52 protein-coding genes, 1 pseudogene and 1 riboswitch are annotated in these 54,759 nt (G+C 71.9%); of the genes and pseudogenes, 25 read left to right on the top strand and 28 right to left on the bottom strand.

Annotated elements, in window-relative coordinates; all coding sequences use genetic code 11:
* Window positions 1-191 precede the first annotated feature (191 nt).
* A complete protein-coding gene (locus tag ABFX81_RS35215) occupies window positions 192-398 on the top strand; it encodes a hypothetical protein (RefSeq protein ID WP_086850264.1) in 207 nt (68 codons plus the stop codon).
* 62 nt (window positions 399-460) lie between these two features.
* Here ABFX81_RS35215 and ABFX81_RS35210 read toward each other — a convergent pair whose 3' ends face one another.
* From ABFX81_RS35210 to ABFX81_RS35185, 6 genes are all read right to left on the bottom strand, one after another.
* Entirely contained in the window at window positions 461-952 is a 492-nt protein-coding gene (locus ABFX81_RS35210; RefSeq protein ID WP_086850267.1) for a DUF5709 domain-containing protein, read from the bottom strand.
* A 91-nt stretch (window positions 953-1,043) separates the two neighbouring features.
* A complete protein-coding gene (nicT, locus tag ABFX81_RS35205) occupies window positions 1,044-2,186 on the bottom strand; it encodes a Nickel transporter NicT (protein WP_346139202.1) in 1,143 nt (380 codons plus the stop codon).
* Between the two features lie 199 nt (window positions 2,187-2,385).
* On the bottom strand, window positions 2,386-3,234 hold the full coding sequence (gene prcB, locus ABFX81_RS35200) for a proteasome subunit beta (RefSeq protein ID WP_346139201.1): 849 nt from the start codon (window positions 3,232-3,234) through the stop codon (window positions 2,386-2,388).
* A 91-nt stretch (window positions 3,235-3,325) separates the two neighbouring features.
* Complete coding sequence (locus ABFX81_RS35195) at window positions 3,326-4,819, bottom strand: hypothetical protein (RefSeq protein ID WP_346139200.1); 1,494 nt, start codon at window positions 4,817-4,819, stop codon at window positions 3,326-3,328.
* 157 nt (window positions 4,820-4,976) lie between these two features.
* Window positions 4,977-7,331 carry a glycoside hydrolase family 65 protein gene (locus ABFX81_RS35190; RefSeq protein WP_346139199.1) on the bottom strand — a complete coding sequence of 785 codons (2,355 nt, stop codon included), beginning with the start codon at window positions 7,329-7,331 and terminating at the stop codon, window positions 4,977-4,979.
* Window positions 7,328-8,065, bottom strand: a complete 738-nt coding sequence (locus ABFX81_RS35185) for a beta-phosphoglucomutase family hydrolase (RefSeq protein WP_086855464.1) — start codon at window positions 8,063-8,065, stop codon at window positions 7,328-7,330. The genes ABFX81_RS35190 and ABFX81_RS35185 overlap by 4 nt, the downstream gene beginning before the upstream one ends.
* A 119-nt stretch (window positions 8,066-8,184) precedes the next feature.
* On the opposite strand from ABFX81_RS35185, the gene ABFX81_RS35180 reads away from it, so the two are divergent.
* From ABFX81_RS35180 to ABFX81_RS35165, 4 genes are all read left to right on the top strand, one after another.
* Entirely contained in the window at window positions 8,185-8,844 is a 660-nt protein-coding gene (locus ABFX81_RS35180) for a nucleoside/nucleotide kinase family protein (RefSeq protein WP_086855463.1), read from the top strand.
* 45 nt (window positions 8,845-8,889) lie between these two features.
* Window positions 8,890-9,498 (top strand): hypothetical protein, encoded by a 609-nt coding sequence (locus ABFX81_RS35175; protein ID WP_086855462.1) that lies wholly within the window; start codon window positions 8,890-8,892, stop codon window positions 9,496-9,498.
* A gap of 73 nt (window positions 9,499-9,571) precedes the next feature.
* A complete protein-coding gene (locus tag ABFX81_RS35170) occupies window positions 9,572-10,108 on the top strand; it encodes a GNAT family N-acetyltransferase (RefSeq protein WP_086855467.1) in 537 nt (178 codons plus the stop codon).
* Window positions 10,093-10,794, top strand: a complete 702-nt coding sequence (locus tag ABFX81_RS35165) for a maleylpyruvate isomerase family mycothiol-dependent enzyme (RefSeq protein WP_086855461.1) — start codon at window positions 10,093-10,095, stop codon at window positions 10,792-10,794. The genes ABFX81_RS35170 and ABFX81_RS35165 overlap by 16 nt, the downstream gene beginning before the upstream one ends.
* Window positions 10,795-10,854: 60 nt before the next feature.
* Here ABFX81_RS35165 and ABFX81_RS35160 read toward each other — a convergent pair whose 3' ends face one another.
* The 5 genes from ABFX81_RS35160 to ABFX81_RS35140 all read right to left on the bottom strand — a co-directional run bounded on the left by ABFX81_RS35160 (window position 10,855) and on the right by ABFX81_RS35140 (window position 17,222).
* The gene (locus tag ABFX81_RS35160; protein ID WP_086855460.1) at window positions 10,855-12,573 is read right to left on the bottom strand and encodes a hypothetical protein; all 1,719 of its coding nucleotides are present in this window, start codon (window positions 12,571-12,573) and stop codon (window positions 10,855-10,857) included.
* Window positions 12,574-12,575: 2 nt separating this feature from the next.
* Complete coding sequence (locus ABFX81_RS35155; protein WP_086855459.1) at window positions 12,576-13,478, bottom strand: ABC transporter permease subunit; 903 nt, start codon at window positions 13,476-13,478, stop codon at window positions 12,576-12,578.
* Complete coding sequence (locus tag ABFX81_RS35150) at window positions 13,475-14,386, bottom strand: ABC transporter permease subunit (protein ID WP_086855458.1); 912 nt, start codon at window positions 14,384-14,386, stop codon at window positions 13,475-13,477. Before ABFX81_RS35150 ends, ABFX81_RS35155 begins: the two co-directional genes overlap by 4 nt.
* Window positions 14,387-14,503: 117 nt before the next feature.
* Entirely contained in the window at window positions 14,504-15,832 is a 1,329-nt protein-coding gene (locus ABFX81_RS35145) for an extracellular solute-binding protein (protein WP_346139198.1), read from the bottom strand.
* 274 nt (window positions 15,833-16,106) lie between these two features.
* On the bottom strand, window positions 16,107-17,222 hold the full coding sequence (locus ABFX81_RS35140; RefSeq protein ID WP_086852440.1) for an ROK family protein: 1,116 nt from the start codon (window positions 17,220-17,222) through the stop codon (window positions 16,107-16,109).
* Window positions 17,223-17,462: 240 nt separating this feature from the next.
* On the opposite strand from ABFX81_RS35140, the gene ABFX81_RS35135 reads away from it, so the two are divergent.
* The 3 genes from ABFX81_RS35135 to ABFX81_RS35125 all read left to right on the top strand — a co-directional run bounded on the left by ABFX81_RS35135 (window position 17,463) and on the right by ABFX81_RS35125 (window position 22,197).
* Window positions 17,463-18,362, top strand: coding sequence for a BadF/BadG/BcrA/BcrD ATPase family protein (locus ABFX81_RS35135; protein ID WP_086852438.1), 900 nt, complete (start codon window positions 17,463-17,465; stop codon window positions 18,360-18,362).
* A gap of 205 nt (window positions 18,363-18,567) precedes the next feature.
* Window positions 18,568-20,484: a phosphatase PAP2 family protein gene (locus tag ABFX81_RS35130; RefSeq protein ID WP_346139197.1), complete on the top strand. Its 1,917-nt coding sequence runs from the start codon at window positions 18,568-18,570 to the stop codon at window positions 20,482-20,484.
* Window positions 20,485-20,652: 168 nt separating this feature from the next.
* Window positions 20,653-22,197 carry a phospholipid carrier-dependent glycosyltransferase gene (locus ABFX81_RS35125; RefSeq protein ID WP_086852249.1) on the top strand — a complete coding sequence of 515 codons (1,545 nt, stop codon included), beginning with the start codon at window positions 20,653-20,655 and terminating at the stop codon, window positions 22,195-22,197.
* A 15-nt stretch (window positions 22,198-22,212) separates the two neighbouring features.
* Here ABFX81_RS35125 and ABFX81_RS35120 read toward each other — a convergent pair whose 3' ends face one another.
* Both ABFX81_RS35120 and ABFX81_RS35115 read right to left on the bottom strand, forming a co-directional pair.
* A complete protein-coding gene (locus tag ABFX81_RS35120; protein ID WP_086852243.1) occupies window positions 22,213-22,614 on the bottom strand; it encodes an FhaA domain-containing protein in 402 nt (133 codons plus the stop codon).
* Between the two features lie 54 nt (window positions 22,615-22,668).
* Complete coding sequence (locus ABFX81_RS35115; RefSeq protein ID WP_346139196.1) at window positions 22,669-22,830, bottom strand: hypothetical protein; 162 nt, start codon at window positions 22,828-22,830, stop codon at window positions 22,669-22,671.
* 167 nt (window positions 22,831-22,997) lie between these two features.
* Here ABFX81_RS35115 and ABFX81_RS35110 point away from each other — a divergent pair, with 167 nt between their 5' ends.
* The 4 genes from ABFX81_RS35110 (at window position 22,998) to ABFX81_RS35095 (ending at window position 27,675) form a co-directional block, all read left to right on the top strand.
* Entirely contained in the window at window positions 22,998-23,918 is a 921-nt protein-coding gene (locus ABFX81_RS35110; RefSeq protein ID WP_086852245.1) for an SIS domain-containing protein, read from the top strand.
* A gap of 272 nt (window positions 23,919-24,190) precedes the next feature.
* Entirely contained in the window at window positions 24,191-24,571 is a 381-nt protein-coding gene (locus ABFX81_RS35105) for a hypothetical protein (protein ID WP_190147024.1), read from the top strand.
* 43 nt (window positions 24,572-24,614) lie between these two features.
* Complete coding sequence (locus tag ABFX81_RS35100; protein ID WP_086852247.1) at window positions 24,615-25,178, top strand: antibiotic biosynthesis monooxygenase; 564 nt, start codon at window positions 24,615-24,617, stop codon at window positions 25,176-25,178.
* 100 nt (window positions 25,179-25,278) lie between these two features.
* Window positions 25,279-27,675: a SpoIIE family protein phosphatase gene (locus ABFX81_RS35095; RefSeq protein ID WP_086852251.1), complete on the top strand. Its 2,397-nt coding sequence runs from the start codon at window positions 25,279-25,281 to the stop codon at window positions 27,673-27,675.
* A 266-nt stretch (window positions 27,676-27,941) separates the two neighbouring features.
* Here ABFX81_RS35095 and ABFX81_RS35090 read toward each other — a convergent pair whose 3' ends face one another.
* Both ABFX81_RS35090 and ABFX81_RS35085 read right to left on the bottom strand, forming a co-directional pair.
* Window positions 27,942-28,430: a flavin reductase family protein gene (locus tag ABFX81_RS35090; protein WP_346139195.1), complete on the bottom strand. Its 489-nt coding sequence runs from the start codon at window positions 28,428-28,430 to the stop codon at window positions 27,942-27,944.
* Between the two features lie 925 nt (window positions 28,431-29,355).
* The gene (locus tag ABFX81_RS35085; RefSeq protein WP_346139194.1) at window positions 29,356-30,048 is read right to left on the bottom strand and encodes a peptidoglycan-binding domain-containing protein; all 693 of its coding nucleotides are present in this window, start codon (window positions 30,046-30,048) and stop codon (window positions 29,356-29,358) included.
* Between the two features lie 159 nt (window positions 30,049-30,207).
* On the opposite strand from ABFX81_RS35085, the gene ABFX81_RS35080 reads away from it, so the two are divergent.
* Window positions 30,208-30,918, top strand: a complete 711-nt coding sequence (locus tag ABFX81_RS35080) for a TetR family transcriptional regulator (protein WP_086855530.1) — start codon at window positions 30,208-30,210, stop codon at window positions 30,916-30,918.
* Window positions 30,919-31,067: 149 nt separating this feature from the next.
* Complete coding sequence (locus tag ABFX81_RS35075; protein WP_086855529.1) at window positions 31,068-31,481, top strand: Zn-ribbon domain-containing OB-fold protein; 414 nt, start codon at window positions 31,068-31,070, stop codon at window positions 31,479-31,481.
* Between the two features lie 12 nt (window positions 31,482-31,493).
* On the opposite strand, the gene ABFX81_RS35070 is transcribed toward ABFX81_RS35075, so the two are convergent.
* The 3 genes from ABFX81_RS35070 to ABFX81_RS35060 form a co-directional block, all read right to left on the bottom strand.
* Complete coding sequence (locus ABFX81_RS35070; RefSeq protein WP_086855528.1) at window positions 31,494-32,837, bottom strand: Gfo/Idh/MocA family oxidoreductase; 1,344 nt, start codon at window positions 32,835-32,837, stop codon at window positions 31,494-31,496.
* 229 nt (window positions 32,838-33,066) lie between these two features.
* Window positions 33,067-33,453, bottom strand: coding sequence for a PPOX class F420-dependent oxidoreductase (locus ABFX81_RS35065; RefSeq protein WP_086855527.1), 387 nt, complete (start codon window positions 33,451-33,453; stop codon window positions 33,067-33,069).
* 46 nt (window positions 33,454-33,499) lie between these two features.
* A complete protein-coding gene (locus tag ABFX81_RS35060) occupies window positions 33,500-34,678 on the bottom strand; it encodes an aminotransferase class I/II-fold pyridoxal phosphate-dependent enzyme (protein WP_086855526.1) in 1,179 nt (392 codons plus the stop codon).
* Window positions 34,679-34,702: 24 nt separating this feature from the next.
* Here ABFX81_RS35060 and ABFX81_RS35055 point away from each other — a divergent pair, with 24 nt between their 5' ends.
* From ABFX81_RS35055 to ABFX81_RS35045, 3 genes are all read left to right on the top strand, one after another.
* On the top strand, window positions 34,703-35,731 hold the full coding sequence (locus ABFX81_RS35055) for a hypothetical protein (RefSeq protein ID WP_086855525.1): 1,029 nt from the start codon (window positions 34,703-34,705) through the stop codon (window positions 35,729-35,731).
* A 116-nt stretch (window positions 35,732-35,847) separates the two neighbouring features.
* Window positions 35,848-37,197, top strand: a complete 1,350-nt coding sequence (locus tag ABFX81_RS35050) for an alpha-lytic protease prodomain-containing protein (RefSeq protein WP_086855524.1) — start codon at window positions 35,848-35,850, stop codon at window positions 37,195-37,197.
* A 28-nt stretch (window positions 37,198-37,225) separates the two neighbouring features.
* Window positions 37,226-38,206 (top strand): ornithine cyclodeaminase family protein, encoded by a 981-nt coding sequence (locus ABFX81_RS35045; protein WP_346139193.1) that lies wholly within the window; start codon window positions 37,226-37,228, stop codon window positions 38,204-38,206.
* 27 nt (window positions 38,207-38,233) lie between these two features.
* Here the strand turns inward: ABFX81_RS35045 and ABFX81_RS35040 are convergent, their stop codons facing one another.
* The 3 genes from ABFX81_RS35040 to ABFX81_RS35030 all read right to left on the bottom strand — a co-directional run bounded on the left by ABFX81_RS35040 (window position 38,234) and on the right by ABFX81_RS35030 (window position 40,559).
* Window positions 38,234-39,058 carry an EamA family transporter gene (locus ABFX81_RS35040; protein ID WP_086852304.1) on the bottom strand — a complete coding sequence of 275 codons (825 nt, stop codon included), beginning with the start codon at window positions 39,056-39,058 and terminating at the stop codon, window positions 38,234-38,236.
* A 54-nt stretch (window positions 39,059-39,112) separates the two neighbouring features.
* Entirely contained in the window at window positions 39,113-39,298 is a 186-nt protein-coding gene (locus ABFX81_RS35035; RefSeq protein ID WP_086852302.1) for a hypothetical protein, read from the bottom strand.
* Window positions 39,299-39,398: 100 nt separating this feature from the next.
* Window positions 39,399-40,559 carry an ROK family protein gene (locus tag ABFX81_RS35030; RefSeq protein ID WP_086852300.1) on the bottom strand — a complete coding sequence of 387 codons (1,161 nt, stop codon included), beginning with the start codon at window positions 40,557-40,559 and terminating at the stop codon, window positions 39,399-39,401.
* 169 nt (window positions 40,560-40,728) lie between these two features.
* Between ABFX81_RS35030 and ABFX81_RS35025 the strand changes: the two genes are divergently transcribed.
* The 4 genes from ABFX81_RS35025 to ABFX81_RS35010 are packed head-to-tail and all read left to right on the top strand — an operon-like array spanning window position 40,729 to window position 45,225.
* A complete protein-coding gene (locus tag ABFX81_RS35025) occupies window positions 40,729-41,694 on the top strand; it encodes an ABC transporter permease subunit (RefSeq protein WP_086852299.1) in 966 nt (321 codons plus the stop codon).
* Between the two features lie 18 nt (window positions 41,695-41,712).
* Entirely contained in the window at window positions 41,713-42,636 is a 924-nt protein-coding gene (locus ABFX81_RS35020) for an ABC transporter permease subunit (protein ID WP_086852297.1), read from the top strand.
* A gap of 10 nt (window positions 42,637-42,646) precedes the next feature.
* A complete protein-coding gene (locus ABFX81_RS35015) occupies window positions 42,647-43,996 on the top strand; it encodes an extracellular solute-binding protein (RefSeq protein ID WP_086852295.1) in 1,350 nt (449 codons plus the stop codon).
* Between the two features lie 29 nt (window positions 43,997-44,025).
* On the top strand, window positions 44,026-45,225 hold the full coding sequence (locus ABFX81_RS35010) for a Gfo/Idh/MocA family oxidoreductase (protein WP_086852292.1): 1,200 nt from the start codon (window positions 44,026-44,028) through the stop codon (window positions 45,223-45,225).
* Between the two features lie 193 nt (window positions 45,226-45,418).
* On the opposite strand, the gene ABFX81_RS35005 is transcribed toward ABFX81_RS35010, so the two are convergent.
* The 4 genes from ABFX81_RS35005 to ABFX81_RS34990 all read right to left on the bottom strand — a co-directional run bounded on the left by ABFX81_RS35005 (window position 45,419) and on the right by ABFX81_RS34990 (window position 49,009).
* Entirely contained in the window at window positions 45,419-46,114 is a 696-nt protein-coding gene (locus ABFX81_RS35005; RefSeq protein ID WP_086852290.1) for a L,D-transpeptidase family protein, read from the bottom strand.
* Between the two features lie 172 nt (window positions 46,115-46,286).
* A complete protein-coding gene (locus ABFX81_RS35000) occupies window positions 46,287-47,201 on the bottom strand; it encodes an SDR family oxidoreductase (RefSeq protein WP_086852288.1) in 915 nt (304 codons plus the stop codon).
* A 90-nt stretch (window positions 47,202-47,291) separates the two neighbouring features.
* Window positions 47,292-47,921, bottom strand: coding sequence for an MBL fold metallo-hydrolase (locus tag ABFX81_RS34995; RefSeq protein ID WP_346139192.1), 630 nt, complete (start codon window positions 47,919-47,921; stop codon window positions 47,292-47,294).
* A complete protein-coding gene (locus tag ABFX81_RS34990; protein ID WP_086853187.1) occupies window positions 47,921-49,009 on the bottom strand; it encodes an S-(hydroxymethyl)mycothiol dehydrogenase in 1,089 nt (362 codons plus the stop codon). The genes ABFX81_RS34995 and ABFX81_RS34990 overlap by 1 nt, the downstream gene beginning before the upstream one ends.
* Window positions 49,010-49,197: 188 nt before the next feature.
* Between ABFX81_RS34990 and ABFX81_RS34985 the strand changes: the two genes are divergently transcribed.
* The 3 genes from ABFX81_RS34985 (at window position 49,198) to ABFX81_RS34975 (ending at window position 52,565) form a co-directional block, all read left to right on the top strand.
* Entirely contained in the window at window positions 49,198-50,952 is a 1,755-nt protein-coding gene (locus tag ABFX81_RS34985; protein WP_086853189.1) for an ABC transporter transmembrane domain-containing protein, read from the top strand.
* A 235-nt stretch (window positions 50,953-51,187) separates the two neighbouring features.
* Window positions 51,188-51,556: a nuclear transport factor 2 family protein gene (locus ABFX81_RS34980; RefSeq protein WP_346139191.1), complete on the top strand. Its 369-nt coding sequence runs from the start codon at window positions 51,188-51,190 to the stop codon at window positions 51,554-51,556.
* Between the two features lie 44 nt (window positions 51,557-51,600).
* Window positions 51,601-51,685, top strand: a riboswitch (ZMP/ZTP riboswitch).
* Window positions 51,686-51,707: 22 nt separating this feature from the next.
* Window positions 51,708-52,565 carry a bifunctional 5,10-methylenetetrahydrofolate dehydrogenase/5,10-methenyltetrahydrofolate cyclohydrolase gene (locus ABFX81_RS34975; protein WP_346139190.1) on the top strand — a complete coding sequence of 286 codons (858 nt, stop codon included), beginning with the start codon at window positions 51,708-51,710 and terminating at the stop codon, window positions 52,563-52,565.
* On the opposite strand, the gene ABFX81_RS34970 is transcribed toward ABFX81_RS34975, so the two are convergent.
* Genes ABFX81_RS34970 through ABFX81_RS34960 form a run of 3 tightly spaced genes read right to left on the bottom strand, consistent with a single transcriptional unit; the run spans window position 52,566 to window position 54,500 of the window.
* A complete protein-coding gene (locus tag ABFX81_RS34970; RefSeq protein WP_346139189.1) occupies window positions 52,566-53,564 on the bottom strand; it encodes a CU044_5270 family protein in 999 nt (332 codons plus the stop codon). It lies immediately after the preceding gene.
* Window positions 53,557-53,952, bottom strand: coding sequence for a hypothetical protein (locus ABFX81_RS34965; protein WP_346139188.1), 396 nt, complete (start codon window positions 53,950-53,952; stop codon window positions 53,557-53,559). Before ABFX81_RS34965 ends, ABFX81_RS34970 begins: the two co-directional genes overlap by 8 nt.
* Complete coding sequence (locus ABFX81_RS34960; protein ID WP_346139187.1) at window positions 53,949-54,500, bottom strand: RNA polymerase sigma factor; 552 nt, start codon at window positions 54,498-54,500, stop codon at window positions 53,949-53,951. The genes ABFX81_RS34965 and ABFX81_RS34960 overlap by 4 nt, the downstream gene beginning before the upstream one ends.
* A gap of 48 nt (window positions 54,501-54,548) precedes the next feature.
* On the opposite strand from ABFX81_RS34960, the pseudogene ABFX81_RS34955 reads away from it, so the two are divergent.
* A pseudogene (locus tag ABFX81_RS34955) lies at window positions 54,549-54,759 on the top strand (aa3-type cytochrome oxidase subunit I); the annotation flags it as partial.

Genomic DNA, 54,759 nt, shown 5'->3' with positions numbered 1-54,759 from the left:
CCGCACCCGGTGGGATTTGGGTCGCCTTCCGCCCGGGTTCCGGTGAAACTTTCGGGAGGGCGTCGGTGCCGGTTCACGAACGGTGGCCGGGCCTCTCCGGATGCACGTTGGGCTCGCGCGTTGAATGGTGATAGCGGACCCGTTTTTCAGCACCGGGGCCGCCCCAGCGATCCGGACCCTAGGAGCAGAGAATGTCGACCTCACAGCCCCACGCGTTCCGGCCGCCCGAGGACAGCACCACCCCGGACCGCCTGCTCCACGCCCGCACCGGCACCGATGTGTCGCCGGAGGACCTCGTCCTCGCGTCCGGCAAGGACCTCACCCCACGCAACCTGGAATGGGCCAAGCGCAAGCTCGCGGCGGAGGGCCCGGCCGCGCTGGAGAAGCTGCTGCCCTAGAGGGTGCCTTCCCCGCGCGGCGTCACGCGTCACGGAGTCCGTGACGCGTGACGCCGCGCGGGTCACACCCTGTCGTCGCCCTCCGGCAGGTCGCCGTCGTCCTCGACCACGTGTACCGCCGCCTCCTCCGCACCGGCCGCGCCCCCGTCGATGCCGACGTCCGTCGCGACGGTCTCCTTCGTCGTGTCGGGATGGGCGCCCTCGTCCGGGGCGACCAGGCGGCCCGCACGGGCCGTGCCCGCCTCCGGGTCGACCGGTTCGCCGTCGCTGTCGGGGCTGTCGCCCACGCCGTCCCCGGCGGGCTCGGGGGACACCTCGGGGACCTCCTGGGAGAGGCGCTCGTCGAGGGTCTCGCCCTCGTGCTGCTCGGCGGCGGTGGTGCCGCGCTTGGTGACGCCGAGCGGCTTCTCCGGCGGGGAGTAGCCCTCGTCGAGGGTGTCGTCGTAGGTCCGTTCGTCGACTGCGTCCTGGAGGTCCAGCGGCGCGGCGTCCTCCTGCTCCTCGTTGCTCCCGGTGGGCTGGTACGCGTCGTCCGCCATCGGTTCGGGGCGCATCGGTTCCGTGCCCATCACTTCTGCCTCCCTGTCGCGCTGCGTCGACTCGTTCGTCTCACGTGCCCGTTCCGCGTTTCCCGTTACGCGGGCTCTAACCCCGGGCCAGGTCACCCGTCCACTTCTCCTCGATACGCCCGAACCTCCACACCAGCAGCGCCACCACCCAGGTCGCGACGGACAGCGCCACGACGACGTAGCCGAGGACGTTGAGGTCGAGTCCGGAGATCCAGTCCCAGAAGGGGCCGTGCAGGCCGAGCCTGTCCACGAGCAGGCCGAGGAGTTCGACGGTCCCGATGAGCAGGGCCACGGCGACGGAGAGGCCGGTGATCGTGAGGTTGTAGTAGACCTTGCGGACCGGCTCGGAGAAGGCCCAGCCGTAGGCGAAGTTCATGAACGAGCCGTCGATGGTGTCGAGGAGGCACATCCCGGCGGCGAACAGGACGGGCAGGCACAGGATCGCGTACCAGGGCAGGCCGGAGGCGGCACCCGAGCCGGCCAGGACGAGCAGGGCGATCTCGGTGGCGGTGTCGAAGCCGAGGCCGAAGAGGAGGCCGAGCGGGTACATCTGCCCGGGCCTGGAGACCGACTTCATGACGCGGCCCAGGAGGCGGTTCATGAAGCCGCGGTTGTTCAGCTGCTCCTCCAGGGCGGCCTCGTCGTAGCGGCCCGAGCGCATGCCGCGGAAGACCTTCCAGATGCCGGCCAGGATGACGAGGTTGACGGCCGCGATGAGGTAGAGGAACGCCCCGGAGACGGTCGTGCCGATCAGTCCCGTGACGTCGTGCAGCGCGGAGCCGTCGTCGCGGACCGGCTGGGCCAGGGTCTTCACGCCGAGGGTGAGCAGGAAGGCCAGGACGAAGACGACGCTGGAGTGGCCGAGGGAGAACCAGAAGCCGACCGACAGCGGCCGCTGGCCCTCGCCCATCAGCTTGCGGGTGGTGTTGTCGATGGCGGCGATGTGGTCGGCGTCGAAGGCGTGCCGCATGCCGAGCGTGTACGCGGTGACGCCGATGCCGACGCCGAAGGTCTGGGTGCCGATGGCGCGGTGCTCGGGGGCGACGACCGCCACGAGGGTGAACCAGCCGATCACGTGCAGGGCCACGATGACCGCGGCCATCCCCCCGGCCCTGGTCCACTCCTGCCGCGTCATGGAGGTACGGGCGCGGTGCCGGGCCGTGCGCTGGGCGGCAGCCGGGGCGGGGAGGGGCGGAGTGGACTCAGGGGCGGCCGTCATCGGGGGGAAGGTCTTTCTGTCGGACGGACGGCTGCGGGCAACAGCCTCGTGCCATCCTCCGGTACCTGCAACCCGTGTGCAGTAAAGCCCGCGACAGGTCTTGTCCATGGGACCGAAAACTCCGCGGGACCGGAGACTCCGCGGGACGGAAACTCCCGCGGGACCGGAGACTCCGTCGAGCCGGGCGCCCCCCGGGGGCTCACACCGCGGCGTTCGGTCCGTCCGGCCGGCTGCGGCGCTGCTCGACCATCTCGCGGCTGAGCCCCTCCGTCTCCGGCTCGGGAAGCCGCTCGAAGCCGTCCTCGGTGATGACGGACACGACGGGGTAGATGCGGCGGCTGATGTCCGGGCCGCCGGTCGCCGAGTCGTCGTCGGCCGCGTCGTAGAGCGCCTGGAGCGCGGCCAGGGCGGCCTCGCGCCGGGACATGCCGGGGCGGAACAGCTTCTTCAACGCGCCCCGGGCGTACGGCGAGCCGGAGCCCTCGGCGTGGAAGCCGAACTTCTCGTAGCGGCCGCCGGCGACGTCGAAGCCGAAGATCCGGCCCTGCCGGCCCTCGGGAGCCGCGGGGTCGTAGCCGGCGAGCAGCGGGACGACGGCGAGGCCCTGCATGGCCTGGCCCAGGTTGCCCCGGATCATCGTGGCCAGCCGGGTCGCCTTCGCGGCGAGGGTCATGGGGACGCCCTCGAGCTTCTCGAAGTGCGTCAGCTCGACCTGGTAGAGCTTCACCAGGTCCAGCGCGAGCCCGACGGAACCGGCGAAGGCCACCGCGGTGTGGTCGTCGGCGGGGTGCACCTTCTCCAGGTCCCGCTGGGCGATCACGTTGCCCATCGTCGCCCGCCGGTCGCCCGCGATCAGCACGCCGTCGCCGTAGGTGAGGGCCAGCACGGTCGTGCCGTGCGGGGCGCCCTCGGCGCGGACGCCGTCCGGGAGGATCCGGCGGGTGCTCAGCAGTTCGGGGCGGTGGGCCGCCAGGAACTCGGTGAAGGACGAGGAGCCAGGTCTGAAGAACTCCTCCCCCAGCCGGCCGTCGTGGTCGCTCCCCGCCATGGCGTTCCCCCCTCGTCCGTGACCGTCAACCGACTCCTACCTGAACGGGCCGGGCTGGAAACGCGAGTCGGGGCGGGAGTGCCGTGCGGCGTCAGGGGCCGGACCGCTGCGCGGGCGGTGCGACGCGGACGTCCAGGTCCGAGATCCGGTGGACGGGCCAGGTGCGGGCGTAGCGGGGCGGGGTGCCGCCGGACGGTGCGATGTGGGCGACCGGGAGACGGTCCGCGGTGCGCAGGATGTCCGCCACCGTGGTGTTCTCGTTGTGGCCGGCGGTCGCGCCCGAGGAGCAGCCGGTGTAGTAGCCGATCGGGATGGCCTCGTGGCCGGTGAGCAGGCAGGGCGGGCGGACGCCGAGGCGGTGCAGCGCTCCGGCGGTGCGGTCCCAGTCGCGTCGGCTCTCGGTGTTGCGGGACACGGCGCCTTCCAGGACGGCGACCTGCACCGCCAGATGGCCGGCCAGGCCGAGCGCGACCAGCATGGCGGCCACCGGCCGCCACTTCCGGCCCGGGGTTCTGACCAGGTGCCACAGGGCGTCGGCGACCGGGATCGCGAGCAGCGCGTAGGCCGGCTGGAGGAAGCGGGGCGCCGCGTAGCCGATCATGAACAGGTACGGCAGTGCGGCCGTGGCGGCGCAGGCCAGCGGGATCAGGGTCCGTCCCAGGCGCCGGGCCCGGGCCGCGACGACCAGGCCGAGTCCGGCCAGGACGGGCAGGACGAACCACCAGACGGTGACCAGGGGGTTGGGCATCGGCACGGTGCACGGCCGGCACAGGGCCCGTCCGCCCAGGCTGCGCAGCTGGTCGTCGACGGCGATCTGCCAGCCCAGTCCGCCCTGGATGCGGGAGGCGTCCGACAGCCGCTGTCCGAGGCCGCCGTGGCCGAGGTAGGCCTCGATCACCCACTCGACGGCGCCGGCCGCGAGGCCTGCCGCGAGCGCGAGGAGGAGTCGCCAGTGGCGGCGGACCAGGGTGAGGACTAGCAGCGGCACGGTCACCCAGACCGCGTCGGTGGGCCGCATCCACGCCATGAGGGCGGCGCCCGCCGCGATGCCCCACAGCGCCGCCCGGGCGGAACGGTCCGCCCGGGCCCGCAGGAAGCAGCCCACGCTGATCAGGGCGCCGATCGCGACCCAGTAGTTGGGCATGGCCTGCGGACCGTAGAAGAGGGTCACCCACAGGGAGGCGAACAGGGCGCCGCCGAGGACCAGGACCCGGGTCGGGAACAGGCCCCGCCAGGCGCGCAGGGCCAGGAAGAGGGCGATGCCGGACAGCAGGGCGAGGTAGACGCGCAGCAGCGGGACGGACGACGACCAGGACGCGACGGGTGCCACGAGCAGGGAGACGCCCCGGGAGCGCGGTGCGCTGAAGAAGGCCGCCGGGGTGTCGGAGGTGACCTGGCTGACGTAGACGATCTCGTCCCAGCCGAGGCCGAGGACGGGCCGGACGAGGACGAGTTGCGCGAGGACGAAGACGGCGGCGAGCGCGGCGAGAGGTCTGTCGACGCCTTTCCTGCGGGGGGTCCTCGATGCGGCCGCCTGTTCGCGTCTTCGCATACGAACGAGAATGGCGTTCGCGCCGTCGGACATCGTCCACCCCTTACCCCTACGCGCGTAGGGTGCTGTGACCCCCACGGCCCGCGGGCCGGGCATGGGAGTCCGATAATCGGAGAACACCGCCAAGCTAACCCGCGGGGTGGGGACGTGCAGGGCGGAATACGGCCAAGTGCGTGACGCGATCGGGCGGTCAGCGGGCGTTCGGGGTGCGGTGCGGGGGCTGGCTCGGGGCCGGACGGCGGGTCAGCGGGGGAACGGGACGGGTGGCGGGGGCGTCCTCACTCACCGTCACCTCGCTGCCGTGGTGGCGGATCGTCAGGGGCGGACCCGAGCGCAGGGTGTACGTGGCCTGCCCGGCGGTCAGCTCCACCCGCAGGCACCGGCCGAGGAATCCCACCGAGAAGGCCAGCCGGCTGTACCTCTCGGGCAGGCGGGGCGCGAACCGCAGGGCGCCGTCGGCACACCGCATCCCGCCGAACCCGGCGACCAGCGCCATCCAGGTTCCGGCCAGCGAGGCGATGTGCAGTCCGTCGCGGGTGTTGTGCTCCAGGTCCCCGAGATCCATCAGGGCGGCCTCGGTCGTGTAGGCGCAGGCCAGGTCCAGATGGCCGGTCCGGGCGGCCATGACGGCCTGGACGCAGGCCGACAGGGAGGAGTCCCGTACGGTCAGCGGCTCGTAGTAGGCGAAGTTGCGGGCGATCTGCTCCTCGTCGAAGTACTCCTCGAAGAAACTGCCGCAGGTGTACATCGCCAGGACGAGGTCCGCCTGCTTGACGACCTGCTTGCGGTACAGGTCGAAGTAGGGGAAGTGGAGCATCAGCGGGTACTGGTCCGGGCCGGTGCGGTCGAAGTCCCAGCGCTGGTAGCGGGTGAAGCCGGCGTGCTGTTCGTGCACGCCGAGCTCCTCGTTGTAGGGGACGTTCACGGCCTCGGCGGCGTCCCGCCAGGCGGCCCGCTCCTCCTCGTCGGCGCCGAGCCGGGCCGCCTCGTCGGGGTGGCGTTTGCAGGCGTCGGCGGCGGCCAGCAGGTTCGCCCGGGCCATGAGGTTGGTGTACGTGTTGTCGTCGGCGATCGCGCTGTACTCGTCAGGTCCGGTGACGCCGTCGATGTGGAAGACGCCCCGGTCGTCGTGGTGGCCGAGGGAGCGCCACAGGCGGGCGGTCTCCACCAGCAGCTCCACGCCGGCCTCGCGCTCGAACTCCTCGTCGCCGGTGGCCGCCACGTACCGCACCACGGCGTCCGCGATGTCGGCGCCGACGTGGAAGGCGGCCGTGCCGGCAGGCCAGTACGCGGAGCCTTCCGAGCCCTCGATGGTGCGCCAGGGGAACGCGGCGCCGCGCAGGCCGAGCTGGGCCGCGCGCTCCCGGGCGGCGGGCAGGGTGTCGCGGCGCCAGCGCAGGGCCTCGGCGGCGGCGGCCGGCGCGGTGTAGGTCAGCACCGGCAGCACGAACGCCTCGGTGTCCCAGAAGGCGTGGCCGTCGTAGCCGGAGCCGGTGAGGCCCTTGGCGGGGATGGCGCGCTGTTCGGCGCGGGAACCGGCCTGGAGGACGTGGAAGAGGGCGAAGCGGACGGCCTGCTGGATCTCCTCGTCGCCGTCGATCTCGACGTCGGCGCGTGCCCAGAAGTCGTCGAGGTAGGCCCGCTGGTCCTTCAGGAGCCCCCACCAGCCACTGTGCGCGGCAGCCGCCAGCGCCGCCTCGACCTGGTCGCTCATCGCGGGCCGGGAGCGGGCGCTGGACCAGCCGTGCGCGACGAGCTTCTCCACCCGCAGCCGCTCCCCGGGCTCCAGGACGGAGGTGATGGTCAGCCGGGCCACGTCCACGTTGCTCTCGCTGCTGGTCGTGGTCCGTTCCGGGCCGGTGACGAGGTGGTCGGCGGCCACGGCGACCCTGAGGCCGCTGCGCCGGGTGCGGTGGACCAGGCGCAGCCGGCTGCCCGAGGCGAGGTCCTCCTCCGGTTCCAGCGGCGACTTCAGCGCCCGTGCGGCGCGAGGGTCGGCGTCCGGGCCGGGCAGGCTCTCGTTGGCGACCAGTTCCGACTGGACGACCACGCGGGTACGGCTGTCGACGGGCTCCACCTCGTACGCCACGGCGGCGATCGCCCGCTGGGTCAGGGACACCAGCCGCGTGGAGCGCACCCGGACCGTCGAGCCGGCCGGGGAGGTCCACTCGCAGACCCGTTCCAGCACGCCGCGCCGCAGGTCGAGGGTCCGCTCGTGGGTCACGAGCCGCCCGTAGCGCAGGTCGAACGGTTCGTCGTCGACGAGCAGGCGCAGCACCTTGCCGTTGGTGACGTTGATGGACGTCTGGCCGGACTCGGGATAGCCGTAGCCGGCCTCGGCGTACGGCAGCGGGTGCAGTTCGTGGACGCCGTTGAGGTAGGAGCCGGGCAGGCCGTGCGGTTCGCCCTCGTCGAGGTTGCCGCGCCAGCCGACGTGGCCGTTGGACAGGGCGAACACGGACTCGCTCTGTGCCAGGAGGTCGAGGTCGAGCTCCGTCTCGCGCACCGTCCAGGGTTCGACGTCGTACGCCCGCTGTGTGATCACTCCGTGTCCCCCAGTTCGGCGAGGTCCTTCACCACGACGTCGGCGCCGTGCGCGTACAGCGCGTCGGTCTGTCCCACGCGGTCGACGCCGACGACGTATCCGAAACGGCCCGCGCGGCCCGCGTCCATGCCGGCCAAGGCATCCTCGAAGACGGCTGCTTCGGCCGGCTGGACGCCGAGGTCCTCCGCGGCGGCCAGGAACGTGTCCGGGTGCGGTTTGCCGGGCAGCTTGCGCTCGGCGGCGACCACGCCGTCGATCCGTACGTCGAAGAAGTGCTCGGCGCCGATCGAGCGCAGCACGTCCCGGCAGTTGGCGCTGGAGGAGACGATCGCGGTGCTCAGGCCGTGCGCGCGGACCGCCTCCAGATAGCGCAGGGTGCCGTCGTAGGCCTCGACGCCTTCGGTGCGGATCTTCTCGAGGACCAGCTCGTTCTTGCGGTTGCCGAGCCCGTGCACGGTCTGCGCGCCGGGTGGGTCGTCCGGGTCGCCGTCGGGCAGGTCGATGCCGCGGGACGCCAGGAAGGTGCGCACGCCGTCGGCGCGTGGCCGGCCGTCGACGTACTCGTCGTAGTCGGACGCCTCGAACGGCCGGAAGTCCGCGCCGTCGCGTTCCCGCAGGAAGGCGTCGAACATCTCCTTCCAGGCGGCCGCGTGCACGACGGCCGTCCTGGTGACGACGCCGTCGAGGTCGAAGAGGCAGGCGTGGATGTCTTCGGGGAGTCCGAGCTGCGTCATACAGGACCGGTTTCCCTCCCGGTGGTGTTCCAGTGAGTGGCGCACGCCACACCCAGGGGGCGCGAGGGGCGCGGGGCTCTCGGCGCCCGAGCCCGGACGCGGGTGACAGACTCTCTTCCGTGCCGCTCACCTTCGACGACCTCGTCCGCCGCGCCCGCGCCCTGCCCCGGGGCGGCCGGCGCGCGATCCTCGGCATCACCGGCAGCCCCGGCGCGGGCAAGTCGACGCTCGCCGAGCACCTGGTCCGGGACCTGAACGGATCGGGCGTCCCCTGGGTCGCGCACGTCCCCATGGACGGCTTCCACCTGGCCGACGCCGAACTGGAGCGCCTCGGCCTGCGCGACCGCAAGGGAGCTCCCGACACCTTCGACGCGGCCGGTTACGCGGCCCTGCTGGCGCGCCTGCGCGAGGAGACACACGCCGACGACATCGTCTACGCCCCCGGCTTCGAACGGGTCCTGGAACAGCCGCTCGCCGGCGCGATCCCGGTCCCGCCGACGGCCCGACTGGTCGTCACCGAGGGCAACTACCTCCTCCTGGACACCGGAGCCTGGTCCCGCGTCCGCCCCCTCCTCGACGAGGTGTGGTTCTGCGAACTCCCCGAGCCGGAGCGGATCCGCCGACTGGTCACCCGGCACGAGCAGTTCGGCAAGACGCGCGAGGAGGCTCGGGCCTGGGTGTCCCGCTCGGACCAGCCCAACGCCGCACTGGTCGCGACGACCCGGGGGCGGGCCGACCTGGTGGTGCCGGGGTCGGCGCTGCCGCGCGTGCGGACGTGAACAATGCGCACGACCAGCCATCGGTCACGTGCCTAAGGTGCCCGCATGGGCCTGGACATCACGGTGCTGGCAGTCGACTGGGAGCGGCTCGAGAGGACGCCGTTCGAGGAGCGGTACGCGTTGCTCGAGGACGCCGCGCTGCCCGAGGACGAATGCGACTGGGACGCGGAGCCCGAGCGGGGCTGGGTGTGGCCCGCCGCGTCGGGCGTGCCGTGGTGCGGCCGGTACGAGTTCCACAGCACCACCGGCTCCTACAAGCCGCACTTCTGGGCGGGGCAGGCCTGGGAGGACGTGCGGAAGCATGCCGGGCCTGAACAGCGCGCGCACCTGGACACGTTCCTGCAAAGCCTGGTCTGGGACGACGGCACCGACGCCGACGACACCGTCTCCGGCCTGTTCCCCGCGGACCCCGATCCCTGGCATCGTCGGCTGCTGCTCGCCTGCCCGCCCGCTGCCGTGTCAGTGCTGGCCGGCCACTGGGCACGAGCCGAGCCCCTGCTGGAGAGCCTGCGCGAGCCGTACGGCGTGCATGCCGCGTGTCCCGGGCGGTGGATCGCGGACTTCGACGAGTTCTCGGTGCTGTTGCGGGAGTGGGGCGTGGTGGTGACGGAGGCCGGCCGGCGCGGATGGGGGCTGATCGGTCTGCCGTTGTGACGCGGACTCGCGCAGTCACCCGTGCCCGCAATCCGTTTCCCGGCCGCGCCCGCAGTGAGGCATGATCGGTCGCATGATCAGGTCCGCCACAGTGAACGACGTCCCCGAGATCCGGGCGATGATCCGTGAACTCGCCGCGTACGAACGGGCCGTCGAGCAGGCCCGGGCCACCGAGGAGCAGCTGCGTGAGGCGCTGTTCGGTGAGCACCCGGCCGCCTACGCGCTGATCGCCGAGGACGACGGCACGGGTGAGGCCGTGGGCTACGCCCTGTGGTTCCCGCGCTTCTCGACCTGGACGGGCACGCGCGGCATGCACCTGGAAGACCTCTACGTACGGCCGCGGGCGCGCGGCGCGGGGCACGGAAAGGCCCTCCTCGCCGCCCTCGCCGCGACCTGCCGGAGCAACGGCTACGACCGCTTCGAGTGGTGGGTCCTGGCCTGGAACACCCCGACGATCGACTTCTACAAGTCGCTCGGGGTGGAACTCCTGGAGGAGTGGAAGGTGTGCCGGCTCAGTGGTGCGCCCCTCAGCGAACTCGCCGCTCAGGCACCGGACGTCGTGAACCCCGCCCCCGACGTGCAGGAGGGACACCCGTGCGAGCCCCTGTGACCGAGGTGATCGAGGCCCACCGTGTGCTGGCACGCCTGGTCGGCCCGCTCGACGACGACCAGGTCCGTGCGGCGTCCGCCCTGCCCGGCTGGTCGCGCGGGCATGTCCTGGCCCATCTCGCCGACAACGCCCGGATGTTCGCCCGTCTCGCGGAACACGCCCTGCGGGGAGAGCTCGTGCCCGCTTACGACGGTGGCGTGGACGAGCGCAACGCGATCATCGAGGCAGGCGCGGGCCGCAGTGCCGCCGGTCACCGTGCCGAACTCACTGCCCGGATCGCCGAGTTGGAAGCGGTCTGGGCGCGTCTCGGCGACGCCGACTGGGGCCGTCCGGTGACGTTCCGCAACGCGGACGTCGCCGCGACGGTCTACGCCCGCTGGCGTGAGGCCTGGATTCACATGACCGATCTGGACCTGGGCGTCCGGCCGGCGGAGTGGCCCGCGGAACTGGCCTGTCACGCCATCGACTTCCTGCTGTGCCGGCTGCCGGCGGGCACGGGTGTGCGCGCCGAGGACGTGTCGCGGGAATGGTCCGTCGGTGACGGGACCGGCACGATGGTCACCGGGCGGGTGCGCGACCTGGCCGCCTGGCTGGCCGGCCGGACACCCGCCATGTCGCCGGTGGCGGAGGAGGGGCTGCCCGCGCTCGGGCCGTGGCCGCCGCATCCGCCGCAGGGCCGTGGGTGATCCGCACTCAGGCGTCCGTTCCGCAGGATCCTGAGGTGGCCATGATGTAAATCGTCGGGGTCACACGACAGGTGCGGGCCGGCGTGCGCGCAGTGCGACGGTCAGTGTGTGCGGGCCGAGTCCCCCGATGTAGACGCGGTTCCCGGTCGTGGCATCGGTGCCGCCCACCACGGTGTAGTCCTGCCCCGGGTCGTACCGCAGGACGTCGCTGCGGTCCGGTCCGGCCAGCGGTTCGCCCGCCTCCAAGCCGGCCTCGATCCGGATCTCGTCGTCACCGACCCGGTAGGTCATCGGACCGGCCGTCAGGCACCAGCGCCCGTCGCCGATCGGTACGGCACCCTCCGGCACGCCACCCGGCCGGAAGGTCAGTTCGAGGGCCCAGGGCACCCGTGGTCCGCTGATGTCGATCCGCAGGTCGGCACCGTCCTCCCTCAGGTCCACCTCGACGCGGGTCGTGTGGGAGACCTCGTCCCGAGGCCGGTCCAGGAAGGCCATCGCGGCCGAGAAGCGTCCCTCGTCCGCCATCCGGTAGGCGCCGTCCTCCCGTCGCCCATCCGGCGGGAGCGGCTGGTAGTAGGCGGCCGAGAGGGTTTCGGTGAGCCGGTAGCGGCTGTCGGCGAGCTGCCGCATGTCGGCGGCGCGGAACGGGCCCAGGTCGAAGAATCCCCGTGAGAGGCGGACCGCGTCCAGGACCGCGTCGCCGGCGAACAGGCGCAGGAAGGTGGGGTTGCAGGCGAGGCCCGAGCGGATGCGCCGGTGCTCGGGCACGTCTGAGCCGCCGTACACCACCGTGTGCGCGGTGGCCGAGGCGCGTGCGGCGAGGCCCGCGGTGGTGATGTACCGGTCGCGTGGAAGCGCCTGTGCGGCCGGTGCCGGCAGGACGCGGCACAGGTCCGGGGTGAGGAGGGTCTCGGCGAGCAGGCCGGGGTCGTCGATGCCGCCGGCGGCCGCCTGCCCCGCCGCCCGGCTGAAGTCGCCCCGGCCGGTGCGGACCGCGAGCAGCCGGTAGTGCGGCAGGTAGGGGGCGAGCGGGAACGGGTGGTGCTGGTCCTGCCGTCGCGAGTGGACGGTCTCCACCGTGCCGTCCGGCCTGATGAGGTCCAGGGTGGTGGCGAGATTGCGTTCGACGGCGTCCAGCAGGTCGGCGCGGCCGAGCACGTCGGCCAGCAGCAGCAGCGACGGGTTGGTCACGTGGGCCGCGTAGTTGGCGCTGCGTTCCGAGTACAGGCCCTCCGCGTCGATGTCGACGCCCTCGGCGAGCCACTCCTCGACGCGGTCGAGCAGCCGGTCGTCGGGGAACGACCGGTGCAGGCGGGCCAGCGCCGCGCAGAGCTCCCAGCGGTGGTTCGGGGTGTGCACCCCACCGGTCAGGAGACTTTCGCAGGCGGCGCCGGCGATCTCGGCGAGCGCGGCCGTGACGTCACGCAGTTCCGGCCCCGCGCCCGCGGCGAGGACGTGCGCGTCGCACACGTCGTTGACGGTGAACGCGGAGTCCGGCGGTGACTGCACGTTGTCGCCGCCGGCGAAGAGACCGGTGGTGGTCTGCGCGGTCCGGAGGGCGCCGAGGTGGGTCATCGCGGCGGCGACGGCCTGCCCGCTGCCGTGCAGTGCCGAATCCGGGGAACGGTACGCCGCGACCAGAGTCCTCACCCGGCGCGCCAGGGCGCGGTGGGTCACACCGGCGGGTTCCTCGTCGGGGCGGGCCGCGAGCGGGGCGGCCTGCCGGTCGGCGGCGCGGGCCACCGCGCGGACGAACTCGTGGTCGAGCGGGTTGGGCACGGTCAGTCCTTCAGTCCGGCGTTGATGTCGGCGTTCATGACGTAACGCTGGAACACCAGGAAGACGGCGATCAGCGGGATCATGGAGATGACCGACGCCCCGAGCAGGACCGACCAGTTGATGTTCTGCGCGCCGACGATGCTCTGGATGCCGATCTGCACGGTGAACTTGTTGGGGTCGTTGAGCATCAGCAGCGGCCAGATGTAGTCGTTCCACCGCCACTGGAAGGACAGGATGGCGAGGGTCAGCATGATGGGCCGGGAGAGCGGCACCATGATCCGCACGAAGATCGACAGTTCGCGGGCGCCGTCGATGCGCGCGGCTTCCACGAGTTCGTCGGGAACCGTCAGGAAGAACTGGCGGAACATGAAGCATCCGGTCGCGGTGAGCACGGCCGGGAGGATGATGCCGCCGAAAGAGTTGTAGAGGCCGAGGTCGCGAACCACCAGGAACGACGGGGCGAGCATGACCTCGCCCGGCAGCATCGTGGTGGCCAGGATGCAGAGGAAGAAGGCCTTGAGCCATCTGTTGTCGTACTTGGCCAGCGCGTACCCGGTGCAGCAGCTGACACCCACCGTGAGGATCGTCGTGATCACGCACACGATGGCCGTGTTGATGAAATATTGGGAGAAGTTGGCACTGTCCCACGCTGCCTTGAAACCCGACAGGGTGGGGTCGTGCGGAACCAGGGTCAGCGGATAGGAGAACAGGTCACTGGCCGGCTTGAGGGAGCTGAGGATGAACCACAGCACCGGCAGCCCGTACAGGCACGCCAGGATCCACAGCAGTGTCGTCGGGGGCACCGCCCGCCGGAACCCACCGCCCGCCGCCTTGCGGGGACGCTGCCTGGGAACGGGCTGCTTGGCGTCGGCGTCGAGCGGGCGTGGCATGTCTGTGGTTGTCATCGGTTCTCCACCCGCCGGTTGACGATCAGCTGGATGATCGCGACGGCCATCAGGATGAGCATGAGCACGAACGACGCGGCGCTCGCGTAGCCGATCTGGCCCCGTTTGAAGCCGGTCTCATAGATGTACTGGACAAGCAGGTTGTTCGAGGTTCCGGGTCCGCCGTTGTTGAGGGCGACGAACACCGGGTATTCCTTCATCGCGTTGATCGTATTGAGCAGGATGACGATGAACGAGGTGGGCGCGATGCTCGGTAGCGTGATGCTGATGAACCTGCGCCACGGACCGGCGCCGTCGAGCTCGGCCGCCTCGTAGTACGACACCGGGACGTTCTTGATCGCCGCGATGAACAGCAGCATCGTGAAACCTGTCCACGCCCAGGCCGCCGCCATCACCACCACCAACAGCGACAGGTCCGCGTTCGACTGCCACGGAACGGCGTCTGCGCCGAGCTTCTCGATGACGTAGTTGACCAGTCCGAAGTTCTCACCGAACAGCCACCGCCACAGGACGCCCACGACGATGGGCGACAGCAGCCACGGGATGAAGAAGATGACACGGGCGACCGACGAGCCCTTGGCGTGCTTGTTCACCACCAGGTTGGCGGCGAGCAGCGAGAGCGCGAAGTTCAGCGGGACGAAGAGGACGGTGTAGAGCAGCGTCCGGCTCAGCGCGTCGTAGAACGTGGAGTCCCCGACCAGTTTGGAGTAGTTGTCCAGTCCGACGAACTGGAAGACTCCCACGCCGGTGTAGTTCGTGAAGGAGTAGAGGAGCCCGATCACCGCAGGCCAGACGAAGAACAGCGCGAAGAGCACGACATTGGCCGCGATGAGGACGAGCGGCGCAAGGGTGTACTTGCTGCGTCTCCTGGGCGGGCTCGCGGACACGTCCGGGGCGCGTTTGGTCATCTTCCTGACTCCGTGCTGGTGGAAGGGATTGCAGAGGGGCTCACGCCATGAGCCCGGCGACAAGGGGCGCGTCCGGGCCGGGCGGCGGCCTCTCGCCCGCCGCCCGGCCCTAGCGGCCTACGAACCGCCGCCGACCTGCTGGTTGTAGCCGGCCACGATGTTCTCCAGGGCTTTCTCGGGCGACTGCTGGCCGTTGATCGCCTTGCCGAGTTCCGTCTTGGTCGGGTCCTCGGTGATGCTCTTGCCCTTCAGCACCCACTGCGTCTGAGCGTTGTTGAAGTAGCCGGAGATCGGGGCGTAGAGCGGGATCGACTCGTTGTACAGCTTGAACGCCGCCTGCGCCGCCTCGGAGGTGAAGGGGTACTTCGGGTTCAGACCGTTCTCGACGGGCAGGAATCCGGAGGCCTCGCACAGCGTGCGGTAGTTGTCCGGCTCGTAGACCCAGGACAGGAACTTCTGCGCGGCGGTGGCCGCTGCCTCGTTGTTGTTGAAGCCGACCATCAAGCCGCCGGCGTTGACGTCGCTGGCCTGCACCGGCTGGGCGGGGGTCGGGACGCTCGCCCAGTCGAACTTCTTGATGCTGTCCGCGAAGGCGGCGACCTGCCACACGCCGGACCAGTAGGCGACCACGTCACCGCTCTGGAACATGGCGGCCGGGTCGGCACCGCTGGTCCACACCGACTTCGGCATGGTCTTGTTGTCGTTCCATCCGACGAAGGTGTTGACGGCCTTCTTGGTCGCCGCGTCCGCCGAGAACTTGCCGGAGGAGTCCGCGTGGACGTACTTCCCGCCCATCTCGTACACCATGGCGCGCAGCCGGGAGGGTGACTGGTCGAAGGTCAGGGAGTACTTGGCACCGGTCTTCTCGCGGACCTTGTTCGCCGCCTTGATGAATTCTGTCCAGGTCCAGGTCTTCTCCGGCGAGGTCGGGAAGGAGACGCCGGCCTTCTTGAACAGCGACTTGTTGATGAACATGCCGGACGCGGTGACGTCCGAGGGGATGGCCAGCACCTTCCCGGACGAGTCCTTGGCGAGGAAGTTGGCGTTGATGTTGTAGTTCTTGTTGTCGGCGATGGACTTGAGGTCGATCAGCTTGCTCGACCAGATGGGGTCCAGCGCCGGCACGGCCGCCACGTCGGGCAGGGAGTTCGCCTGGGCGGCGTTGTGCAGCTTCGTCGTGTAGCCCTCGTAGGGGATGTTGACGAGCTTGACGGAGACGCCCTTTTCCTTCTTGTACTGGGCCACCAGCTTCTTCCAGCCCGCGTCCTGCCCCGGAACCGTGGAGATCCAGAACGTCAGCGACTTGGAGGTCCCACCCGAGTCGGACCCCGACCCGCAGGCGGAGAGCAGAAGGGCACCTGCCGTGGCCACGGCAGCGAGGGGAACCACGCGGCGTATGCCGCCGCGGCCGAGTCGGCTGGAGCGCCGCACACCCACACTGGTCATCTTCGATCCCTTTTCGTCGTAGCGGAGGAAGCACGGCGCCAGCCGAGGCGGCACGGGTGCAGTCTGCGGGAAAATTCGCTTTCCGGGGGCACGGCCTCGCCCGGCCGCGACGCCTTGACGGGTGGGGTCCCCGGCCATGACGGCCGGCGTCGCACAAGCACGCCCTCGTGCGGCTGCCGTACTTCTCGTACGGGCGGGAGGCTCACCCGGAGTCGGCGTCCCGGCCGACTCAGAAAGCGCTTGTCCGGACATTGGCAGACCGATGGCGCAGCCGTCAATGCTTCGCCCGAACAGCTCCGGTCACGGTTTGAATTCCATGGGCGACCGCGAGCCTGCTGGCGCCCGCCACCGTGCCGGTGTCGCCCACCACGCTGCTGACCACCTCGGTGGGCCAGCTCAGCCGGGCCAGCTCGGCCCGCACACCGGGCAGGAGCTGCGGATCCGCGCCGGTGCCGCCGCCCAGCACGATCAGCCCGGGGTCCAGTACGGCGGCGACGGCGGCGGCGAGCCGGCCCACGTCGGCGGCGTGCGAGGCGACTACGGCACCGGCCGTGGCATGCCCCTGCCCGGCCAGGGCGAGGAGCCGCTCGGCGGTGCGCGGGCGGGGCCCGTCGCCGTCCTGCCAGGCCTCGGCCGCACGGCGCAGCAGGGTGCGCGAGCCCATGCGCTGCTCCAGGCCCTCGTGGCGCGGGGCGCGGTCGTCGTCCCAGGGGTAGGGCAGCCGGGCCACCTCACCGGCGGCGCCGTTCGCGCCGCGCAGCACCCGGCCGCCGATGACGACGGCGAGTCCGATGCCGACGCCGATGCGCAGGTAGCCGAAGGTGTCGCGGCCGACGGCGGCGCCCTCGTGGAGCTCGGCGAGGGCGGCGCAGTTGACGTTGTTCTCCAGGTGGACGGGGACGCCCTCGGGCAGGGCGACGGCCATGGCGTCGAAGACGGGTCCGGCCTTGGCGGTCGCGGGGCGCTCCCCGGCGGGGTCCCGTATGGGGACGTCGCCGACGGCGACCACGACGGCCCGCAGCGGGGCCCCGGTGGGCAGGGCGTCGAGGACCTTGCGGACGGTGTCGGCGGCCTCCGGCCGGGACCCGGTGCCCTCGGCGAGCAGCGTGCCGTCCAGGGCGCAGCCGCGCACCCGCGTCACGGCGGGCCCCAGGTCGACGGCGAGCACGGCGCCGGCGGCCGGTCCGAGACGGTAGATCGCGGCGCTGCGGCCGGTGCCGCCGGAGGCCCTGCCGGAGTGGGCGGCGAGCTCGACGGCCTCCAGCTCGGCCACGGCGGAGGAGACGGTCGGCTTGGAAAGGCCCGCACCGGCCGCCAGCTGGGGACGGGTGGCCGTGCCCGTCCCGGCCAGTACGTCGAACACCACACGGGCACTCTCACTCAGGTGCATGGTCTCCCCAGGTCGTACTGCGGCCGTGCAGAGCGGCGGCAAAGGTCGCGCGGCATCGGGATTCCGTGCCTCTTGACGCGCACCCTACTTCGTTAGTTAACTTCCTAACGAACTTCACGGTACTCGCCTGCCGTGGCCCGCAGAAGCCCGTCCCGGGGCTTCCCTACCTCTTCAACTGGCGTGGTCCGACGCACGGTTCGCCTGCCGTCGCCGTGACCGCGCAACGACGAAAGAGGATCCGTGCAGGACTCCACGCCTTACGTGGTCGGTATCGACGTGGGCGGCACCAAGACGCATCTGCGTGCCCTCGCGGGCGGCGAAATCGTCGTCGACCGTGTCCGCGGCAGCGCGGGCTGGCGGCCGCACGAGCCCGGGGCCGCGGCCGGCCGGCTGGCCGCGCTGATCCGTGACGCCCTGCCGGCGGACGTCCGCCCGTCCGCCGTCGCCGTGGGCGGTCACGCCTGCGAGACGCCGCGCCAGTGCGAAGCCATCCGGGCCGGGCTTCAGGAGCGGCTCGGGGTGCCCGCGCTGGTCGTGGGCGACGCCGAACTGCTCGTTCCCGCCGCCGGGCTGGACAAGGGCGTCGGTCTGGTCGCCGGTACCGGTTCGGTCGCGGTGGGGCGGCTGCCCGACGGCGGTCCGGTCCAGGTCGGCGGCTGGGGCGCGGTGCTCGGCGACGAGGGCGGCGCGGCCGGACTCGTCCGCGAGGCCGCGCGGGCCGCCTGGGCGGCCCACGACCGCGGCGAGGAGCCCGACGCACTCGCGACCGGTCTGGTCGCGGCCTTCGGCGTGGCCGAGGTACCCGCGCTGGGCGCCGCGCTGGAGGCCGCCACGGACGTCTCCGGCGAATGGGGCCGGCACTCCCCCGTCGTGTTCGCCGCCGCCGAGGCGGGCTCACCACTCGCCTCGGCCGTGATCGCCGACGGCGGCCGGGCGCTGGCCTCGCTCGTCGTACGGCTCGCCGGGCGCGGGGTCGCGGTGGACGACGTGGTGGTGGCGGGCGGCACGGTGCTCGCCCAGCCCGCGCTGTACGAGGCGTTCACCTCCGCGCTCGCCGGGTCCCTGCCCGCGGCCCGACCCCAGCGGCTGCGCGTGCCGCCGGTCGAAGGCGCGGTGGCGCTGGCCCGTTCGCTGCTGTGAGCCGGGCGGACGCCGTTCTCGTTCCGGACACCGGCTCGTGGCCGATCCCTCTCCGAAGGGTCACGACACGGCCGTAGATCTTCGCTCGTCACTCGTCAGGCGCCCCACAAGCCGCCAGAGGCGCCACGAGTCGCACTCGATCGCACGCCCTTCCCCGGCCGCACGGCTGGAAGAACCCGTCGCAGAACTCGAGAGAGGCACACGCATGCCGTCACCAGCCGGGCCCATCGCCACCGCGTCCGTCAACCGGCGGGGCTTCCTCAGGACGTCCCTGGGCGCCTCGGCCGGTCTGCTGGCCGCGCCCGCCTTCGCCACGTGGCTCGCCGCCGCCGACGCGAAGGCCGCCACGGGCCCCGCCGCGTTCGTCGACGACTACAAGTCGAACGTCCTGACGAACCAGACCCCCGAGACCAACGCGGTCCTCCGGATCCTGGGCGGCATGTCCCAGGTGTGGAAGACCGGCGACGCCTGGGACACCGGCCGGGTCCTGGACCGCGAGGTACTGCGCGCCAACATGCGCTACTGCGCCCGGGTCACGGCATCCCGCACCGAGGCGCAGGCGAAGGAGGCCTTCCTCTACGACCGTCAGCACCAGAGCTACGCCATGATCGGCGGGCTGGGTCCGCTCGCCGGGCTGTACAAGTCAGGTGCCAAGGCGGTCACGTCGATCACCAGCGCCCCGGACGGCACGCCCCCGGGGAAGATCAGCGACACCCTGCCCTCCGACGCCCCGGCCGGATCCGCGCTCGGCGCGGGCTCCTACGAGTCGGAGCTCGGCAAGGTGGCCAAGCTGGTGGACACCGTGCGCGGGCCGTTCGCCTCGGGCAACCCGGCCAAGTTCGCCTTCCAGTACCCGCGTCCGTGGCGGATGAACGAGGACAGCGAAGTCGTGGACACCGGGAAGAAGGACGCCCTCGGCTACCCGGTGTACGACTCGGACGTGATCGTGGCCCCGCAGCTGCTGCGGCAGCGCTCCGAAACCCCGGAGGAGGACGGCGGGTTCCCCAGCGGCCACACCAACGCCTTCCAACTGGCCGGTCTGGCCTTCGCGTACGCGGTTCCCGAGCGTTTCCAGGAGCTGGTGACGCGGGCGTTCGAGCTCAGCCACACCCGGATCATGTCGGGCATGCACTCCACCGTCGACGTCATCGGCGGCCGGATCATGGCGACCGCCCTGACCGCGGCGACACTGGCCGACCCGGCGAACGCGGAACTCAAGGCGGCCGCGCGCGCCCAGGCCCTCGCCTACTTCACGCAGAAGACCGGCACGACGGCGGACACGCTGTACGCCTACGCCCACTCGGACGCCGATGACACGTACGCGGACCGCGAGGCCAACGCCCGGGCGGTCCGCCACCGGTTGACGTACGTCCTGCCCCGCCGCGGCCGCAAGGACCCGCTCACCGTGCCGAAGGGCGCGGAGGTCCTGCTGGAGACCCGGCTGCCGTACCTGAACGCGGCCCAGCGCCGCGAGGTGCTCCGCACGACCGCGCTGCCCTCCGGGTACGTCCTGCTGGACGGCTTCGAGCAGTGGGGCCGGCTGAACCTGTTCGCGGCGGCGGACGGATACGGCGCCTTCGACACCGACGTCACGGTGACACTGGACGCGGCGGCCGGGGGCTTCCACGCGGCCGACAGCTGGCGCAACGACATCGAGGGCGACGGCGGGCTGACCAAGCGCGGCACGGGCACGCTCACGCTGACCGGCCACAACCGCTACCACGGCGGGACCGTGGTAGGGGACGGCACACTGGTCGCCGCCTCGCCGAACGCCCTGGGACAGGGCGACGTCCGGGTCACCGGCGGCACGCTGCGCGCGGACAAGGTCCTGCGGGTGCGCGGCTCGTACGTCCAGGAGGGCGAGTCGACGCTGGAGCTGACGCTGCGCGGGAACCACGGCCCGGCGCTCACGGTGAGCCGGCGCCTGCTGCTGGGCCCGGGCAGCGTGCTGTCGCTGCGGCTCGACGCCGAGCGGCCGCCGGTCGCGGGGACCACCGTCCCGGTCCTGTCGGCTCCGGCGCTGCGCGGCCGGTTCGACCGTGTCGAGCTGGACTCGACGACGCTGCGGGCCGTGCCCGTCCACACCGCTGACGGTCTGTCGGTGCGACTCGTGAAGCGGTGACGCCCGGAGCGGCGGGGGCTGGTGCAGAGTGGGTCCATGAGGGACCTCCGGACCGCTCCCGCCGTCCCCCGGCCGCTGTCGCTCCCCCCGCCGTCGCCGGCGGGAGCCGCCCCGCGGTCCGGCAGACGGTGGGCGCTGCCGCTCCTCGTGTCCGTGCTGCTCGGACAGATGGCCTTCGCCATGGTCACCACCGCCGTGCGGCAGACCCCGACGATCGACGAACCGGTGTACGTGGGCGCCGCCGTCGAGTACACGCACGAGCACCGGCTGCGCCACAACCCCGAGCACCCGCCCCTCGGCAAGCTCGTCATCGGCGCCGGGGTGGCCCTCGCGGATCCGCGCGTCGACCCGTCCTTCACCGGGGACCAGGGCGATGAGGGGCGGCATCTGCTCTACGAGACGGGCAACGACCCGTGGCGGCTGATGCTGTGGGCCCGCCTCCCGGTGATCGCGCTGACGCTGCTGTTCGGGCTGGTCGTCTTCGCCTTCGCCAGTGAACTGGCCGGGACAGCCGGGGCGTTGGCCGCGCTCGCCCTGTACTGCTTCTCCCCCGACGTCATCGCCCACGGTTCGCTCGCCACGCTCGACGTGCCGGCCGCCGGGTTCGTGCTGACGTCGGCGTGGCTGCTGTGGCGGGCCCGCCGCGGGCCCCGGCTGTACGTGCCGCTCGCCGGGGTGGCGCTGGGGGCGGCCCTGGCCACGAAGATGAGCACGCTCCCTGTCGCACCTGTGCTCATGGCACTGGCCGCCGTGTCGGTGTGGCGCTCGTCGGCAGCCGGCCGGGGGCGGAACCTGGGGCGGGCGGCGGCGGGCGCCGGAGTCGTGGCACTGGCCGCGGTCGCCGTCGTGTGGGTGACGTATCTGATGGTCGATCCGCGGCTGCGCTGGACTCCGGAGCAGCATGTCCCCACCGTGCGGGGGCTGCGGGGGCTGCTGGTCGAGACGCTGCCGTTCCCGGAGGCCTACCGGGACGGGATGCGGATCCAGTTCGGGCTGGAGAACCGGCCGTGGCAGGGCTTTCTGTTCGGCCGGCTGTACTCGGGCTCGCTCTGGTACTACCTGCCGGCCGCGCTGCTGGTGAAGACACCGCTCGGTATGCTCGCGCTGTGGATCGCCGGGGCCGTCGCCGTGGTCGCGGTGCGCCGCCTGCGGCCGGCCGCGCCCTGTGTGCTGGCCGCGCCCGCGGTGCTGCTGGCGGCGGCCATGCAGGGGGCGCGGGACCTCGGCACTCGGTACGCCGTCTTCCTGCCGCTGTTCCTCGCGGTGGCGGCCGGTTGCGTCCTCGTGGCGCGGCCGCGGTGGGTCTCCGTCGCGGTGGGGGCGCTGGTGGCGTTCGTCGCGGTCGGTTCGCTGCGTGCCTACCCCTACTACTTGCCGTACTCCAACGAGGCGTTCGGCGGGCCGGGCAGGACGCGGGAGTCGCTGCACGACTCCAACGTGGACTGGGGGCAGGATCTGGGGCGGCTCGCGGAGCGGCTGCGCGAGCGGTACCCGGGCGAGCGGGTGTGGCTGGTCTACAAGGGCAGCGGGGTGCCGTCCTTCTACGGCATCCGGTCCCGCGATCCGCGCGGGGTGCCTGCCGGTGACGTGCGGGGGGTGCTGGCGGTGTCGGACTCCGCGGCCGCGAAAGCGACCGGGCGACTGGCCGAGTTGATCGGCGGCAGCCGCCCGGTCGACGATGTCGGGCACTCGATCACGATCTATCGCCGTTGAGCGCTCGAGGGCCCCTCAGTGGGCCGCGTGGAAGAAGCCGTCCGTGCTCACGTGCTGCATGACGCGACTGGCCACGCGATAGCGCCCGTTGGGCACGTCGGGACACCTCGCGACGTGTACCGCGAGCGGGCCCGCGAACTCGTAGCCCTTGCGTTCCGCGTGGCGGGCCAGGCTGTCGGTCAGGGCCTGGCCCACGTTGGTGCCGTGGCGCGTCAGCTGGTCGTGCACCTCGTCGGAGAGTTCCACGTCGTAGGCGTTGGGGACCATGACCCGGTCCGCCCGGCACACCACGGCGTTGTCGTCGCACGCGTGTCGCAGTGCGTCGAGGACCTCGACCGGCTCCTTGTCGAGGACCCGCGCCCACAGGGCCTCCCATCGGTTCTCCAGTGTCTCTTCCAGCGCACTCAGTGCGCCCATGCGGTCTCACCTGCCGGAAGCGTCGTCGGTTCGAGTGGGGTGGCCGGGGGTGTGCTAATGCTCGTCGTAGTCGTCGGGCCGCACCTCGGCCTCTTCCAGGGCCTCGCGCATCGTGCGACCGCTCGCGCCCGGCGGCCGGGTCTGGTGCTCGTCCTGCTGTTCCAGGACCTCGTCCGTGGTCTGCGTCTTCGGCCGGTTCTCCTCGGGAACGGTCATGACGATGGCTCCTCCTGCGTCGTGTCGGGATCTTCTGCCGCGGCGGGTTCCCGCCCGGCGCCCGGGTATCCATCTGCCGGGCACCTCATGTGCCGGGTGAAGAAGCCCTGGTCACCAAGGGGCGTGAGCTATGTTGAACGTCCGCGGGAGACGAAGGAGGCGCACCGGTGCCATCGCCGCAGCAGGCACGCGCACAGGCATCCGCGATCACCTCGGGGAAGGCCCCACCCGAAGCGGAGGTCTCCCCCTCCGCCCAGCTCAGGGCGCTCTTCGACCGGCCCCGGCTGTCCCCGGGCCAGCGGCGTATCGCCCAGTACCTGATCGAGAACATCACCGAGGCGGCGTTCCTTTCCATCACGGATCTCGCGGACCGGGTCGGCGTGAGCCAGCCCTCGGTGACGCGGTTCGCCTCGGCGGTCGGCTTCAGCGGCTACCCGGCGCTGCGGGAGAAGCTCCAGGCGATCGCGCTCGGCACCCTCGCGGGCGGCGGCCCGGCCGAGGAGAACCGGGGCAACGAGCTGCAGGCGGCGGTCGACGCCGAGATCGAGAACCTGGAGAACCTGCGGCGGGACCTCGCCGACCCGAACCCGGTGATCGACATCGGCCGCAAGCTGGCGTCCTCGACGCCGCTGACGGTCCTCGGCCTGCGCATCTCCGTCTCGCTGGCCGAGTACTTCGCGTACGCCGCCCGCCGGATCCACCCGGACGTGCGGCTCGTGACGAGGGGCGGGAGCGTCGCCTACGACGCGCTGCTCCAGTCGCGCGAGGCGGGCGGCACCTGGGTGCTGGCGTTCTCCATGCCCCGGCACGCGCAGGAGACACTGACGGCGGTCCGGGTCGCGCGCGGCGCGGGGCTCAAGGTCGCCCTGATCACCGACCTGGCTCTCGGACCGCTCGCGGACGAGGCCGACGTCACCTTCGCCCTCGGGACCGGATCGCGCCTGGTCTTCGACTCCTACGCCGCCCCGGGCGTGATGTGCTCGGCGCTGCTCCAGGCCATGACGGACGCGGATCCGGAGCGGACGCAGGCCCGGCTCGAGGAGTACGAACAGGTCGCCGACCAGCATCACTTCTTCCTGCGCGACTGAGCGGCACGCTCCGGGCCGCGCCTCGGCTCCGCACAAGGGGACCATCCACAACAAAGCGCGCATGAATGTTTTCATGCGCCTTGAAAACCGGATGGCATATATAAATACTGCTCACGGATCGCGACCCGGCCGTTCCGGATCCGTTCCGCACCCGAGGGGCCGGCTCCTACCCGCTTCGGCTTCCCGGGTGTCCGTGGCGGCCCCGGTCATCCCCTAGGCCGGGGCCACCCCGACCCGTCGTCCACCCTCACGACGCCGCACACCCGGAAGCGATGATCATGCCCCTGACGTCCACGCGCATCAGCCCGGACTGGCCCTGCCAGGTCAAGACCCCCGGGAGCTACGACTGGGAGCGCTCGGCGGCCAAGTGGCTGCGCGAGCTGGTGCCCGCGCGCTACGCCGGCTACCCCGTGTTCATCCGCCACCCCGTCCTGCTCGCCCGGCACGCCCAGATCCAGGTGCAGCAGGAGATCAGGGTCGCCCGCACCGCCCTCCAGACCGCCCGCGCCGACCTGCCCGGACTCGGTCTGCACGAGGGCGTCATCGAGCACACGATCAAGCTGTACGCGGCCGAGGTCATGCAGTTGCAGCACATCGCGCGCAGCGTCCGGGCGGTCACCCAGGCCCTGGTGGAGGCCAATCGCCAGCCGTGACGCGTGGGGCATGACCCGCGGTGTGCGTGGCACACGTGAGGGAATGAGCACCACCGAAGTCCGGCGCGAGCCGGTGACCACGGTTCTGACCTGGCAGGTGCGTCCCGGCCGGGAGCGGCAGTTCGAGGAGTGGACGCACGGCATCACCCGCTGCGCCAGACAGTTCCCGGGCAACGAGGGCGTCTCCTGGCTCACGCCGGAGGACGGCCACCGCTACCACGCGGTGCTGCGCTGGTCCGACCAGCACCGGCTCGCCGCCTGGCTGGAGTCCGAGGAGCGCGCTCACTGGCACCGGCGGATCGAGGACATCGCCACCGAGGTCAGCAGCGAACGCCAGTCGACGACCGGTATGGAGACCTGGTTCAGCCTGCCCGGCACCAGCGTGCAGGCCCCGCCCCGGTGGAAGATGGTCCTCACGACGTTCCTCGGCGCCTATCCGTTCACCCTGCTCATCCAGTGGCTGGTGACGCCGCACACCACCGGCTGGCCGCTGCCGCTGCGGGCCGCCGTGTTCCCGCTGGTGCTGCTGCCGGTGCTGACGTACCTCGTCATGCCGAGGCTCAGCCGGCTGCTGCGGCTGTGGCTGTATCCGCGCGACGGCCACTGACGGTCCGAGGCTGATGTGACCGTTGTGGCTGGCGGGATGCGGGAGCAGTCCGTTGTCCAAGGCCGTCTTCGAACCGGCGCGGGTGTGCGATGCTCAACGCGTGACGAGCGAGCCCGTGACGCCGGCGGAGCCCGGTGCCGCACCGGACCTGGTCGAACTGGCCAAGATCGTCGCCCGGCAGCGCGCCGAGCTGGACCGGCTGCGCGATCAGGCGGCGATGTCGGCTGTCGTGGAACGGGCCAAGGGCGCGGTGATGGCGCTGACCGGGTGTTCCGCGGACGCGGCGGACGAGCGGTTGCTCCAGCGGGCCAAGGCGGCGCGCCACACCCTCCTGGAGGAGTGCTGGATCACGCTGGGATCCCTGGCGCCCACGGCGCCCGGCCCGGGCGAGGCGGCCGAGCCCCTCGGCACCGACACCCCCTGCTTCGGCTCCGACGTCCTGCCGGAGACGGCCGCGCCCGACGATGTCGCCGTCGCCCTGGCCCGCCTCGGGCAAGCCCTCGTTCGGGTGATGACACCGCACGACCTCGCCCGCTGTCTGCTGGAGCATCTCGCGCCCGACATGGCGGCCGACGCCATCATGATCTACGCCCGCAGGCCCGACGGCGGACTCGGACTGATCGGGCACGCCGGCATCGACGACCAGCTCGCCGCCCAGTGGAGCCAGGTGCCGCCGCTGAGCGGCATCCCGGCGCTGGACGCGCTGCGAAGGGGCGAACCGTGCTGGCTGGAGGACGTCGCCACGCACGAGCGGCGGGAACTGCTGATCGGTGACCCGCCCGAGCGGTGGCGGTCGCGCGCCTGGCTGCCCGTGCCCGCCGCGGGCCCGGCCCACGTCTGCATCGGTGTGCTGCGCGGCCGTGCCGGGTCGTTCACGGATCGCGACCAGGCCCATCTGCGGGGCGTCACCGGGCTGTGCGCCGGCCGGCTGCGCGCCTTCGACGCACCGCCCGAGCGGACCGGCGACGCCACCACGGACGCGGTGCAGGCGCTGTTCGACGCGCTGCCGATCGCGGCGATGCTGCTCACTCCGCTGAGGGACGCGTCGGGCGACCCCGAGGACTTCCGGGTGGAGGCCGCGACCACACGGGCGGGTGACCTGCTGGGCCGCGCCGGTGAGGAGCTGGCGGGGCGGCGGCTGCTGGAATTCCGGCCGGCCCTGACGGAGGAGCCGCTGTGGCAGGGCTGCCTGCGCACACTGACCACCGGGGAGCCGTACGAGAGTGAACCGTTCGCGCACGAGGAGGTCGTGGCGGGCATCGCGGCGCTGTCCACGTACTCGGCGCGGGTGGCTCGGCTGGACGACGCGCTGGTCGTCAGCTGGATCCGGCACGGCTCCTCCGACCGGCAGGAGCAGCGGCTGGCGGACCTCCAGCGGCTGGGCAACCTCGGCTGGGCGAACTGGAACCTGGCGACCCAGGAGGCCTCCTGGTCGACCCAGGTGTTCGCCATCTTCAGCCGGGACCCCGCGCACGGCCCGGTGCGGCTCACCGCGTTGCCGGAGCTCGCGCTGCCCGAGGACGCGCCCGCGTTGACCCGCGCCGTCCGCGCGCTCCTCCAGGAGGGGCGGGCGTTCGACCTGCCGTTCCGGGTCAGGACGAGCGGCGGTATCCGGCATCTGCGTCTCGTGGCCGAGGCCGTGGCCGACATGCACGGCACGCCTGTCGAGGTGCACGGTGTCGTCCAGGACATGACCGCCCGGCGGCGGGCGGAGCTGGCCCTGGTCGAGAGCGAGCAGGCGATCCTCACGCAGCACGACGTGCTCCAGGCCGAGCGGACCCTGGCGTCCCGGCTCCAGCAGGCGCTGCTGCCCCTGGCCAACCGGCCGGTGCACCTGGCGGGACTGCGCGTCGAGGTCGCCTATCTGCCCGCCCAGTCGGGGGTGCACGTCGGCGGTGACTGGTTCAGCGCCGTGGAACTGCCCGACGGGGACGCTCTGCTGGTGGTCGGCGATGTCGCCGGGCACGGTGTCGACGCCGTCGCCACGATGGCGCAGCTCCGCTTCACCGCGAAGGGCATGGTCATCACGGGTTCGTCGCTGACCGGCGCGCTGGCCCGGCTGAACACGCTGCTGCTGCACTCCCGTGACTCCCACGCGACGGCCACGATGGTGCTGGCCCGGTACGAGCACCGGCAGCGCCGGCTGGTCTGGGCCCAGGCGGGGCATCCCCCGCCGCTGCTGCTCAGGGACGGTGAGGTGCGGTATCTCGACCGCCCCAAGGGCATGCTGCTGGGCGCGACCGCGACGCCGGTCTTCGAGGAGGCGGAGTGCCGTCTCCTCCCGGGCGACCGGCTCGTCCTGTTCACCGACGGCCTGGTCGAGCACCCCCCGGAGAGCATCGACCGGGGTCTGGAACGTCTCGCCGACGCGGTGGCCGCCCCGCACGCCGAGGGGCCGGGGTCACTGGGGCAGTTGCTGGCGCGGATGCTGCCGGACGAGCGGCGGGACGACGTGTGCGTCGTCGACGTCCGGGTTCCCAGGATGCGAGAGGTGTAGGTGCGAGAGGTGCAGGGACGGCCCGTTCGCCGTTCACGAGTCGCCGCGGTGCCGCCAGTACCACCACAGGCCCACGACCAGGGCCAGCAGGAACAGGCTGGGCAGCACCAGGCCCGGGATGCGGGAGCCGTTCATGGGCGTGGCCTTCTGTCGGCGGGCGGGGCGCCTCGTGCGTCGTCGCCCCGGCTCAGGATGACGCCCGGCGGGCCCGGCGTCACGCTTCTTGTCCCGGGCGTTGCCCGGTGTTCGACCCACCGGGGGCCGGCTCAGTCGACCGGGTGACCTGGGTCGATGGTGAGGGCGCCGGAGAGGCGCAGCAGCGGCCCGTCGTACGCCTCGTGTCCGCCCCACTCGACGGGGTCGAGGACGAAGCCGATGTGGTCGCCGCCGCCCGCGCGCGTGACGATCCGGCCGACGAACCAGGCCGGGACGTCCTCCAGCACGACGGCCCCGCCGTACGCCTCTCGCAGCCGGAGCCCCTCGAACTTGTCCGTCCGGTCTCCGGTCCGCCCGCCGAACAGCTCGGCGAGGGCGTGCTGTTCACGTGCGAGCAGGTGCACGGCGAGCACCTCGGCGTCCCGGGCCACCCGGAAGGTGTGGTTCACCTCGGACAGCCACACCACGAAGCGCACGGGCCGCATCGAGCACTGCGAGGCGAATCCGACCAGGCACCCCGCCCGTTCACCGCCCGCGACGGCCGTGACCACGCACATCTCGGGGTCCAGCCGCCCGATGAACGCGTCCATGCCCGCCATGCTCACACCACTCCCTCGCCCTCGCGTCCTACGTCGTCTCGGCATCACCTCACCATGTCGGGTGGGCGGGTGCCATCCCGGGGGGCGATGCCCCGGGCCGCCGCCGGCTGCGGGGTGGCGCCGTCGGTCCGACGGGTGCGTACGAGGGGCCGATGCAGCCGGGCGGTCGCTGCCGCCCGGCTTCGGACCGGCCCCTGACTGGGGGTCCGGCGCCGGGGCCTGCGGCCGTCAGGGCTGGGCGGCATCAGGGCTGGGCGTCATCAGGGCTGGGCGTCATCAGGGCTGGGCGTCATCAGGGCTGGGCGGGCGGCGCCGTGAGGCCGACGGGTGCCAACCGGCGAGTCGGCACCGCCCAGCCCCCAGGCCACCCCACGCCCCCCGGCCACCCACCTCCACACGACGCCCAGACCAGCCGGACAGCGCCGCCAAGCCGACGGGTGCAACCAGCGGACGGCGCAGCCCAAGGCCACCCCACAACCAAGCCCCTGGCCACCCACGCCGCACAACGCCCAGACCAGCCGAACGACGCCACCACGCCGACGGGTGTGCTTACCGGCGGGACGACGCCGTTCGGCGGACGGTACGCCCCGGGCCGCCGGACCAGCCCACGCCCCGGCGACCCGGCGCCCGGCCGCGCGAGGCCCGGGCCGCGCGACGACCAGGCCGGCGCCGGTGCCGCCCGACATGCGTACCGTCCGGCGTCCGCGGTGTCCGGCGTCCGTGCCGGCCGCGGGACTGCTCCGCTTCCGGCGATGCCGCCCCGCGGGCAGGGCAGGGACGCCGGGCGGAACTGGAGGCGGTGGAGGCGTGTAGTCCCACCCGGCAGTCGGCCACCAGTACCGTCCGACGTCCGGGATGTCCGGCGCCCGTGCCGGCCGCGGGACTGCCCCATTGCCGGCGATGCCGCCCCGCGGGCAAGGGCGGGTCAGTCGACCACCGGTGCCGTGCGGGACTCCAGGGCGAGGCGGGTGTCGTTGCCGTAGACGCCGGTTTCGTCGCCGCGGATGCCGTACCAGAGTTGGAAGCGGGCGACCGCCGCGGTCAGTGTGGGGTCGTAGCGGCCGCTGGTGGAGCCGTCGCGGTAGACGTCCGGGATGCGCAGGAGGCGTTCCTGGAGTTCGGTCACCTCGGGGCCGGTGGCTCCCTCGCGGAGGGTGCCCGGTCCGTCGGGGTCGGCGGCCGGCGGGGTGGGTGTAGGGGTGGGGGCGGCGGCGGAGGCGGACGCGGTGGGGCGGGGAGCGGGCGCCGCCGCCTTGTCGTCGGTGTTCTCGCCTGGGAGCAGAAGGGCCGCACCGCCGAAGCCGAGCACCGCGGCCGCGACGACGGCCACCGCGACGGCCGCGCGGCGCAGTCCTGGTCCGGGCCCGGCACGGCCGTATCCGCTCTCGCGGCCGAGGGGCGGGATTTCCTGTGTCAGGTCCTCGGAGCCGGCCGTCGGCCGGGGCAGCGCGACGGACTCGTAGCCGCGGGGCTCGTTGCCGCCCGGGGCCGAGCCGATCTCCTCGCGGTATTCCCGCATCAGTTCCGCGAGTGCGTCGGTGCGGCGGGGCCGCAGGACGCGGATGGGTTCGAGGGCCGGTCCGTCGTGCGGCTGCCGGGGCTCGGACGGTGTCGACACGCTACTCTCCTTCCGTCCGGGTTCGGGGGCGCCCGTCTTCGGGGATCGTCCTGCCGCTAGATACGCGGCTGCCGGGCCAGGGGTTCAGAGGGAACTCGGTTCCTCCCGGAGAGCGCACTGAGTGCCATGCGTACCCTTCCGGGTGCTACGTTCCCGCTCATGAGCTCCGAGAAAGCCGACCCCGGGACCGGAAAGCCGCCCATGCGGGACGCCCTGGTGGCGGCGGCCTTCCAGCTGTTCCTCGAGCGGGGTTACGAGCAGACCACCATCGACGACATCGTGACGCTGGCCGGCGTCGGACGGCGCTCGTTCTTCCGCTACTTCCCGTCCAAGGAGGACGTGGTCTTCCCGGACCACGAGCGGTGCCTGGCCGACATGACGGCCTTCCTCGCGGGGGGCGGCGGCGACGAGGAACCCGTGCGGCGGGTGTGCGACGCGGCCCGGCTCGTGCTGCGGATGTACGCCGAGAACCCGACGTTCTCCGTGCAGCGCTACCGCCTCACCAAGCAGGTCCCGGGCCTGCGCGCCTACGAGCTGTCGGTCGTGTGGCGCTACGAGCGTGCCCTGGCCGAGTATCTGCGCCGGCGTTTCGCGGCCCGCCGGGACGGCACCCTCCAGGCCGATGTGATCGCGGCGGCGGTGGTGGCGGCGCACAACAACGCGCTGCGCTCCTGGCTGCGTTCGGACGGGCAGGACGACGCGAGCGCCACGGTGGACCACGCGCTCGCGTACGTGCAGTCCGCGTTCGGCGGCACGCCGGTGCCTCCTGCCGGGGAGCAGCCCGAGGACGTCGTGGTCGTCGTGTCCCGGCGCGACGCGCCCTTGTGGCGGGTCGTGCAGGAGATCGAGTCGACGCTGGGGCGGGGCTGAGGGTCCGCACATTGAGGGAACGGAGTGCCTTTACGAGTGGCACTGAGTGCCATACTCTGGGCTGCGTGCGCGGTGGCACGGCGAACCGGGCACACCTGTGCGCGGGCGACCGCACACGGGATTCCGGCCGAGTGCAGGGAGTTGACAGCGTGTACCACCACTCAGGAAGCGTCGCTCAGCAGGCAGCCGGCTCCCCGACGGGTCTGCTCGACCCGAGGGGCCCGGCCACGGAGGCCATCCTCTTCCAGCGCTGCACCTGGTGCGGCACCGCCATGTACCACCGGGTGCTCTGTCCCGTCTGCCGCGGCAGCGACCTGCGGACGGAGCGCAGCGAGGGCGTGGGGACCGTCCGCCACTCCACGGTGGTGCACCGCAACACCCCGGCGGCCCGCAACGTGTCCCTGATCGAGATGGCCGAGGGCTTCGTCGTACGCGGCCGGGTCATGGGCCCGCCCATCGGCATCCACAGCGGGGACCGGGTGCGGCTGTCGACCGCCAAGGACCCGGTACGGGGTGAGCCGGTCTTCCAGCTGATCGACGAGCCGTACCGGGCCTGGACCTGACGGGCGGTCCGGTCACCGGATCCCGGGGAGCAGTTCGCCGGTGCGCACGGGCCGTCCCGTCTCGAAGCTCCGGTTGGCCGCGAGACCGACCGCCAGGGCGAGTGCCCCGTCGCGTTCGGTGGCCGTCGGATGGGTCGCCGCCGCGGTGTCCGGCGCGCGGGTGGGGCCGACGGGTCCGAACAGCGCGTCGAGCATGCGGGGGTCGCCGCCGCCGTGGGCCTCGTGGGCGACCGCGAGCGGCACGTCCACCGGGGGCCGCCACAGCGGGCGCAGGGTGAGGCGGGCGCCGCCCGCGTGCTCCGCCACCGTGTCCCCGTGCACGGCACCCGCAGCGGAGGTGACCCGGGTCAGGGGCGGCTGCCAGCGGCTCTCCTCGACCTCCAGTTCCAGCCGGCCCGCGCTGCCGTTGAACATCACGCGGTAGCCCTCCCACGGGGAGTAGGCGGTCAGGTGGTACGTCATCGTCGCGCCGCGCGCGTAGCGCACGAGGACGGACATGTCGTCCTCGATGGTGATCGGCCCGTCGAAGACGTTCCGGTCGCGCAGGTAGCCGTCGTCGCGCTCGGCGTCCAGGTAGAGGGCGCGCAGGGTGTCGTTGGCCGCGAGGTCCAGGGCGAAGGGGTCGTCGGCGGCCCGGTCGGCGCCGTGGGCGCGGTCGTAGTCCCGGCGCAGTCCGTGCCGCTCCCCCGCCTCGCGGCCGTAGAAGCCGAGCCGCCCGTAGCCGAAGGCCTCCCGGGGCTCGTCGGCGAGCCACCAGTTCACCAGGTCGAAGTGGTGCGAGGACTTGTGCACCATCAGGCCGCCGCTGTGGTGTTTCTCGCGGTGCCAGCGGCGGAAGTAGTCGGCGCCGTGCCGTACGTCGAGCAGCCACTCGAAGTGGACCGACAGCACCTCGCCGATCGCACCCTCGGCGAGCAGGGCGCGGACCTTCTCGTGCACGGGGTTGAAGCGGTAGTTGAAGGCGACGGTCAGACGGTTGCCGGTCTCGCGGACGGTGTCGAGGATGCGGGTGCAGCGCTCGGCGTCGACGGTCATCGGTTTCTCGGTGACGACCCGGCAGCCCGCTTTCAGGGCCGGGACGATGTAGCGGTCGTGCTCGGCGTCGACGGTGGTGACGACGACCTCGTCGATGTCCTCCTCGGCGAGCAGGTCGGTGAAGCGGTCGGGCTCCCACGTGGTGGCGGCCGGCGCGCCGGTCTCGGTCAGCAGCCGGTTGTGGAAGGCCATCCGGGTCGGGCTGGGGTCGCACAGCGCGGCCACGCGGTGGCCGGGGCGTTCGGCGAGGCCCCGGGTGAAGAGCTGGGCCCGGTGGCCCGTGCCGACGACGGCTGCGCGCAGGACGGGAGTTCGGCTCATGACAGGTGGTCTGTCCCGGGGACGGGCCGTCCACTCCCCCGCCGCGGAAAGCGCTTGCCGGAAGTGTGTGCCGAAGCGGCTGTCAGTGCGTCAGGGCGCGTGCGGCGAAGCCGGGGTCCCGTAGGGCATCGCCTCGTACGGCGTCACCGCGGGCGGGCCGGGCAGGCGGGGCGGGAATCCCGCGCGCCGATGCCGAGTCAGCGCGGGAAGGCGCGCGCCCAAGCCGGGGTCAGCCCGTCAAAGTGACGCGGATGCCCACCGTGCCGTCCAGGCCCCGGCGCAGCCGGCTGCCGAGCAGGGTGAGCCGGCCGGTGAGGCCGTACTTGCGGGCGATCAGCTGCCGGTAGCGGGCGGTGGTGTCCGGGTCGCAGATCTCCGCCGTCGCGGGCACCTGCTCGCCGGTGGGGTTGCCGCGCAGGTCGCAGGGGCCGACCAGGACGTCGGCGCGGTTGCGGATCCGCTTCACCTTCCAGGAGTCGGCCGGCGTCCAGGCGCCGAGCGCGTTCCCGTCGCGCACCACCCAGACCGGGGTGGCGACCGGCGTACCGTTTCTGCGGTAGCTGGTGATCAGCAGGTACTTGCCCGCGCCCAGTTCGTCCAGCGCACTGTCGTCCATGACGGGCAGTGTACGAGCGCGTTCCGCGCGGCGTGCCCCTCGGGTTTCAGTGCGGCGCGGCGGCCATGCGCCGCACCGCCTCCCCGATCACCTCCGGCGAGGTCGCCAGGTTGAGGCGGACGTGTCCGGCGCCGCCCGTGCCGAAGGGAAGGCCGGAGTTGAGGGCCACGCGGCCGCGGTGCAGGAAGGTGTCCGCCGGGTCGTCACCGAGGCCGAGCGCGCGGCAGTCGAGCCAGGCGAGGTAGGTGGCGTCGCCCGGGCGGTAGCGGATCTCGGGCAGGTGCTCGGCCAGCAGATCGGCGAGCAGCCGCCGGTTGGCGTCCAGTCCGGACAGCAGGGCGTCCAGCCAGGCGACGCCGTCGCTCAGGGCGGCGGTGTGGGCGATGATGCCGACGTGACTCGGGCCGTGCCCGACCTCCTCGGGCATCCTGGCCAGGTCGGCACCGGCCCCGGGACCGGCGATCGCGAGGGCGGCCTTGAGCCCGGCCAGGTTCCACGCCTTCGAGGCCGACATCAGCGACAGCCCGCGTTCGGCGCCCGGCACGCTGAGGTACGGCACGAAGTCCGTGTCCCCGACCACGAGCGGCGCGTGGATCTCGTCGGCGACGACGCGGACGCCGTACCGCTCGGCGACCGCGGCGACCGCGGACAGTTCCTCGGCGGTGTGCACGGTGCCGGTCGGGTTGTGGGGGCTGCACAGCAGAAAGGCGGCCCGTCCTCCGCCCGCCACCGCCTGCCGGAAGGTCTCCTCCAGGACGCCGAGGTCGATGCGCCCGTCCGCCCCGAGCGGAGCCTCCAGCACGCGCCGGTCCATGTGCTCGACGAACTGGTAGAACGGCGGGTACACCGGCGGGTTCACGACCACCGCGTCCCTGTGTCCGGTGACCAGCTTGAGCATCTCGACGACGCCCAGCATGACGTCGGGCACGATCGCGGTGCGCTCCACGGCGAGCCCGTCCCAGTTCCACCGCTTCCCGGCGAAGGCGGCCAGCGCCTGAGCGTAGGCCGTACCGGCGGGGTAGCCGGTGTCGCCGAGGTCGAGCGCCTCGGTGACGGCGCGCACGACGGGCTCGGCGAGCGGCACGTCCATCTCGGCCACCCACAGGGGCAGCACGTCCTCGGGGTAGGTGCGCCACTTCATGCTCGTACGGCGGCGGAGAAGGTCGAGAGTGAGGGCATGCAGGGGATTCGGTTCACCGGACGTCTCGTGCGGGATCCTGGTCATGGGCACACGATAGGGGGCTGTGCAGTGAGCGGGAATCGTGAGGACGGGGAGCGGGGAGGGGCCGAGGGCCCCTTCCTAGAGATCGCCTGCGACGAGTCCGGGTCGGACGGCGAGAACCTCACCGGCGGGAACACGGACGTGTTCGCGCACGCCAGTATGTCGCTGTCCGAGGCGACGGCGGCGGCGGCCGTACGGGAGATCCGGGACCGGATCCGCTCACCGGCCGAGGAGTACAAGGCGAACCACCTGTTGCGGGAGAAGCACCGCGCGGTGCTGGAGTGGCTGCTCGCGCCTGACGGGCCGATCCACGGGCGGGCGCGGGTGCACCTCATGGAAAAATCCTTCTTCGTGGTGGACCGGGCCGTCGGTCTGCTGCTGGGTGACCCGGGCCAGGCCGTCGCCCTGTTCCGCGAGGGCCGCAGGGCTTTCGGCGAGGACGGCTGGCGGACCTTCCTGGAGGCGGCCAACCAGCTGCTGCGGGTCCGCAACAACGGGGAACCGGGCGCCCCCGTGGAGGGCTTCTACGACACGGTCGACGCCCTGCGGCGAGCCCGCCCGGACACCGACGCGACGGCGATCCTGGAGCGGCTGGCCGCGACCCGGCCCCGCGCGGTGTCCTACCGGGCGGCGTTCCTGGACGGGCCGCCCCTGATCCCGGTGCTCAACCCGCTGCTCCCGGCGATCGTCCGGACGGCCGCGCTGTGGAGCGGCGACGGGCGGCCGGTCCGGCTGGTGCACGACCGGCAGAACATGCTGACACCGGACCGCATCGCCTGGATCGAGGAAGCGGCCCGGCAGGCGGGGGTCGGCCTGGCCGGGCTGCGGCTGGTCGTCGCGCGCGAGGACGCCCGGGTGCAGGTGGCGGACTTCCTCGCCGGGATCGCCCGCAAGATCGCCTCCGACGAGCTGAACGGGCGCGGCGACCCCGCGCTCACCGCCCTGCTGCGGCCCTACGTCGACCCGGCCTCGGTGTGGGGCGACGCGCGCAGCCGGGCCCTGCTCGCCGCCCCGGCGGACTGTGGGCCGACCGCCCCTGCCGCCGTCCGGCGGTGAAGAGATCACGCGTGCGCTGAACACGGCACGGCTGCGCCCCGTATGGGAAGAGGGCACTCAACTCAAGGAGTGCCCCGCGGTGTTCACACCGTGTTGTTCTGGTTCGGGAGCCATGCATGAGGCACGCACGACGACGGGTCGTCCGGCGAGTGACACGGCTGGCGGCCGTCGGCGGACTCCTCCTCGGAGGAGCGATGGTCACACGCGCCGTGGCGAGCGAGCCCCCGGACCCAACGATCGGGGTCCCGTACTCGGCGCAGCCGGCCACGAGCATGGGCACCGACCTCGTGTCCCGGCTCGGCACCTCCCGCACGGCGGGCAGCTGGGTCGACTCCGCCGGCCGGCCGGTCGTCGCCGTCACGGACGAGAAGGCGGCCGACGAGGTCGAGCGCGCCGGTGCGCAGGCGAAGATGGTGCGCCACAGCATGAGCGACCTCAAGTCCGCCACGGCGACGCTGCGTTCGGCGCCCCGGGTGCCCGGTACCGCCTGGGCCCTGGACTACAAGAGCAACGAGGTGGTGGTACGGGGCGACCGCACCGTCTCCGCCTCCGACTGGTCCCGGCTGACCGACGTCGCGGAGGGCATCGGCGGCTTCGTGCGCATGGAGCGCACCGAGGGCACGTTCACGACGCGGATCAACGGCGCGGAGCCGATCCTGTCGACCGCCGGGCGCTGTTCGGCGGGCTTCAACGTGACCGACGGGAAGACCGACTTCATCCTCACGGCCGGGCACTGCGGGCCCGACGGTTCCGTCTGGTTCGCCGACGACCGGGGCCGGGAACAGGTCGGCACATCGCTCAAGGGGAGCTTCCCCGGCGACGACTACTCGCTGGTGAAGTACGACAGCGGTCGCGCGGGCGAGGGCGCGGACGTCGTGGCGGTCGGTGGCGGCAAGGGCGTGCGGATCACGGGCGTGGCCGATGCGGAGGTCGGGCAGAAGATCTTCCGCAGCGGTAGCACGAGCGGGCTGCGCGAGGGGGAGGTGACCGCGCTGAACGCGACGGTCAACTACCCCGAGGGCACGGTCACCGGCCTCATCGAGACGAACGTGTGCGCCGAACCCGGTGACAGCGGCGGCCCGATGTTCGCCGACGGCGTCGCGCTCGGCCTGACGTCGGGGGGCAGCGGGGACTGCGCGGCGGGCGGCACGACGTTCTTCCAGCCGGTGACGAAGGCGCTGACCGAGCTGGGGGTCAAGCTGATCGTGGCCAAGCAGGCCGGTGGCGCCACCGGCGCCTCCCCGGCACCGTCTGCCTCGCAGGGCGCCGCCTCCCCCGGCTCGTCGGCACCGGTCACGGGCGAGGACGTGTCGGGCCTGCTGACCCGCCTCACCGACCCGCGCAACGTGGGCCCCGGCCTGCTGGTCATCGCGGGCAGCCTCGTCGCCCTGGTGGCGACCCGCTGGATCCGCGCGGAGCAGGACCGCAAGGCGTATCGGCAGTACTACTCGGCTACTTGGGGATGACGTCCGTCAGTCCGGGTGAGGACGCCTCATGACCGTACTGCTCGGCGCCACCGAGCTTCAGCGGGTGGTCACGCCGCAGGCCATGGTCCCAGCCCTGCGCCAGGGCTTCGTCGCGGCCCTCGCGACGCGGACCTCCCCGCAGCGCGTGCGCCAGAGTCTGCCGACGTCCTCCGGGAGTATCGCCGTACTGCTGCCGGGGCTGCTGCCCGGCATCCCCGCCTACACGGTCAAGGTGAACGCCAAGTTCCCCGGGGCCGACCCGGCGATCTCCGGCATCGTCTGTCTCCACGACCTGGAGACCGGGGAGCTGCTCGCACTGCTGGACTCCGCCTTCGTGACCGCGTGGCGGACCGGGCTGTCGGCGGCGTTGGCCACCGACCTGCTCAGCCCGGCGGGAGCACGCGCTGTGGGGATCATCGGCGCCGGAGCCCAGGCGGACATGACGCTGCGCGGGCTGACCCGGTTGCGCACGGTCGAACGAGTCGTCATCCACGACGCCGACGACGGCCGGGCTCACCGGATGGCCGAGGTCTGGCAACGGGCCGGACTCACGTGCCAGGTCGTCGGCAGCGCGCGAGAAGTCGCCCGGAGCTGTGACAGCGTCGTCACCGCGACCTGGTCCCGCCAACCGCTCCTGCACCGCCCGGACGTCCGGGCGGGCTCGCACATCACCTCGCTGGGAGCGGACGAACCGGGCAAGGTGGAACTGGACACCGGGCTGCTGCGGCACGCCCGGGTCATCGTGGACGACCTCGACCTGGCGATGACGTCCGGCGCGCTGGGCAGCGCGGGCCTGCGCCGGGAGGATGCCGCGGCCGTGCTGGGCCGGATCATCGACGGGACCGTCCCGGCGCGGACCGACGCCGAGCAGGTGACGGTCTACACCCCGGTCGGCCTGCCATGGCAGGATCTCGCACTCTCCTGGGCCGCCTATCAGACAGCGCTGCGGGACGGGGTAGGCGTCGGTTTCCGGTTCCACTCGCCACCGAAGGACGAGGGCGACGCGTAAGCATGCCTGCGCCAGGGCGGCCCTGCCTCACCCCAGTGTGAGCAGGACCGTCGCCGCCCCCGCCCCCAGCAGCCCCAGCGCCTGGCGTCGGCTGATCCGCTCGTGCAGGAGGGCGAGGCCGAGGATGACGGGCAGCGCCGGGTAGAGGGACGCGATGACGACGGCGACGGCCAGCAACTGGCGCTGGGCGGCGAGCAGATACAGCACGAGGCCGAGGGCCGCACCGGCCCCGATGAGGAGGGCCTGGACGCAGCGGCCCGGCGGCAGCTTCAGCCGGCGGGCGTGGCGGACGGCATCCGGCAGGAGGACGAGGACCGCGGCGACACGGCCCGCGGCGACGGGCCACAGCCCGCTGCCGGGGCCGGCCTGGCCCAGAGCGAGGTACTGCACGGTCACGCCCGCGCTGGCGAGCAGTCCGTCCGCCGTCCCCTTGCCCGAGCCGCCCCCGCCTCCGGAGACGAACCACAGCGCGGGGACCGTCACGGCGATGCCGAGCCAGGCCAGGGCCCCCGGGCGGTCGCCGAGGACGAGCACGCCGCACAGCACCGAGAGCGCGACGCCCGTGACGGCGCTCACGGGCACCACGACGCTCATCGCGCCCTGACTCAGCCCGCGGTTGAGGAACCGCATGGCGACGCCGCTGCCGACGCCGGACAGCGCGCCCCAGAGCAGGTCGGCGGTGTGGACGGCGTCCGCGGGCATGAGGAGTGCGGCGGCGCAGGCGAGCAGCAGCCCGCCGAGCTGGCCGAGGAAGGTGACGGCGGCGTGGTGGATGTGCCGGGACAGCAGGCCGCCGGCGAAGTCGACGATGCCGTAGACGACGGCCGAGGAAAGTGCGAGAAGGGCACCCATTCGATGAGGGGTGCCCCGGGACGAGGGTCCGATGCGTCAGGACCTGGCTGACGCTCAGGCCGCGGGCGCGGACTGCGGGGCCGCGGAGGCCCACTCCAGGACGAGCCGCTGGTACTCCTCGCGCTGCTCGACGCTCAGTGTCCCGCCCGACCGGCGCCACAGGGCCCGGATCTCCTCGTTGACCTCGTCAGCCGTTCGCTGGGAAGAGGTTTCAACAGTGGTGGACATGCTGTGAAGCATACGTCGCCGCACGTGAAGACGATGTGAGTAATCGTGAGTTAAACGGTCATTCCGGACAGTGTTGCTGATCACGTCCATCTCCCAGTAAACGTGAGCCTGTTCACACTTCGGCCGATCCCAGCACCAGGACCTTGATGGCCAGAACGGCCGCACCGCGCGCCCAGTCGTGAAAGTCGGACACCTTCGTCTCCAGTTCGACGGGGGCGGCCAGGGGGTGCCGGTTGTCCCGGACGGTCTCCTCGACCGTCTTGCCGGCCACGTCCATCAACCCGACCCCCTCTCCCGCGAGCAGGATCTTCTGCGGCATCACGAAGTTGGAGATCTGCGCGACAAGCGTGCCCAGGGCGCGTGCGGCCTCGGTGACGACCCGGGCGGGCATGGGGTCCCCCGCGGCGGCCGCCGCGAGGATCTCCTCGTACGTCCGGTCGCGGCCGGTGGCGGCCTGTACCTGGTAGCGGATGTTGGGGATGGTCAGGAGCGAGACGGCGCTGCCGCGCCGGCCGTCCGGGGTGAGCGGGCCGTTGGGGTCGACGATCCAGTGGCGGCCGAAGCCGCGGTCCTCCTCGGCGTAGGGCACCCGCTTGCCGCCCAGGACGAGTCCGTAGCCGATGCCGGCGCCGATGGTGAGGACGACGAAGCGGTCCAGGCCGCGTCCGGCGCCGAACCAGGTCTCGGCCTCGACCAGGGCGGCGACGTCGTTCTCGACGACCACGGGCAGCCCGGTGCGCTCCTCGACGAGTTCGGCCAGGGGGACGTCCCGCCACAGCAGGAAGGGGGACTCGCCGACGACGGCGCGGTCCTGGACGAAACCGCCGACCCCGATGCCGATCCCGGCGAGCCGGGGATGGTCGCGGATCAGCGCGGCGGTCATCTCCCCGAGCACATCGGCGACTTCGGCGGGGTCGTGGGTGGTGAGCGGACGGTCGTGGCGGGCGACGATGTCACTTCGGAGCGTGGTGACGACGCCGTAGACCGTGTCCTCGGTGATCTTGAAGCCGAGGAAGGACCAGGAGTCGGCGACGACGTCCAGCGGTGTCGAGGGGCGGCCCTGGCGCGCCTCCGCCGGCACTCCCGCCTCGGCCACCTCGACCAGCAGGCCCGACTCGATCAGCGGCTTGGTCAGCCGGGTGAGGCTGCCGGCCGACAGTCCCAGCCTGCGGGCGAGCTCGGTGCGCGACAGCGGGCCGTGCACGAGGACCTCGATCGCCACCGCGCGCTCCCCCGGGCTCAGCGGCGGCCAGCCGGCCATGCCTGCGGTCATTCGGTCCGCTCCCCTCACCCTTTTCTTTCGCACTGAAACCAACATGACCACTCTAAGTCGATGACGGTTCCTGGGAAAAGATGTTTGCACCCCTCTTGACGCAGCAATTGTTTCGCACCAAAAGTAAGTCCCGCCAGAGGACGAGCCGCCGCAGCGAGGGAGTCTCCCGATGACCATCGCCTCCAGCAGCCCTCCGTCGCGCCTGCCCGCGGGCGGCGCGACGGAGACCCGCAGCAAGCCCAGGACACGACGCGACGACGTGAGCGGGAACCGGGGTGACGGACGGCTGGCCGCGGTCTTCATCGCCCCGGCGCTGCTCGGCTTCCTCGTCTTCCTCCTCTGGCCGACGCTCCGGGGCATCTATCTGAGCTTCACCCGCTTCAACCTGCTGACGCCAGCGGAGTGGGTGGGCCTGGACAACTACGTCCGCATGGTCAACGACCCCATCTTCTGGGACTCGTTGACGGTCACCGTCGAGTACGTCGTCATCAACATCGGCGTCCAGACGGTCGCGGCGCTCGCCATCGCCGTCCTCCTCCAGCGGCTGACCCGGTCGGCGATGCTGCGCGGCATCGTGCTCACGCCGTACCTGATGTCGAACGTCGTCGCGGGTCTGGTCTGGCTCTGGATCCTCGACACCCAGCTCGGCGTCGGCAACGAGATCATCAGCGCCCTCGGCGCCGACCGCATCCCGTTCCTCGCCGACGAGACCTGGGCGATCCCGACGATCGCGCTCATCAACGTGTGGCGGCACGTCGGCTACACCGCGCTGCTGCTGTTCGCCGGTCTCCAGGCGATCCCGAACGACATGTACGAGGCGGCCAGGGTGGACGGCGCGAGCGAGTGGCGGATGTTCTGGCGGATCACCATGCCGCTGCTGCGGCCGGTGCTCGCGGTCGTGCTCATCATGACGGTGATCGGGTCGTTCCAGGTGTTCGACACCGTGGCCGTGACCACCGCGGGCGGTCCGGCGAACGCGACCAACGTGCTCCAGTACTACATCTACGGCTCCGCCTTCGGACGCTTCCAGTTCGGCTACGCCTCGGCCATGTCCGTCGCCCTGCTCGTCGTGCTGAGCGCGATCACCATCCTCCAGTACCGGCTCACCCGGGCCGGCCGGACCGACCTCGGCTGACGGAAGGGAGACACCGGCATGGCTGCCGTGACGACAACGACGTCCACGACTCCGCAACCGGTCCGGCGCAGGTTCCCCTTCGGGCGGGCCGCCGCCTGGACCGTGATGGGACTGATCGTCCTCATCACCCTGCTGCCGTTCTACTGGATCCTGCGCACCGCCCTCTCCACCAACGCGGGTCTCAACGCCGACCCGACCAACCCCCTGCCCGTGGACCTCACCACCAGCGGCTTTGAACGCGCCCTGGGCATGCAGTCGGCCGAGGAGGCCGTCGCGCAGGGCGGCGCGGGCGGCGGGCTCGACTTCTGGCGCTATCTGCTCAACTCGGTGCTGGTCTCGACCCTGGTCACCGGCTGTCAGCTCTTCTTCTCCGCGATGGCCGCGTACGCCTTCTCCCGGCTGCGCTGGCGCGGCCGGGACGCGGTCTTCGGGCTGTTCCTGGCCGGGATGATGGTGCCGACCATCTTCACGCTGCTGCCGAACTTCGTGCTCATCAAGCAACTGCACCTGGTGGACACACTCCTCGGCATCGCGCTGCCCACCATGTTCATGGCGCCGTTCGCGGTGTTCTTCCTGCGGCAGTTCTTCATGAACATCCCGCAGGAGGTCGAGGAAGCCGCGCTGCTGGACGGCGCCGGGAAGATCAAGATCTTCTTCCGGGTGGTGCTGCCGATGGCGTCCACGCCGATCCTCACGCTGGGCGTGCTGACGTACATCACCTCCTGGAACGACTACTTCTGGCCGCTGATGGTCTCCTACAGCGACAGCTCGCGCGTGCTGACCGTGGCGCTGGCGATCTTCCGGGCGCAGACCCCGGCGACCGGCGTCGACTGGTCCGGGCTCATGGCGGCGACGCTGATCGCCGCGCTGCCGATGCTGGTGCTGTTCGCCTGCTTCGCGCGCCGCATCGTCAGCTCCATCGGCTTCACCGGGATCAAGTAAGGGGACTGTCATGCGAATTCGTCTGCGTACGCTCGTCGCGGCGACCGGAGCGCTGGCGCTGTCCCTGGTCAGCGGATGCGCGCAGCAAGGCGCCGCCGGATCCTCCGCGAACACGGTCACGTACTGGCTGTGGGACGCCAACCAGCTGCCCGCCTACCAGGCCTGCGCGAAGGGGTTCGAGAAGGAGAACCCCGGACTGGACGTCAAGATCACCCAGTTGGGGTGGAGCGACTACTGGACCAAGCTCACCGCCGGGTTCATCGCCGGTACCCAGCCTGACGTGTTCACCGACCACATCCAGAACTTCGGCCAGTACGCCGACCTGAAGGTCCTGGAACCGCTCGACGACCTCGGCATCGAGAACTCCGACTACCAGCCGGGCCTCGCCGCCAACTGGATCGGGAAGGACGGCCACCGCTACGGCGCCCCCAAGGACTGGGACACCGTCGCGCTGTTCTACAACTCGAAGATGACGAAGGACGCCGGCCTCACCGCCGAGCAGCTGAACAGCCTCGCCTGGAACCCCGAGGACGGCGGCACCTTCGAGAAGGCCATCGCCCACCTCACGATCGACAGGAACGGCAAGCGGGGCGACGAGCCGGGCTTCGACAAGAACAACGTCAAGGTGTACGGCATGGCCTCCAACGGCGGCGGCTTCGGCGACGGCCAGACCCAGTGGAGCAACTTCGCCGCCTCCGCCGGGTGGAGCTACCTGGACAAGCCGCGCTGGGGCACGAAGTACCAGTACGACAGCAAGACCTTCCAGTCGGTCGTCACGTGGTACTTCGGCCTGGCGAAGAAGGGCTACATGCCGCCGCTGTCCGACTACAACGTCCAGTCCAACCAGGCGAACACCCAGGTCGCTGCGGGCAAGGCCGCCACCGCGTTCGACGGGGCCTGGATGATCTCCTCGTACGCCGGCTTCAAGGGCCGGGACATCAAGACCGCCCTGACGCCGGTCGGCCCGACCGGCAAGCGCGCCACCATGATGAACGGCCTCGCCGACTCCGTCACCAAGGCCTCCGAGAACAAGGAGGGCGCCAAGAAGTGGGTGGCGTATCTGGCCTCGGACCAGTGCCAGAAGGTCGTCGGCGGTTACGGCGTCGTCTTCCCCGCGACGAAGGCCGGGACCGAGGCCGCCGTCGCCGCGTACCGGAAGAAGGGCATCGACGTCTCGTCGTTCACCGAACCCGTGGCCGACAAGAAGAACTTCCGGACCTTCTCGTACCCGATCGCCAGCTACTCGGCGGACATGACGGCGCTCATGTCGCCGGCGATGGAGGACATCTACGGCAACGGCAAGCCGGTCAGCAGCCTCGACGAGACCAACGAACAGATCAACCTGATCCTCTCGCAGTGATCCCCCGACCAGTGAAGGGCATGCCTTACATGACGTTCTCCATCGGCATCGTCGGCGCCGGACAGTTCTCGGGCCAGTTCGCCACGCTGTTCCAGGCCCACCCCGGCGTCAGCGCCGTCCACGTCACCGACCTGCTGCCCGAGAGGGCCGAACAACTCGCCGCCGCGCAGGGCCTCGCCGGCAACTTCCCGTCGTACCAGGCCATGCTGGAATCGGAGGACGTCGACGCCGTCGCGATCTTCACACAGCGCTGGACGCACGGGCCTCTGGTGCTCCAGGGCCTCAACGCCGGCAAGCACGTGTACTCCGCCGTCCCCATGGCGATCAGCACGGAGGAGATCGCCGCGATCATCGACACGGTCAAGGCCACCGGGCTGACGTACATGATGGGCGAGACCAGCGAGTACAACCCGGCGACGGTCCACGCCCGCAACCAGATCGCCGAGGGCGCCTTCGGGCGGCTCTTCTACGCCGAGGGCGACTACGTCCACGACATGGACCTGGGGTTCTACGAGGCCTACCAGTACAGCGGCGGCGACAACTGGAAGGCCACCGCCAGCTATCCCCCGCTGCTGTACCCGACGCACGCGGTCGGCGGGGTGCTGGGCGCCTGGCGGACGCACGCGGTCAGCGTGTCGGCGATCGGTGTCGTCGACGACCGGGGCGACGGCGTCTTCGACAAGGAGGTCAGCCAGTTCGGCAACGACTTCTCCAACGCCACCGCGCTGTTCGAGGTGGCGGGCGGCGGCTCGTTCCGTACCAACGAGTTCCGGCGGGTCGGCTACCCCTCGCACATACGGGAGTCGCGTTTCCGCTTCTTCGGCACCGAGGCGAGCATGGAGCAGCTCGCCACGGTCGCCCTGTGGCAGGACAAGCAGGGCGTGAAGGACATCAGCGAACTGCTGGAGCCCAAGCCCACCATGGCGCCCGACGACCCGTCGCTCCAGCACATCGCGCCCGAGCTGCGGGCCGCGTTCACCTCCGGGTCGGCTCCCGTGCACGACCGTGCGCGGCTGCCGAGGGAGTTCGACAACCTCCACAACGGCCACGAGGGCAGCCACCACTTCCTGGTGGACGACTTCGTGACCGCCGTCAACACGCGCACCCTGCCGTCGGTGAACGCGTGGGTGGCCGCCCGCTACACCCTGCCGGGCATCATCGCGCACGAGTCCGCGCGGCAGGGTGGTGTGCGGCTGGAGATCCCGGACTTCGGGGACGCGCCGCAGTAAGGGGTCCTTTCACTATGAGCGTCCGATCAGGTCGCGTGGTCTGGTGCCGTGCATCGCAAGGCGCCGGAGAGCCCTCGTAGCGGAGCTACGAGGGCTCTCCGGCAACGCGGCGAGGCGCGGTGCCAGGCCGCGCGACCCGGGCGGGCATAGTGAAAGGACCCCTAAGGGGCGGGGTCCGAGCCGGGTGCCCGGATCAGGTGCCCGGCTTGCGGCCGTACACGAAGACGTCGTCGTTCTTCTTCAGCAGCGACCAGTACTTCTTGGCGTCGGTCTTGGTCATGTTGACGCAGCCGTGCGAGCCCGGCGGGTTCCACATGCTGACGCCGACCGAGTGGAAGGCCTGGCCGCCGTCGAAGAACTGGGCGTAGGGCATCGGCACGTCGTAGATGGACGAGACGTGGTCGATGTTGCGCCAGTAGATCTTCTTCAGGCCGGTACGGGTCTCGTAGCCGTCGCGGCCGGTGCGGACCGGGACGGGGCCGTAGACGAGCTTCTTGCCGTCCTGGATCCAGCTCAGCTGGAGGCTCAGGTTCACGCAGGCGATCCGGCCCTTGTTCACCGGGCACTTGCCGGCCTTGTTGGGGTTCTTCCCGACGGCCTTCTGCTTCTGCATCAGGTCCATCACTCCCCAGGTGACGGGCCCGGCGTAACCGGCGTTCGGGGAGATGCCGTGCTTGGTCTGGAAGGCCTGGATCGCCTTGCAGTCGGCGGCGGACTGCTTGCCGTCGACCGGGCGGCCGAGGAACTTCTCCACCTGCTTCTGGTACGGGCCGGTCTGCGTGGTGCAGCTCGCGGCCGCGGCCGGCGTGGCGCCGAGCGCGAGCGTGAGCGGCGCCACCAGTCCGGCGATCCCGAGTGCGACGGCGCCCCGTCTGCGTACGTCCCCCATGGTTGGTCCTGCCCTTTCGCGGAAGTGGTCGCATGGTCTGCTGATCCCTGCCTGCTAGACGGGCGCACGGGGGGTTCGGTTGTGCTGGCTGACAGCCTGCGACGAAACGGTGACATACCTCACCGGCCAACCGGGCAAAGCGCCCAGGCGGACGCGGTGGGCCGGCGGTGTCTCAGCGGTAGCCGGTCGTGTCCGCCGGCTTGCCCCTGTCCTGCACCTCGACGAGGTAGCGCCAGGCGTCCGGGCGGCTGCCGTCGAGGTCGGTGAAGCCGTACTCCCTGGCCAGGCCGCCGCTGGAGAGGGAGCGGCCGTTCCAGCGCGCCACGTCGGGGTCGGCGGCGAGCGCGACCACGGCCCGGCCGACGTAGCGCGGGGTCTCCGAGATGGCGAAGTGGGGGACGCGCTCCAGGGCGTCGCGCCAGTTGTCCTCCCGTACCCCATAGATGTCGAGCATCATCTCCGAGCGCAGCCAGCCGGGGGTGAGGGCGACGGCGGTGGCGCCGCGCGGGCCGAGTTCCTGGCCGAGGGCGAAGGCCATGCGCAGGACGGACGTCTTGGCGAGGTCGTAGAAGAAGTTCACGCGGTAGTTCTCGGCGTTGTAGTCGGCGGTTCCGTCGGTGACCTCGACGACCAGGCCGCCGGGGTTGCGCAGCATCAGGGGCAGGGCGTGGTGACTGGTGACGGCGTGCGTCTCGACCGCGAGCCTGAGCAGGCGCAGGCCGTTGTCGAGGTCGTGCTCCCAGAGCGGGCTCTCCCACTCGAAGAGCTTCTCGCCGCCCCAGATGTCGTTGACCAGGACGTCGAGGCGGCCCTGTTCGTCGGCGATGCGGTCGACGAGGGCGCGGACCTGCGCCGGGTCGAGGTGGTCGGTGGGTACGGCGACGCCCTGCCCGCCGGCCCCGGTGACCAGGTCGGCGGTGTCCTCGATGGTCTCGGGCCGGTCGTACTCCGAGCGGCGGGCGCGGGTGCTGCGGCCGGTGACGTAGACGGTGGCGCCCGCCGCGCCGAGCTCCACCGCCATGCCCCGTCCGGCACCCCGGGTCGCACCGGCGACCAGTGCGACCTTGCCCTTCAGTGGAGCTGACATGTCCGACCTCCCGATACCGTGGCTGCGTGTCGCCTCCAGGGTGACGGGTAAGCCGGACATCTTCTGTCGCCTTTTGCTGGCGACACGCGATCAGTGACCGCGGGCGATCCACTCCTGGAGGTGCGGGGCCTCCGCCCCGACGGTCGTGGGGTCTCCGTGGCCGGTGAGGACCTTCGTCCCGGGCGGCAGCGTGAGGAGGCGGTCGCGGATCGAGTCGATGATCGTCGGGAAGTGCGAGAAGGACCGGCCGGTGGCTCCGGGGCCGCCCTGGAAGAGGGTGTCCCCGGTGAAGACGGTGGCGAGCCCGGGGTCGTACAGGCACACGGCGCCGGGCGCGTGCCCCGGCGTGTGCAGGACGCGCAGGTCGGCGCCGCCGGCCTCGATCACCTGGCCGTCGACCAGCCATGCGTCGGGCTCGCGGTCAGGGTGGGTCTGCTTCCACAGCGGCAGGTCGTCGCGGTGCAGCCAGATAGTGGCCCCGGTGCGCTCGGCGAGGGCGGGGGCGGCGTCGATGTGGTCGTTGTGGGCGTGGGTGCACACGATGGCCGTGAGCCGGCGGTCTCCGACGGCCTCGGCGATGGCGTCGGCGTCGTGCGCGGCGTCGATGACGATCGCCTCGTGGTCGTCGCCGACGATCCAGACGTTGTTGTCGACGTCCCAGGTGCCGCCGTCGAGGCTGAACTGCCCGGAGGTGACGAGGTGTTCGACGCGCGGGGCCATCACAGCACCACCACCGAGCGCAGCACGTCGCCGTGGTGCATCCGCTCGAACGCCTTCTCCACCTCGTCGAGCTGGATGGTCTCGGTGACGAACGCCCCGAGGTCCAGGCGCCCCTGCAGGTGCAGGTCGATCAGCATGGGGAAGTCGCGGGAGGGCAGGCAGTCGCCGTACCAGGAGGACTTCAGCGCCCCGCCCCGGCCGAACACGTCCAGCAGGGGCAGTTCGAGTTTCATCTCGGGGGTGGGCACGCCGACCAGGACGACCGTGCCTGCGAGGTCGCGCGCGTAGAAGGCCTGCTTGTACGTCTCCGGGCGGCCGACGGCCTCGATGACGACGTCTGCGCCGAAGCCGTCGGTGAGTTCGCGGATCGCCTCGACCGGGTCGGTCTCGCGCGAGTTGACGGTGTGGGTGGCGCCCATGGTCCGGGCGGTCTCCAGCTTGCGGTCGTCGATGTCGACGGCGACGATCTTCGCCGCTCCGGCGAGGTGCGAGCCGGCGATGGCGGCGTCGCCTACGCCTCCGCAGCCGATCACGGCGACCGTGTCGCCCCGGCCGACGTTTCCGGTGTTGATCGCGGCGCCGATGCCGGCCATGACGCCGCAGCCGAGCAGCCCGGCCACCTGCGGGGCGACCGCCGGGTCGACCTTGGTGCACTGCCCGGCCGCGACCAGCGTCTTCTCGGCGAAGGCGCCGATACCGAGGGCAGGGGAGAGTTCCTGGCCGGTCGAGGCGAGGGTCATCTTCTGCCCGGCGTTGTGGGTGTCGAAGCAGTACCAGGGACGCCCGCGCAGACAGGCGCGGCATTTCCCGCACACCGCACGCCAGTTGAGGATCACGAAGTCACCGGGTTCGACGTCGGTGACGCCGTCGCCGACCGCCTCGACCACGCCCGCGGCCTCGTGGCCCAGCAGGAAGGGGAAGTCGTCGCTGATGCCGCCCTGCTTGTAGTGCAGATCGGTGTGGCACACCCCGCAGGCCTGGACGCGCACGACCGCCTCCCCCGGGCCGGGATCGGGCACGACGATGGTCTCGATCCGTACCGGCTCGTCCTTGCCCGGTGCGATCACACCGCGTACTTCCTGCGCCATGCTGACTCCTTCGTCGGCTCGTAGGCCGGATGCCTTCCCTTCCGACCCTACGCGCGACTGATCGGCAAGGGGCGCGGATCGGCCACCCCGCGGCGCCGTATCACCAGCTCACGCGGTGTCCGAAACGCCGGGCAGCGCTGCGGCGGCCCCCGTAACCTGAACGCTCCGCCCGACGCCGAAGGAGCGACGTGAGCATCGCAGAGACCCGGACCGGTACACCCGCCTGGCGGCTGCTCCTCGGATACGTACGGCCGCACCGCCGGTCCCTGCTCGCCGGTGCCGTGCTCTCGCTGGTCACCGGGGCGACCGGGCTGATGCTGCCGCTGGTGGCGCGGGGCCTGATCGACGACCTGGCGCACGACCGGGCCATCACCGGCGCGCTGCTGGCGATGTCGGCCCTGGTCGTGACCAACGCGGCGGTCGGCGCGCTGGGTTCGTACGTGCTGCGGCGTACCGCCGAGTCGGTCGTGCTCGGCGCGCGGCGCTCGCTGTCGTCGTATCTGCTGCGGCTGCGCATCACGGCCGTGGACCGCACCGAGCCCGGCGACCTGATGGCCCGGATCACCTCCGACACCACCCTGCTGCGCACGGTCACCACCGAGTCGCTGGTCGGTCTGGGCACCGGTGGCCTCACCCTGGTGGCGACGATCGTGATGATGGGGCTGGTGGATCCGGTACTGCTCGGGGTCACGGTGGCCGTGATCGCGGGCGCGGGGGCAGTGATCGGGACGATCGCGCCGCGCATCAACAAGGCGAGCAAGCAGGCGCAGCAGGCCGTGGGCGTCATGGGCGCCGCGCTGGAGCGGGTGCTGGGGGCGCTGCGCACGGTGAAGGCCTCGGGCGCCGAGCACCGCGAGGAACGCGCGCTGCACGAGGCGGCCGAGGAGTCCTGGCGGCAGAGCGTGCGCGCCGCCAAGTGGTCGGCCGTGGCGGGCAACACGGCGGGGCTGGCCATTCAGATCGCGTTCCTCACGGTGCTCGCGGTGGGCGGGGCGCGGGTGGCGACGGGCGCCGTGGACGTGGCCACGCTGGTGGCGTTCCTGCTGTACGTCTTCTTCCTGATCTCCCCGCTCCAGGAGGTCATCGGCGCCGTCGCGCAGTACCAGACGGGGTCCGCGGCCCTGGCCCGGATCCAGGAGGCGCTGAGCCTGCCCGCCGAGCCGCCGGTGCGCTCCGCGCCGCTGCCGTCCGCTGGTGAGCCGCCCGCGTCCGTCGCCTTCCGCGACGTCCGTTTCCGCTACGCCGACGATCTGCCGCACGTGCACCACGGGGTGACGTTCGAGGTGCCGGCCCGGGGGATGACGGCGTTCGTCGGCCCGTCCGGCGCGGGCAAGACGACCGTGTTCTCCCTCATCGAGCGGTTCTACGACCCCGAGTCCGGTGAGATCGCGCTGGACGGGCGGAACGTGGCGGAGTGGGAACTGCCGCACTTGCGCGCCGCGATCGGCTACGTGGAGCAGGACGCACCGGTCTTGTCGGGCTCCCTGCGGGACAACCTGCTGCTGGGCAATCCGGAGGCGGACGACGACGCCCTCGCGCGGGTGCTGAAGACGACCCGTCTCGACGGTCTGGTCGCCCGGCTGCCCGCCGGCCTCGACACGCTCGTCGGGCATCGTGGCACCAAGCTGTCGGGCGGTGAACGGCAGCGGGTCGCCATCGCCCGGGCTCTGCTGCGCCGGCCCCGGCTGTTGCTGCTCGACGAGGCGACCTCGCAGCTGGACGCGGTGAACGAGGCGGCGCTGCGCGACACGGTCGCGGACGTGGCCCGTACGACGACGGTCCTGGTGGTGGCGCACCGGCTGTCCACGGTGACGATGGCCGACCGGATCGTGGTGATGGATGCCGGGCGGGTCCGGGCGGTCGGCACGCACCGCGAGCTCGTGACCGCCGACCCGCTCTACGCGGAGCTGGCGGCGACCCAGTTCCTGGCCGCGTCGGACTGAGCCACCGGGCATGCGTGAGGGCGGCGCGGCGAGGCCGGTGACACCTGCGCGAGAGCAACGGCGCCGACCCAACGTCGTGTTGAGACCAGGCCTGTCGCGACGCCAGCGGGTCCGGCTGCGTTGCCTGCGTCTGCCTGCGTTTGCCGAGCTCGCCGGACGGGAGGAGGCTCGACAGGAGGAGAGGCTCGTCGCGGCCCGCTTCCGACCGGGTCGCGGCCCTTCGAAGGAGGTCATCATGGGAACCGCGGCAGACCCCGCCTTCGACAGAGAGACACTGCGCCAGGGCGTGGAAGGACAGAGCCCGGACCTGCTGCTCTCGCTCTACGCGGACGACGCGGAGTTCCGTATCGTCGACCGCACGACCCAGCCCAGCCACCCCAAGGTCCTGCACGGCCGGGACGAGATCAGCCGGATGCTGGAGGACGTCTACAGCCGCGACATGTCGCACAAGCTGGAGCGGTGCGTCATCCAGGGCGACGAAGCCGCGTACAGCGAGAGCTGCCAGTACGCGGACGGTGTGCGCGTCCTGTCCGAGTCGATGATCTCGCTGCGGGGCGGCAAGATCGCCGAGCAGACCCTGGTCCAGGCCTGGGACGAGGAGTAGGAGGAACCAGGCCGACGAGCCCCCCGGCGGGCTCGGTTAAGGTGGGGCCGGGCCGTGACTGGCGCTGAGGTGGAGCACCACCGGGGAGCGGCTCCGCAGGAGTCGATGCCGTGCGCCTGGGCGAAGCAGCACACCAGCCCAGGAGTGGATCATGTCGCAGGCACGGCTCATGGATGGGACCTCGCTCGCCCGGCGGATACTGGAGGAGACCGGCAAGCGCGCGGCCGGCCTCACCGAACGGACAGGCACGGCACCGTGCCTCGCCACGGTTCTGGTCGGCGAGGACCCGGCGTCCGTCACGTACGTCCGGATGAAGCAGAACCGCTGCCGCAAGACCGGCATCACCTCCCGGCACGTGTCGCTGCCCGCCGCCACGACCACCGAGGAGCTCGTCGGCACGCTCGAGGCGCTCTCCGCCGACCCCGGCGTGCACGGGATCCTCCTCCAGCACCCGATGGGCGAGCACATCGGCGAGCGTGCCGCGTTCGAGGCGATCGCGCCCGGCAAGGACGTCGACGGCGTCACCTTCGCCTCCTTCGCGACGATGAGCTTCGGCCTGCCGGGCTTCGTGTCCTGCACGCCCGGCGGGATCATGCGGCTGCTCGACGAGTACGGCGTCGACCCGGCCGGCAAGCGGGCCGTGGTCGTGGGCCGCAGCGCCATCCTCGGCAAGCCGGCCGGCATGCTGCTGCTCGCGCGGGACGCGACGGTCACCTACTGCCACTCGCGCACCCGGGACCTGTCGGAGGCCGTGCGGGAGGCGGACATCGTGGTGGCCGCGGTGGGACGGCCCCGGCTGATCCGCGGCCAGGACGTCAAGCCCGGCGCCGTCGTGATCGACGCCGGGTACAACCCCGGCAACATCGGCGACGTCGACTTCGACTCGGCCGTGGAGCGGGCCTCGCTGATCACGCCGGTGCCGGGCGGCGTCGGCCCGATGACCATCGCCACGCTGCTGGAGCAGACCGTGGACGCCGCCGCCCGGCAGCTCGGTGCGGCCGGGGTCTGATCAGCGCATCCACGCGCTGTACGACATCACGTCGCCCTTCTTGACGCCGTACTCGGGCTCGGCGGTGCTGAAGGTGCTCTCCAGGCCGAGGACGGCGCCGGCGACCGGGTCCATGATCAGCATGCGGCGGGCGCCGGGGCCGTCGTACACGTACGCCTGACCGCGTCGCCCGAGGCGGTCGGTCACCTGGCCGACGGGCCGCAGCCCCTCGGTGCCGGCCAGGAGGCGGGCGAGCGTCGCGGTCTCCCGGGCGCCGAGGGTCCAGTGGTCGAGCAGCACCTCGACGGCGTCCAGCAGTTGGGGCGTGGTCAGCGGAGCGTCCGAGTACTGGGCCTCCGTCAGATAGGCGCGCAGCCGGTCGGGGTCGTGCGGCGGCGGGGACTGGGGCGGGGCGGAGCTCCAGCTCGGCGGATACGTCTGGTCGCTGATGACGTGCCCGTCGTCGACGAGGTGCGGCTCGCCGCCCTCGCCGGAGAGGACCGGGCGACCCGGATGCCTGGGGTCGGTCGCCACGACCAGTTCCGTGTGGCTTCCGTCGGCCCGCCAGCGCACGATGCGCTCCTCGGGGACGGTGATCGGGGGCTTGTCGTCCGACATGCCCATGCTCCAGGTCTGCACGTGCGTCCCCTTGCGCAGGCGGGGCGAGCCGTCGGCGGCGGCCTGTTCGGCACGCTCGGCCAGCCGGTCCAGGGGCAGCGGTGTGGAGCCGGTCTGCACCACCAGCGGGCGCGGCGCGGCGACCGCCGGTGTGGTGTTCGGGCCGCTCAGTACGAGGGTCAGTGCGAGGGCGGCGACCACCGCCGTCGCGACGAGCCCCCAGGCCAGCCGGGGCCGCCCGGCGCCCGGCAGCAGCCGGTCCCGCAGACCACCGGAGGGCCGCTCCCGCAGCAGCCGCTCCAGCCGGCGCTCGGCGCCGTGGTCCAGGGGGCCGTCGCCGAAGTGGGGGCCGTCGGACGGCACCGGGTTGGCACCACGCAGCAGTTCGAGTTCGTCAGCCATGGCCGTGTTCCTTAGGGGCGGTCACGTGGGTGGTGGTCAGGGGGCGCGGGGCGCGGGCGTGGCCGCCGGTCGGGGGCGCGGGCAGGGGGTGTGGGTCGAGGCCGGATGCGATCCAGGGCCGGGCGTGTGCGCAGCGGCCGGGCGTGACCCACAGCCTGGCGTGCGCATCACGGGCGGGCGCGGCCCACGACCAGACGTACGCATCACGGCCAGGCGCGACCCACGACCAGGCGTACGCATCACGGGCGGGCGCGACCCAGGGCCGGACCTGCGCATCGTGATCAATCGCCGTCCTGGTGACGGCATGCGCGTCACGGCCGAGCGTGGTGCTGGTGACGGGCCCGGAGAGAACACCGGTGACGGGCGGCCAAAAGAGCACGTCGGTCATCGCCGCTCCCCCTCGCGCAGTGAGTGCCCGGTGTCCGCCGCCACCGCGGGACTCATGCGGTCGATCTCGGCTCTGAGGCGGCGGCGGGCCCGGTGCAGCCGCATCGTGGCGGCTCGCCTGCCGCAGCCGAGGGCGACCGCGACCTCGTCGATGCCGAGTTCCTCCCACGCCGTCAGGCGCAGCACCTCCTGGTCGGACGCGGAGAGCCGGGCGAGTGCCTCGTGCACCCAGGCGCCGGGGGTCTCGGTCTCGGGGCCTTGCGCGATGTGCCGTCCATGGGCGGTGTCGTCGTTGCCGAGCCGGTCGACGAGCCGGCGGCGGCGTCCGTGGCCGCGCACCGTGTTGGCCAGGCAGTTGCGTGCCACGCCGTACAGCCAGGGCAGCGGGGAGGAGGGCAGATCGGCCCGGCGCCGCCAGGCGACCGTGAACACCTCCGCCACCACTTCCTCCACCTCGCCGGCCCGCCCGTCCAGTCGCCGCGCGACATAGCGGCTGACCGCCCAGTAGTGCTCGCGATAGGCAGCGGCGAAGATCTCGTCGTTGCTCATGTCCCGTTCGTGTCCGGCACCTTCCCGATCGTCACACCCGTTTCGGTGATTCTCGTCGCGTCAGGAAAGTGTGACGTCCGGGCGGGGCGCGGACACAGGCGGGGCATGATGCACCTGAAGTGGCTGACGACCACGGATCACAAGACGATCGGCACGCTGTACCTGGTGACGTCGTTCGCGTTCTTCGTCATCGGTGGCGTGATGGCGCTGTTCATGCGCGCCGAGCTCGCCCGGCCTGGTCTGCAGATCATGTCGAACG

Source organism: Streptomyces coeruleofuscus, assembly GCF_039532725.1.
Classification (GTDB): domain Bacteria; phylum Actinomycetota; class Actinomycetes; order Streptomycetales; family Streptomycetaceae; genus Streptomyces; species Streptomyces coeruleofuscus.
This window is presented reverse-complemented; position numbering and strand designations above follow the sequence as displayed.

What these genes read in the sequence shown, in the direction of transcription:
- ABFX81_RS35215 (WP_086850264.1), top strand. Translation starts at nt 192, where the DNA reads ATGTCGACCTCACAGCCCCACGCGTTCCGGCCGCCCGAGGACAGCACC.
- ABFX81_RS35210 (WP_086850267.1), bottom strand. Translation starts at nt 952, where the DNA reads ATGCGCCCCGAACCGATGGCGGACGACGCGTACCAGCCCACCGGGAGC.
- nicT (WP_346139202.1), bottom strand. Translation starts at nt 2,186, where the DNA reads ATGACGGCCGCCCCTGAGTCCACTCCGCCCCTCCCCGCCCCGGCTGCC.
- prcB (WP_346139201.1), bottom strand. Translation starts at nt 3,234, where the DNA reads ATGGCGGGGAGCGACCACGACGGCCGGCTGGGGGAGGAGTTCTTCAGA.
- ABFX81_RS35195 (WP_346139200.1), bottom strand. Translation starts at nt 4,819, where the DNA reads ATGTCCGACGGCGCGAACGCCATTCTCGTTCGTATGCGAAGACGCGAA.
- ABFX81_RS35185 (WP_086855464.1), bottom strand. Translation starts at nt 8,065, where the DNA reads ATGACGCAGCTCGGACTCCCCGAAGACATCCACGCCTGCCTCTTCGAC.
- ABFX81_RS35175 (WP_086855462.1), top strand. Translation starts at nt 8,890, where the DNA reads ATGGGCCTGGACATCACGGTGCTGGCAGTCGACTGGGAGCGGCTCGAG.
- ABFX81_RS35170 (WP_086855467.1), top strand. Translation starts at nt 9,572, where the DNA reads ATGATCAGGTCCGCCACAGTGAACGACGTCCCCGAGATCCGGGCGATG.
- ABFX81_RS35155 (WP_086855459.1), bottom strand. Translation starts at nt 13,478, where the DNA reads ATGACAACCACAGACATGCCACGCCCGCTCGACGCCGACGCCAAGCAG.
- ABFX81_RS35150 (WP_086855458.1), bottom strand. Translation starts at nt 14,386, where the DNA reads ATGACCAAACGCGCCCCGGACGTGTCCGCGAGCCCGCCCAGGAGACGC.
- ABFX81_RS35145 (WP_346139198.1), bottom strand. Translation starts at nt 15,832, where the DNA reads ATGACCAGTGTGGGTGTGCGGCGCTCCAGCCGACTCGGCCGCGGCGGC.
- ABFX81_RS35140 (WP_086852440.1), bottom strand. Translation starts at nt 17,222, where the DNA reads ATGCACCTGAGTGAGAGTGCCCGTGTGGTGTTCGACGTACTGGCCGGG.
- ABFX81_RS35130 (WP_346139197.1), top strand. Translation starts at nt 18,568, where the DNA reads ATGCCGTCACCAGCCGGGCCCATCGCCACCGCGTCCGTCAACCGGCGG.
- ABFX81_RS35125 (WP_086852249.1), top strand. Translation starts at nt 20,653, where the DNA reads ATGGCCTTCGCCATGGTCACCACCGCCGTGCGGCAGACCCCGACGATC.
- ABFX81_RS35120 (WP_086852243.1), bottom strand. Translation starts at nt 22,614, where the DNA reads ATGGGCGCACTGAGTGCGCTGGAAGAGACACTGGAGAACCGATGGGAG.
- ABFX81_RS35115 (WP_346139196.1), bottom strand. Translation starts at nt 22,830, where the DNA reads ATGACCGTTCCCGAGGAGAACCGGCCGAAGACGCAGACCACGGACGAG.
- ABFX81_RS35105 (WP_190147024.1), top strand. Translation starts at nt 24,191, where the DNA reads ATGATCATGCCCCTGACGTCCACGCGCATCAGCCCGGACTGGCCCTGC.
- ABFX81_RS35100 (WP_086852247.1), top strand. Translation starts at nt 24,615, where the DNA reads ATGAGCACCACCGAAGTCCGGCGCGAGCCGGTGACCACGGTTCTGACC.
- ABFX81_RS35090 (WP_346139195.1), bottom strand. Translation starts at nt 28,430, where the DNA reads ATGGCGGGCATGGACGCGTTCATCGGGCGGCTGGACCCCGAGATGTGC.
- ABFX81_RS35080 (WP_086855530.1), top strand. Translation starts at nt 30,208, where the DNA reads ATGAGCTCCGAGAAAGCCGACCCCGGGACCGGAAAGCCGCCCATGCGG.
- ABFX81_RS35070 (WP_086855528.1), bottom strand. Translation starts at nt 32,837, where the DNA reads ATGAGCCGAACTCCCGTCCTGCGCGCAGCCGTCGTCGGCACGGGCCAC.
- ABFX81_RS35065 (WP_086855527.1), bottom strand. Translation starts at nt 33,453, where the DNA reads ATGGACGACAGTGCGCTGGACGAACTGGGCGCGGGCAAGTACCTGCTG.
- ABFX81_RS35060 (WP_086855526.1), bottom strand. Translation starts at nt 34,678, where the DNA reads ATGACCAGGATCCCGCACGAGACGTCCGGTGAACCGAATCCCCTGCAT.
- ABFX81_RS35050 (WP_086855524.1), top strand. Translation starts at nt 35,848, where the DNA reads ATGAGGCACGCACGACGACGGGTCGTCCGGCGAGTGACACGGCTGGCG.
- ABFX81_RS35045 (WP_346139193.1), top strand. Translation starts at nt 37,226, where the DNA reads ATGACCGTACTGCTCGGCGCCACCGAGCTTCAGCGGGTGGTCACGCCG.
- ABFX81_RS35040 (WP_086852304.1), bottom strand. Translation starts at nt 39,058, where the DNA reads ATGGGTGCCCTTCTCGCACTTTCCTCGGCCGTCGTCTACGGCATCGTC.
- ABFX81_RS35035 (WP_086852302.1), bottom strand. Translation starts at nt 39,298, where the DNA reads ATGCTTCACAGCATGTCCACCACTGTTGAAACCTCTTCCCAGCGAACG.
- ABFX81_RS35030 (WP_086852300.1), bottom strand. Translation starts at nt 40,559, where the DNA reads ATGACCGCAGGCATGGCCGGCTGGCCGCCGCTGAGCCCGGGGGAGCGC.
- ABFX81_RS35025 (WP_086852299.1), top strand. Translation starts at nt 40,729, where the DNA reads ATGACCATCGCCTCCAGCAGCCCTCCGTCGCGCCTGCCCGCGGGCGGC.
- ABFX81_RS35020 (WP_086852297.1), top strand. Translation starts at nt 41,713, where the DNA reads ATGGCTGCCGTGACGACAACGACGTCCACGACTCCGCAACCGGTCCGG.
- ABFX81_RS35015 (WP_086852295.1), top strand. Translation starts at nt 42,647, where the DNA reads ATGCGAATTCGTCTGCGTACGCTCGTCGCGGCGACCGGAGCGCTGGCG.
- ABFX81_RS35010 (WP_086852292.1), top strand. Translation starts at nt 44,026, where the DNA reads ATGACGTTCTCCATCGGCATCGTCGGCGCCGGACAGTTCTCGGGCCAG.
- ABFX81_RS35005 (WP_086852290.1), bottom strand. Translation starts at nt 46,114, where the DNA reads ATGGGGGACGTACGCAGACGGGGCGCCGTCGCACTCGGGATCGCCGGA.
- ABFX81_RS35000 (WP_086852288.1), bottom strand. Translation starts at nt 47,201, where the DNA reads ATGTCAGCTCCACTGAAGGGCAAGGTCGCACTGGTCGCCGGTGCGACC.
- ABFX81_RS34995 (WP_346139192.1), bottom strand. Translation starts at nt 47,921, where the DNA reads ATGGCCCCGCGCGTCGAACACCTCGTCACCTCCGGGCAGTTCAGCCTC.
- ABFX81_RS34990 (WP_086853187.1), bottom strand. Translation starts at nt 49,009, where the DNA reads ATGGCGCAGGAAGTACGCGGTGTGATCGCACCGGGCAAGGACGAGCCG.
- ABFX81_RS34980 (WP_346139191.1), top strand. Translation starts at nt 51,188, where the DNA reads ATGGGAACCGCGGCAGACCCCGCCTTCGACAGAGAGACACTGCGCCAG.
- ABFX81_RS34975 (WP_346139190.1), top strand. Translation starts at nt 51,708, where the DNA reads ATGTCGCAGGCACGGCTCATGGATGGGACCTCGCTCGCCCGGCGGATA.
- ABFX81_RS34970 (WP_346139189.1), bottom strand. Translation starts at nt 53,564, where the DNA reads ATGGCTGACGAACTCGAACTGCTGCGTGGTGCCAACCCGGTGCCGTCC.
- ABFX81_RS34965 (WP_346139188.1), bottom strand. Translation starts at nt 53,952, where the DNA reads ATGACCGACGTGCTCTTTTGGCCGCCCGTCACCGGTGTTCTCTCCGGG.
- ABFX81_RS34960 (WP_346139187.1), bottom strand. Translation starts at nt 54,500, where the DNA reads ATGAGCAACGACGAGATCTTCGCCGCTGCCTATCGCGAGCACTACTGG.